47 protein-coding genes, 1 tRNA gene and 2 pseudogenes (1 of these 50 running past the window's edge) are annotated in these 57,671 nt (G+C 28.1%); 39 read left to right on the forward strand and 11 right to left on the reverse strand.

Going from position 1 to position 57,671, the window contains the following annotated elements; translation table 11 throughout:
* Positions 1–132 precede the first annotated feature (132 nt).
* The 11 genes and pseudogenes from BP997_RS00820 to BP997_RS00870 all read left to right on the forward strand — a co-directional run bounded on the left by BP997_RS00820 (position 133) and on the right by BP997_RS00870 (position 16,079).
* A complete protein-coding gene (locus BP997_RS00820) occupies positions 133–2,847 on the forward strand; it encodes a valine--tRNA ligase (protein ID WP_413823969.1) in 2,715 nt (904 codons plus the stop codon).
* A gap of 59 nt (positions 2,848–2,906) precedes the next feature.
* Positions 2,907–4,217: a 3-phosphoshikimate 1-carboxyvinyltransferase gene (gene aroA / locus BP997_RS00825; protein WP_413823966.1), complete on the forward strand. Its 1,311-nt coding sequence runs from the start codon at positions 2,907–2,909 to the stop codon at positions 4,215–4,217.
* Between the two features lie 11 nt (positions 4,218–4,228).
* A complete protein-coding gene (locus tag BP997_RS00830) occupies positions 4,229–4,852 on the forward strand; it encodes an endonuclease III domain-containing protein (RefSeq protein WP_409197802.1) in 624 nt (207 codons plus the stop codon).
* A 285-nt stretch (positions 4,853–5,137) separates the two neighbouring features.
* A complete protein-coding gene (gene cysK / locus BP997_RS00835; RefSeq protein ID WP_413828653.1) occupies positions 5,138–6,130 on the forward strand; it encodes a cysteine synthase A in 993 nt (330 codons plus the stop codon).
* A 169-nt stretch (positions 6,131–6,299) separates the two neighbouring features.
* Positions 6,300–6,989: pseudogene (gene cysE, locus BP997_RS00840) on the forward strand (serine O-acetyltransferase); the annotation flags it as partial.
* 264 nt (positions 6,990–7,253) lie between these two features.
* On the forward strand, positions 7,254–7,631 hold the full coding sequence (locus BP997_RS00845; protein WP_413823961.1) for a transcriptional regulator: 378 nt from the start codon (positions 7,254–7,256) through the stop codon (positions 7,629–7,631).
* A gap of 160 nt (positions 7,632–7,791) precedes the next feature.
* Positions 7,792–7,863 (forward strand) — tRNA-Cys (locus BP997_RS00850).
* A gap of 101 nt (positions 7,864–7,964) precedes the next feature.
* On the forward strand, positions 7,965–9,371 hold the full coding sequence (gene cysS / locus BP997_RS00855) for a cysteine--tRNA ligase (protein WP_413828655.1): 1,407 nt from the start codon (positions 7,965–7,967) through the stop codon (positions 9,369–9,371).
* Positions 9,372–9,628: 257 nt separating this feature from the next.
* Positions 9,629–11,725 (forward strand): acetate--CoA ligase family protein, encoded by a 2,097-nt coding sequence (locus BP997_RS00860; protein WP_413823957.1) that lies wholly within the window; start codon positions 9,629–9,631, stop codon positions 11,723–11,725.
* Between the two features lie 310 nt (positions 11,726–12,035).
* Positions 12,036–14,489, forward strand: coding sequence for a hypothetical protein (locus tag BP997_RS00865; protein WP_413823954.1), 2,454 nt, complete (start codon positions 12,036–12,038; stop codon positions 14,487–14,489).
* 267 nt (positions 14,490–14,756) lie between these two features.
* Positions 14,757–16,079, forward strand: a complete 1,323-nt coding sequence (locus tag BP997_RS00870; RefSeq protein ID WP_413823952.1) for an O-acetylhomoserine aminocarboxypropyltransferase/cysteine synthase family protein — start codon at positions 14,757–14,759, stop codon at positions 16,077–16,079.
* Between the two features lie 133 nt (positions 16,080–16,212).
* Here BP997_RS00870 and BP997_RS00875 read toward each other — a convergent pair whose 3' ends face one another.
* Positions 16,213–17,046 carry a DUF4013 domain-containing protein gene (locus BP997_RS00875; protein WP_413823950.1) on the reverse strand — a complete coding sequence of 278 codons (834 nt, stop codon included), beginning with the start codon at positions 17,044–17,046 and terminating at the stop codon, positions 16,213–16,215.
* A 289-nt stretch (positions 17,047–17,335) separates the two neighbouring features.
* Between BP997_RS00875 and nifS the strand changes: the two genes are divergently transcribed.
* Together nifS and nifU are read left to right on the forward strand one after the other, a co-directional pair.
* Entirely contained in the window at positions 17,336–18,544 is a 1,209-nt protein-coding gene (gene nifS / locus BP997_RS00880; protein ID WP_413823975.1) for a cysteine desulfurase NifS, read from the forward strand.
* A 23-nt stretch (positions 18,545–18,567) separates the two neighbouring features.
* Positions 18,568–18,945, forward strand: a complete 378-nt coding sequence (gene nifU, locus BP997_RS00885; RefSeq protein WP_409197794.1) for a Fe-S cluster assembly scaffold protein NifU — start codon at positions 18,568–18,570, stop codon at positions 18,943–18,945.
* A 204-nt stretch (positions 18,946–19,149) separates the two neighbouring features.
* Here nifU and BP997_RS00890 read toward each other — a convergent pair whose 3' ends face one another.
* From BP997_RS00890 to BP997_RS00905, 4 genes are all read right to left on the reverse strand, one after another.
* The gene (locus BP997_RS00890; protein ID WP_413823947.1) at positions 19,150–19,422 is read right to left on the reverse strand and encodes a hypothetical protein; all 273 of its coding nucleotides are present in this window, start codon (positions 19,420–19,422) and stop codon (positions 19,150–19,152) included.
* A 49-nt stretch (positions 19,423–19,471) separates the two neighbouring features.
* On the reverse strand, positions 19,472–19,747 hold the full coding sequence (locus BP997_RS00895) for a hypothetical protein (protein ID WP_413823972.1): 276 nt from the start codon (positions 19,745–19,747) through the stop codon (positions 19,472–19,474).
* Between the two features lie 530 nt (positions 19,748–20,277).
* Positions 20,278–22,515 carry an OB-fold nucleic acid binding domain-containing protein gene (locus BP997_RS00900; protein WP_413823945.1) on the reverse strand — a complete coding sequence of 746 codons (2,238 nt, stop codon included), beginning with the start codon at positions 22,513–22,515 and terminating at the stop codon, positions 20,278–20,280.
* Between the two features lie 353 nt (positions 22,516–22,868).
* A complete protein-coding gene (locus tag BP997_RS00905) occupies positions 22,869–23,255 on the reverse strand; it encodes a desulfoferrodoxin (protein ID WP_413823943.1) in 387 nt (128 codons plus the stop codon).
* A gap of 252 nt (positions 23,256–23,507) precedes the next feature.
* On the opposite strand from BP997_RS00905, the gene BP997_RS00910 reads away from it, so the two are divergent.
* On the forward strand, positions 23,508–24,431 hold the full coding sequence (locus tag BP997_RS00910; RefSeq protein WP_413823941.1) for a DUF2121 family protein: 924 nt from the start codon (positions 23,508–23,510) through the stop codon (positions 24,429–24,431).
* Positions 24,432–24,458: 27 nt separating this feature from the next.
* A complete protein-coding gene (locus tag BP997_RS00915; protein ID WP_413828657.1) occupies positions 24,459–25,343 on the forward strand; it encodes an MBL fold metallo-hydrolase in 885 nt (294 codons plus the stop codon).
* 13 nt (positions 25,344–25,356) lie between these two features.
* On the opposite strand, the gene aroC is transcribed toward BP997_RS00915, so the two are convergent.
* Entirely contained in the window at positions 25,357–26,490 is a 1,134-nt protein-coding gene (aroC, locus tag BP997_RS00920) for a chorismate synthase (RefSeq protein WP_413823936.1), read from the reverse strand.
* Positions 26,491–26,660: 170 nt separating this feature from the next.
* Here aroC and BP997_RS00925 point away from each other — a divergent pair.
* The 5 genes and pseudogenes from BP997_RS00925 to BP997_RS00945 all read left to right on the forward strand — a co-directional run bounded on the left by BP997_RS00925 (position 26,661) and on the right by BP997_RS00945 (position 31,801).
* A pseudogene (locus BP997_RS00925) lies at positions 26,661–27,378 on the forward strand (endonuclease III domain-containing protein).
* 11 nt (positions 27,379–27,389) lie between these two features.
* Entirely contained in the window at positions 27,390–28,385 is a 996-nt protein-coding gene (gene hemB / locus BP997_RS00930) for a porphobilinogen synthase (protein WP_413823934.1), read from the forward strand.
* A 29-nt stretch (positions 28,386–28,414) separates the two neighbouring features.
* Positions 28,415–29,317, forward strand: coding sequence for a triphosphoribosyl-dephospho-CoA synthase (locus tag BP997_RS00935; RefSeq protein ID WP_413823931.1), 903 nt, complete (start codon positions 28,415–28,417; stop codon positions 29,315–29,317).
* Positions 29,318–29,439: 122 nt separating this feature from the next.
* Positions 29,440–30,990: a phenylalanine--tRNA ligase subunit alpha gene (locus BP997_RS00940; RefSeq protein ID WP_413823928.1), complete on the forward strand. Its 1,551-nt coding sequence runs from the start codon at positions 29,440–29,442 to the stop codon at positions 30,988–30,990.
* A gap of 37 nt (positions 30,991–31,027) precedes the next feature.
* Positions 31,028–31,801, forward strand: coding sequence for an exodeoxyribonuclease III (locus BP997_RS00945; protein ID WP_413823925.1), 774 nt, complete (start codon positions 31,028–31,030; stop codon positions 31,799–31,801).
* A 90-nt stretch (positions 31,802–31,891) separates the two neighbouring features.
* Here the strand turns inward: BP997_RS00945 and BP997_RS00950 are convergent, their stop codons facing one another.
* The gene (locus BP997_RS00950; RefSeq protein WP_413823923.1) at positions 31,892–32,575 is read right to left on the reverse strand and encodes a TIGR02253 family HAD-type hydrolase; all 684 of its coding nucleotides are present in this window, start codon (positions 32,573–32,575) and stop codon (positions 31,892–31,894) included.
* Between the two features lie 105 nt (positions 32,576–32,680).
* On the reverse strand, positions 32,681–33,358 hold the full coding sequence (locus BP997_RS00955; RefSeq protein ID WP_413823920.1) for a DNA polymerase domain-containing protein: 678 nt from the start codon (positions 33,356–33,358) through the stop codon (positions 32,681–32,683).
* Positions 33,359–34,007: 649 nt separating this feature from the next.
* Between BP997_RS00955 and BP997_RS00960 the strand changes: the two genes are divergently transcribed.
* The 8 genes from BP997_RS00960 (at position 34,008) to BP997_RS00995 (ending at position 44,061) form a co-directional block, all read left to right on the forward strand.
* The gene (locus BP997_RS00960) at positions 34,008–34,385 is read left to right on the forward strand and encodes a 30S ribosomal protein S8e (RefSeq protein WP_413823918.1); all 378 of its coding nucleotides are present in this window, start codon (positions 34,008–34,010) and stop codon (positions 34,383–34,385) included.
* Between the two features lie 214 nt (positions 34,386–34,599).
* Positions 34,600–35,610: a hydrogenase expression/formation protein HypE gene (hypE, locus tag BP997_RS00965; RefSeq protein WP_413828289.1), complete on the forward strand. Its 1,011-nt coding sequence runs from the start codon at positions 34,600–34,602 to the stop codon at positions 35,608–35,610.
* 70 nt (positions 35,611–35,680) lie between these two features.
* The gene (locus tag BP997_RS00970) at positions 35,681–36,136 is read left to right on the forward strand and encodes an RDD family protein (protein ID WP_413823912.1); all 456 of its coding nucleotides are present in this window, start codon (positions 35,681–35,683) and stop codon (positions 36,134–36,136) included.
* A gap of 809 nt (positions 36,137–36,945) precedes the next feature.
* Entirely contained in the window at positions 36,946–39,756 is a 2,811-nt protein-coding gene (locus BP997_RS00975) for a transglutaminase domain-containing protein (RefSeq protein ID WP_413828659.1), read from the forward strand.
* 171 nt (positions 39,757–39,927) lie between these two features.
* Positions 39,928–40,386: a phosphopantetheine adenylyltransferase gene (locus BP997_RS00980; protein WP_413823908.1), complete on the forward strand. Its 459-nt coding sequence runs from the start codon at positions 39,928–39,930 to the stop codon at positions 40,384–40,386.
* Between the two features lie 230 nt (positions 40,387–40,616).
* Positions 40,617–41,615 (forward strand): tungsten-dependent formylmethanofuran dehydrogenase subunit FwdF, encoded by a 999-nt coding sequence (fwdF, locus tag BP997_RS00985; RefSeq protein ID WP_413828261.1) that lies wholly within the window; start codon positions 40,617–40,619, stop codon positions 41,613–41,615.
* 399 nt (positions 41,616–42,014) lie between these two features.
* Positions 42,015–43,322 (forward strand): hypothetical protein, encoded by a 1,308-nt coding sequence (locus BP997_RS00990; protein ID WP_413828661.1) that lies wholly within the window; start codon positions 42,015–42,017, stop codon positions 43,320–43,322.
* A 25-nt stretch (positions 43,323–43,347) separates the two neighbouring features.
* On the forward strand, positions 43,348–44,061 hold the full coding sequence (locus BP997_RS00995) for a metal-dependent hydrolase (RefSeq protein WP_413828663.1): 714 nt from the start codon (positions 43,348–43,350) through the stop codon (positions 44,059–44,061).
* A 25-nt stretch (positions 44,062–44,086) separates the two neighbouring features.
* Here BP997_RS00995 and rqcH read toward each other — a convergent pair whose 3' ends face one another.
* Positions 44,087–46,093, reverse strand: a complete 2,007-nt coding sequence (gene rqcH, locus BP997_RS01000; protein WP_409197772.1) for a ribosome rescue protein RqcH — start codon at positions 46,091–46,093, stop codon at positions 44,087–44,089.
* 404 nt (positions 46,094–46,497) lie between these two features.
* Between rqcH and BP997_RS01005 the strand changes: the two genes are divergently transcribed.
* The 9 genes from BP997_RS01005 to BP997_RS01045 all read left to right on the forward strand — a co-directional run bounded on the left by BP997_RS01005 (position 46,498) and on the right by BP997_RS01045 (position 54,906).
* On the forward strand, positions 46,498–46,788 hold the full coding sequence (locus tag BP997_RS01005) for a hypothetical protein (RefSeq protein ID WP_409197771.1): 291 nt from the start codon (positions 46,498–46,500) through the stop codon (positions 46,786–46,788).
* 395 nt (positions 46,789–47,183) lie between these two features.
* A complete protein-coding gene (locus BP997_RS01010) occupies positions 47,184–47,393 on the forward strand; it encodes a KTSC domain-containing protein (RefSeq protein WP_409197770.1) in 210 nt (69 codons plus the stop codon).
* 153 nt (positions 47,394–47,546) lie between these two features.
* Positions 47,547–48,056 carry a hypothetical protein gene (locus BP997_RS01015; RefSeq protein ID WP_409197769.1) on the forward strand — a complete coding sequence of 170 codons (510 nt, stop codon included), beginning with the start codon at positions 47,547–47,549 and terminating at the stop codon, positions 48,054–48,056.
* A 132-nt stretch (positions 48,057–48,188) separates the two neighbouring features.
* Positions 48,189–49,028: an N-acyl homoserine lactonase family protein gene (locus BP997_RS01020; RefSeq protein WP_413828253.1), complete on the forward strand. Its 840-nt coding sequence runs from the start codon at positions 48,189–48,191 to the stop codon at positions 49,026–49,028.
* 138 nt (positions 49,029–49,166) lie between these two features.
* Positions 49,167–51,146, forward strand: coding sequence for a tRNA guanosine(15) transglycosylase TgtA (gene tgtA / locus BP997_RS01025; protein WP_409197767.1), 1,980 nt, complete (start codon positions 49,167–49,169; stop codon positions 51,144–51,146).
* A 50-nt stretch (positions 51,147–51,196) separates the two neighbouring features.
* The gene (locus tag BP997_RS01030) at positions 51,197–51,547 is read left to right on the forward strand and encodes a nascent polypeptide-associated complex protein (protein ID WP_413826100.1); all 351 of its coding nucleotides are present in this window, start codon (positions 51,197–51,199) and stop codon (positions 51,545–51,547) included.
* A 38-nt stretch (positions 51,548–51,585) separates the two neighbouring features.
* A complete protein-coding gene (locus BP997_RS01035) occupies positions 51,586–52,326 on the forward strand; it encodes a metallophosphoesterase family protein (protein ID WP_409197765.1) in 741 nt (246 codons plus the stop codon).
* 344 nt (positions 52,327–52,670) lie between these two features.
* The gene (locus BP997_RS01040; RefSeq protein ID WP_409197764.1) at positions 52,671–53,702 is read left to right on the forward strand and encodes an NYN domain-containing protein; all 1,032 of its coding nucleotides are present in this window, start codon (positions 52,671–52,673) and stop codon (positions 53,700–53,702) included.
* On the forward strand, positions 53,695–54,906 hold the full coding sequence (locus BP997_RS01045) for a hypothetical protein (protein ID WP_409197763.1): 1,212 nt from the start codon (positions 53,695–53,697) through the stop codon (positions 54,904–54,906). The genes BP997_RS01040 and BP997_RS01045 overlap by 8 nt, the downstream gene beginning before the upstream one ends.
* Before the next feature lie 27 nt (positions 54,907–54,933).
* Here BP997_RS01045 and BP997_RS01050 read toward each other — a convergent pair whose 3' ends face one another.
* Positions 54,934–55,131 carry a hypothetical protein gene (locus BP997_RS01050; protein WP_409197762.1) on the reverse strand — a complete coding sequence of 66 codons (198 nt, stop codon included), beginning with the start codon at positions 55,129–55,131 and terminating at the stop codon, positions 54,934–54,936.
* A gap of 553 nt (positions 55,132–55,684) precedes the next feature.
* Between BP997_RS01050 and BP997_RS01055 the strand changes: the two genes are divergently transcribed.
* The gene (locus tag BP997_RS01055) at positions 55,685–55,924 is read left to right on the forward strand and encodes a hypothetical protein (RefSeq protein WP_409197761.1); all 240 of its coding nucleotides are present in this window, start codon (positions 55,685–55,687) and stop codon (positions 55,922–55,924) included.
* A 382-nt stretch (positions 55,925–56,306) separates the two neighbouring features.
* Positions 56,307–57,551 carry a bifunctional ornithine acetyltransferase/N-acetylglutamate synthase gene (gene argJ, locus BP997_RS01060; RefSeq protein WP_409197760.1) on the forward strand — a complete coding sequence of 415 codons (1,245 nt, stop codon included), beginning with the start codon at positions 56,307–56,309 and terminating at the stop codon, positions 57,549–57,551.
* Positions 57,552–57,589: 38 nt separating this feature from the next.
* On the opposite strand, the gene BP997_RS01065 is transcribed toward argJ, so the two are convergent.
* On the reverse strand, positions 57,590–57,671 hold the 3' end of the coding sequence (locus BP997_RS01065) for a hypothetical protein (RefSeq protein WP_409197759.1). The gene runs 572 nt beyond the window's last position; only the last 82 of its 654 coding nucleotides appear in the window; its start codon lies off the right edge, out of view; the stop codon is at positions 57,590–57,592.

Consider the following 57,671-nt stretch of genomic DNA (forward strand, 5'->3'; position numbering starts at 1 on the left):
CAACTAAATTTTTGACAGAGCCTAATATCATAATATTATATTAAATAAGAAATACAAAAAATACATTATAATATTATAATTAATACTAATTAAAAAAAAAAATTTTTATTTTAAAAATATGGGAGAAAATTTATGACAGAAAGGGATATTCCAAAAGATTATAACCATAAAAACGAAGCACAATGGCAAAAAAAATGGGATGATGAAGAAATATATAAATTCATAGGTGACGGTACACGTCCAAGATACATAATAGACACCCCACCACCATATCCAACCGGAAACATACACTTAGGTCACGTATTAAACTGGGCATACATTGACTTCAATGCAAGATATCGAAGAGAAAAAGGAAACGATGTACTATTCCCTCAAGGATGGGATTGTCATGGATTACCAACAGAAGTAAAAGTAGAAGAAACACATCACATTAAAAAGAATGATGTGGCCCTACAAGATTTTCGTCAAATGTGTGTTGATTTAACAACTGAAAACATTGCAAAGATGAAAAAACAAATGAAAAGCTTAGGATTCTCACAAGACTGGAGTAGAGAATTCGTCACCATGACTCCTGAATATAAAAGAAGAACACAATACAGTTTCCTTAAAATGTACAATCAAGGATTAATCTACCGAGGAATACATCCAGTTAACTGGTGTCCTCGATGCGAAACAGCTATAGCATTTGCAGAAGTAGAATATGGGGATAATGTAACTAAATTAAACTATGTAAACTTCCCACCAGCAGAAGTAAAAGATAAACCTGAAGGAAACTCATATGTCCCAGCAAATGGTGAACATGCAAATCCTACAGATGAAGGTATACTCATTGCAACTACACGTCCAGAACTAATGATGGCATGTGTAGCTGTAGTAATACATCCAGATGATGAAAGATACAACCAATTATTAGATAAATATGTTGAAGTACCATTATCTGGTCAAAAAGTGAAAATCATAGCAGATACAGAAGTAGACCCAGAATATGGTACTGGTGCAGTAATGGTATGTACCTTTGGGGATAAAACGGATGTAGCATGGGTAAACAAGTATGATTTAGATATTATAGTAGCAATCTCTGAACAAGGAATCATAACTAGTGCAGGTGGAAAATATGAAGGATTAACACTTCCTGAATGTGCAGAAGCAACCATCCAAGATTTAAAATCAGAAGGATACTTAATAAAACAAGAAGATGTGGAACAAAATGTTGGAAGATGCTGGAGATGTAAAACACCAATAGAAATATTAGTGAAAAAACAATGGTTCATTGCAGTTAGAAAATTAATAGATGAAACCAAAAAAGCATCAAATGAAATTAACTGGGTACCAAAACACATGGAATCACGTCTATTAAATTGGGCGGATAATATGGAATGGGATTGGTGTATATCCCGTCAAAGACTTTTCGCAACACCTATACCAGTATGGTATTGTAAAAAATGTGGAAAAGTCCACCTACCTGACGCGGAAGATTTACCAGTAGACCCAACAGTAGATAAACCAAAACATCCATGTGAATGTGGATCAACAAAATTCATTGGAGAAACAGATGTACTTGATACATGGATGGATAGTTCAATAAGTCCATTATCCATTGCAGGATGGCCAGACCCATCATATAAAGAATGTTTCCCAAGTAATATACGTCCACAAGGACATGATATTATCCGTACATGGGCATTTTACACAATACTTAGAAGTCTTGCACTTACAGGTGAAAAACCATTTTCTGAAATAGTTATAAATGGTATGGTATTTGGTGAAGATGGATTTAAAATGAGTAAATCCCGTGGAAATGTAATAGCACCAGATGAAGTAGTTAGTAAATATGGTGCAGATGCTATACGTACATGGGCAGCAAACAGTATACCAGGTTCAGATGTAGCATTTGATTGGAACGATATTAAATATGGTTATAAATTCATAAGAAAATTCTGGAACGCTTTCAGATTCATAAGCATGCACATATTCGATGAAGAAATAGACTCTGATAGTGTTAATAATTTAAACCCTACAGATAAATGGATACTCTCCAAATTAAACAATGTAAATAAAGTTTGTGATGAAGCATACATTAAGTATGATTATGCAACAGTAATAAACACTATAGAAGACTTCGTATGGCATGATTTCTGTGATGAATACATAGAAGCAGTAAAATACAGATTATACAATGATGAAATCACCGAAGAATCCCGGAAAGCTGCAAAATATACTTTACACAATGTAATTGAAGATACTTTAAAGATTCTTGCACCAATAGCACCATACTTTACAGAAGAAGTATACCAATACTTCAATGAGGATGAAAGTATTCATAATCAACTTTGGCCAAGTTTAGAAGAAGGAACCAGTGAAACTAATCTAACAACTGGTGATACTGCTATTAACTTAATAAGTGAAATTAGAAGATTCAAATCTTCAAACAAAATAGCATTAAACCAACCACTAAACACCCTAAATGTTTACACAGATAACAATGACTTAACTAAGATTTTTAATGAATTCTTTGATGATATTAAAGGAACCTTAAAAATTGGTGAATTAAATATTAAATCTGGAAAACCTGAAGTTCATGAAAAAGTAATTGAAATAGAACCAGATATGAGTAAAATTGGACCTAAATTTAAAGGTGATGCTGGAAAAGTAATTGGATATATTAAATCTAATGATCCTGATAGTATTGCAAGTAAATTAGAAAGTGACGGAGAAATAATTATTGCTGATAAATCAGTAGTAATTGATGATTTACGAATCCTAAAAGAAGTTCAAGGTGAATCTGGTCAAAAGGTAGATGTCTTCCATTCTAAAGATTTAGATGTTATTTTAGAAGTAATAAAATAAAAAAATAATATTTTTTTTATTACCCTTTTTTTTATAAAGTTAAAAGTGTGGTTTTTGCCATGATTCTTAAAGTTAAAAATGTTTCAAAAATCCAAGGGAAAGTTAAAGCTCCATCAAGTAAAAGTTACAGTCATAGAGCTGTAATATTAGCATCACTTGCAAAAGGTGAAAGTAACTTATACAATGTTCTTTTATCTGAAGATGTTAAATCAACATTAAGTGCATGTGAAAGTTTAGGTGCGAAAATCATAAACAAAAAAGACCACCTCCAAGTTATAGGTGTGAATGGTAAATTACATAATACTTCTAAAGATTTTATTGATTTAGGTAATTCTGGAACAAGTCTACGTCTTTTAACCTCAATTGCAGGTTTATCTGATAATACTGTACAGTTTTCTGGTGATGATTCATTACTCACAAGACCTATGAATCCATTATTAAATGCTTTAAAAGATTTAGGTGTAAAAACAGAATCCCTTAATGGTAAGGCACCTATAAAAGTTTATCCCGGTTATGTTGGTGGTAAAACCAGTATTCCGGGAAATATTAGTTCACAATTCATCTCAAGCATACTAATATCTGCACCACTATCTAAAGATGGTGTGTGTTTATCTGTTTTACCAGAATTTGTAAGTAAACCATACGTTAATATGACAATTGATATTATGGAAAAATTCGGTGTTAAAATCGAAGAATTTGAAATAAACAAACATGAAGATTGTAATAAAACCATAAAATCCTGCAGTATAGACCAATTCCAAATACCATCAGCAATTTATCAAGGAATAAATTATCAAGTAGAAGGGGATTATTCTAGTGCTTCTTATTTACTTGCAGCATGTGCTATTTGTGGTGGGGAAATCACTGTAAGTAATCTTTTTAAGGATTCTAAACAGGGAGATAAATATATATTAAATATTTTAGCTAAAATGGGATGTGAAATAGAATCTGGTGAAGATTTTGTTAAAATACAATCTAATGGAAAATTAAAAGGAGTTGAAGTTAATCTTTCTAATGCTCCAGATTTGATTTTAACTGTTGCAGCACTAGGTTGTCTTGCAAGTGGTGATACACTTATTACTGGTGTTAAACATGGTCGTTTAAAAGAAACTGATCGTATTGCAACTAGTTGTATGGAACTTAAAAAATTAGGTGTTGACCTTGTTGAATTTGAAGATGGTATGCTTATTCATGGTGGAGTAAATGATGGTATAGTAAAATCCCATAGGGATCATCGTTTAGCTATGGCTTTTACTTTAATAGGTTTAAAACATAATATCACTATTAAAGATGGTGAAGTTTTCAATGTTTCATATCCTAACTTTTTAACTAGTATGGGTGAAATTGGAGTAGAATTAGAACTAAAATAAGGAGTGTTTTTATGGATAAAACTGAACAAGTTATTGAAATTTTTAAAAGATTAAAAGAGATTTATACTATAAGAATTTTTGAGGGTAAAGATCCTTATAAGGTTTTAATCAGAACTATTCTTTCTCAAAGAACACGTGATGAAAATACAGATCAAGCTACTGCTAATTTATTTAATAAATACCCTGATATTAATAGTGTTGCTAATGCACCAGTTGAAGATATAGAGGAATTAGTTCATCCTGCTGGTTTTTATCATGTTAAAGCAGCTAGAATTCAAGAGGTTTCACAGATTATCATTGATGAGTATGATGGTGTGGTACCGGATAATATGAAGGAATTATTGGATTTACCTGGTGTTGGTCGTAAGACTGCTAATTGTGTTTTAGTTTTTGCTTTTTGTAAACCTGCTATTCCTGTTGATACTCATGTTCATCGTATTAGTAATCGTTGGGGTTTAGTTGATACTAGTAAACCTGAACAGACTGAATTGGAATTGATGAAGATTGTTCCTAAGGATATGTGGATTGAGTTGAATGATATTATGGTTCAGTTTGGTCAAACTATTTGTAAACCTACTTCTCCTCAATGTGGTGATTGTCCTTTAATTGGTTTATGTGCTTTTGATAATGGTTAAAACACTACTCTTTTTTTATTTATTTATTATTTTTTAGGTTTTTTTTAATATTTTTTGTGTGGGGTTAAGTTTATAAGCATAAAAAAATAATATAACAATAGTTATATAACAATAGTTATATTTTTATTATAAAAAGAACTATCAAAATTATATAACACAATAAAATAAAAGATTTTAATTAATAAAAATTCTTTTAATTATAAAAAAACAAAAATACATTTAAATAATTAAAAAAAAATTAATTCACTTTTCAAAAAAAAATTAAACTAATGGAGCATATTAATAATGACAAATGATTTAAACATACCAGAATTAACAAGAGGAATAGCAAACGATATAACAGAAACAATTGGAAACACCCCACTAGTAAGATTAAACAAACTAACAGAAGGATTAGAAGCAGAAGTACTAGTTAAAATAGAATCATTCAACCCAGTAAGCAGTGTGAAAGATCGCGTTGGAGTGGCAATGATAAAATACGGTGAAAAAGAAGGATTAATCAAATCCGATTCAGTAATCATAGAACCAACAAGTGGAAACACAGGAATCGCATTAGGATTTGTATCTGCAGCAAAAAATTACAGATTAATACTCACCATGCCAGAAACAATGTCAATAGAACGTAAAAAACTACTCGCATTATTCGGTGCAGAAATAGTACTAACACCAGGATCTGAAGGAATGGGTGGAGCAGTTGCAAAAGCAGAAGAACTAGCAAAAGAAATCCCAAATGCAGTAATACCACAACAATTCAATAATAAATTCAACCCCAAAGTACACTCAGAAACAACAGCACAAGAACTAATAAGAGACACCAACAATGGAGTGGATATATTAGTATCCGCAGCAGGAACCGGTGGAACATTAATCGGAATATCAGAAGTATTAAAAAAAGAAAAACCAGGATTTAAAGCAGTAGCAGTAGAACCACAAACAAGCCAAACCCTCGGTAAAGGTGAAAAAGGAGCACATAAAATCCAAGGAATCGGACCAGGATTCATACCAGGAATCTTCAAACCAGAATTAGTAGATGAAATTTTCCCAGTAAAAGATGAAGATGCAGGATCCACCCTCCTTAAACTAGCTAAACAAGAAGGAATACTTGCAGGAATATCCTCAGGTGCAGCAACATATGCAGCAATACAATTAGCTAAAAGACCAGAAAACAAAGGAAAAACAATAGTAGCAATCCTACCAGATACAGGTGAAAGATACCTATCCGTAGACTGGTTATTTAAAGACATCTACCAAGAATACCCAGAAATCTTCAAACAATAAAAAAAATACACCCATTTCCACCCCACTATTTTTTCCTCTTTTTTATATTTTATTTTAAAATAATTTATTTTTTTTTAACAATAGTTATTTATATTTAAAAATTTAAAAATTAACTATAAATAAATAAAAATTTAATTAAAATACAAAAATATTGTGGAGAAACTAAATAATGTTTGAAGGGCTAAAAGAAGATATGAGAGCAGTTAAAGAAAGAGACCCTGCTGCAAGAAATAATATAGAAATATTCTTCTCATATCCAGGACTTCACGCATTATGGTGGTATAAACTATCTCACTGGTTATGGAAAAAAAATCACCACCAACTTGGAAGATTCTTCTCCAATATAGGAAGATTCTTTACTGGAATAGAAATACACCCTGGAGCAACAATAGGGAAAAGATTCTTCATAGACCATGGAATGGGAGTCGTAATAGGAGAAACCACAATAATAGGAAATGATGTTCTATTATACCAAGGAGTAGTGCTTGGAGGAACCAGCCTATCTAAAGGAAAAAGACACCCAACAATTGGTGATGAAGTAGTAGTAGGCTCCGGAGCTAAAGTAATGGGTGATATTACAATTGGTAATGGTGCAAAAATAGGTGCAGGTTCAGTAGTTCTAAAAGACGTACCAGCAGGTGCAACTTGTGTCGGAATTCCAGGTAGAATTGTTAAACAAAAAAGAGAACCAGCATTACTATTAGAACATGCAAAACTACCCGATCCAGTAGCAGATATAATAGACTTATTACTTAAAAGACAAAACGAATTAGAAGAACAAATCGCAGAATTAGATCTTAAACAAAACTTACCAGTAAATAAATTAGACACAGAACCAAATCTTGAAGATGTTTTCCAAACTGAATGTGATGAAATAGATGCAGATAAAGTTATATTTAAAGATAAAAAATCAAAACCTAAAAAATCATATAAAGAAATATTCACTAAAAACAATTCTAACATCTCAGATGATTCACAAGATTATGATACTGTTGCAGATTTAATAAATAAGTTATTAGTCCATCAAAATGAATTAGAACAAGAAATAAAAGATTTAGAAGATAAAATTGAATCATTAAGATATAGATTATAAAAAAAATAATATAAAAGGAGAAGAGAGAAAATGAAACCCCCATGTGAAATGGTAGTATGGTATGTAATACCAGCTATAAGATCAGAGCTTGCAAAAGACTTATTAACTTTAGGTATGAAACAAAAAAAGATATCAGAACTTATGGATATAACTCAACCTGCAGTATCACAATACATTACAGATAAAAGAGGTAGTGGGATAGAGTTTAGTGATGAAGTAAATAATTTAATACAAAGTTTTGCTCAAGATTTATATGATGAAAATGCAACTAAATATGATATTATACCTAGAACTTGTAATATTTGTAAAAAAATTAAAGCAGAAGATATTCTCTGTCAAATCCATAAAACTAAAAGTGATGTTAACTGGGAATGTCATGCATGTTTAGGATCTGATTTAGAGGATTAAAAAAAAAGGAGTAAAAATTTTTCCCCCAATTTTACTTTAATTATATAATTTTTTTAAAATAAGGGAGAAATTTTTTTGGACATGTTCCAAAAACTATTTATAAGATGATAATCAGAATATAGATTGTATCTTATTTTATATGATATTTTAATTTTTCAATGGCAAGATGACCGAGCGGCTTAGGTGCGTGGCTGCAGACCATGATACGGGGGTTCGAATCCCTCTCTTGCCTCTCAATAATATAAACAAATTTTATATATATTTACTAATTTTTAAAAAATTTTTATTCCAATATAAATAATCAATTTAATGATAAAAGGAGATTTAGAAAAAGTGAAAGTATACAGTACAATGACAAGAGAAAAACAAGACTTAAAAACAATAAACAACAAAAGAGTCAAACTTTTTGTCTGTGGACCAACAGTATACGATGATGCACACATAGGTCATGGAAGAACCTACATTTCCTTTGACACAATTAAAAGATACTTAGAATATTCAGGCTACAGTGTCTTCTACATTGAAAACATCACTGATATTGATGATAAAATCATTAATCGTTCTAAAGAAATAGGAATTGACTCAAGTACTCTAGCTAAAAAATATGAAAAAAGATTCATTGAAGACATGCATTCACTAAATGTTCATAAAGTCAATTTATTTGCAAGAGCAACAGATCATATGGATGAAATCATAGACCAAATCACTCGTTTAATAAAGAAAGGTTATGCATATGAAACTGAAGACGGAGTATACTATAACATAGATAAATTTGAAGACTTCGGTAAATTATCCAATCGTAAAATTGATGAATTAGAATCCCACAGAGACATAGCAGATACTGAAAAACACAATCCAAACGATTTTGTCTTATGGAAAAAACGAGAAGCACCAGAATTTGAAGGAGAACCTAAATGGGATTCACCATGGGGTAAAGGAAGACCAGGATGGCATATTGAAGACACAGCTATCACAGAACATTACTTCGGACCACAATATGATGTTCACGGTGGAGGCCTAGATTTAATATTCCCACACCACGAAGCAGAAATTGCCCAAATCGAAGCAGTCAGTGAGAAAAAACCATTAGTCCGTTACTGGATGCACACCGGATTCTTAAACGTCTCCGGGGAAAAAATGAGTAAAAGTCTTGGAAACTTCATAACCATCCGAGAATTACTAAAAGACTGGGATGCAAATGTTTTCCGTTTCTTCGTATTATCCACTCATTACAGAAGCCCAATAGATTTCAGTAAAGACTCCCTACATCAAGCAGAAAAAAGTTTAAATAAAATACAAACATTTAATGAATCATTAAACACATTATTAACAAATGAATTCGAAAATCCTGATGAATTAACTGATAAAATTGTTAATGCTAATCAAAAAGAAGAATTACCATCAAAAATTATGGATAATTTCTTTGACGCAATGGATGATGATTTCAACACTCCTAAAGCTATAAGTTCTATTTTTGAATTTATAAAAGAAATAAAAGATTTAAACACATATTCCATGGGTAATCTTTTAACAATTAAGAAATGGTTTAATGATATAAGTTACATTTTTGGTATAGACTTAAATAATACAGATTCAAGTGAAACTGATTCTAGTAGTGATGATTTACTTGAAATTATTTTAAATATTCGTGAGAAATTACGAGAAAATAAACAATATGACTTATCTGATGAAATTCGTGATGAATTAAATAATCATGGTATTGAAGTTAATGATAGTTAAAAATTATTTTTTTATCTCCTTTTTTTAAGGTTTAATTTTAATTTTCTTTTCTTATTCTTCTTTTTTTATTCAAATAAAAATATTTATATATTATAATAAATTAATTTATTAATAGTAATTTATAATTATTTATCATTATAAATATAAAAAAATATACAAAAATGTATTAAAATCGATATTTGACTTCAATTGATTATTTTTGAAGTATTATTCTATAATTATTTTAAACAAAAATATAATAATAAGGAGTTTAACTTATGAGAGATCTTGAAAAGATGTTTAAACCAGATAGTGTAGGTGTCATTGGAGCATCAAATACCCCCGATAAAGTTGGGCACATAGTAGTCAGTAACCTAATCGAAGATGGTTACAAAGGAGAAATTTACCCAATCAATCCTAAAGGTGGAGAAATATTAGGACTAAAAGCATATACTGATGTAACACAATGTCCAACCGTACCAGATCTTGTTGTAGTAGTAGTGCCTTCTAAGGCAGTAAATCCTTCAGTAAAACAATGTGGAGAATTAGGAGTAAAAAACGTAGTAGTTATAACTGCAGGATTTAAAGAAATCGGTGGAGACGGAGTAAAATTAGAAGAAGAACTAGTCCGCCTAGCAAACGAATACGATATAAGTTTAATAGGACCTAATAGTTTAGGAATTACAGATTCCCACACACCACTAAATGGTTCATTCTCACAAATGATGCCACCAAAAGGAAACATAGCATTCATCAGCCAAAGTGGAGCTATGATGGTAGCAATAATAGATTGGAGTATAACTGCAGGAATAGGATTCAGTAAAGTTATAAGTATAGGAAATAAAGCAGGAGTAACAGAAATAGAATGTATCCAATACTTAGCAGATGATCCAGAAACAGCAGTTGTAATATGTTACTTAGAAAGTATTTCACAAGACCCTAACTTCATTGAAACAATGAGAAAAGTTTCCAGTAAAAAACCAGTAATCATCCTAAAATCTGGTAGTTCACAAGCAGGAGCTGCAGCAGCATCCTCACACACAGGAGCATTAGCAGGAAGTGACGTGGCATTTGACACAGCATTTAAACAATCCGGAATATTCCGTGTACAAACCATGGCAGAATTATTTGATATAGGATTAGCATTCAGTAAATGCCCATTACCTACAGGAAGAAACCTAGCTATAATAACAAATGCAGGTGGAGGAGGAGTAGTATCCGTAGATGCTATGGAAAGAAATGGATTAAACCTCGTAAGCTTTGATGAAGAAACCACTGCAAAACTTAAAGCAGCTGTCCCTGAAGAAGGAAGCGTTAAAAACCCAATTGATGTTTTAGGAGACGCACCAGTAAGCAGATACAAAGAAACACTAGAAATAGTTTTAAGCAGTGATGATGTAGATAGTTTAGTTATTATGGTATGTCCAACAGCATCTGCAGACCCAGATGGAATAGCAAAAGCAATCCTTGAAGGTAATGAAGAATTCAATAAACCTATCATCGTAGTTAACATGGGTGGACCAAGTTTCGATAACGCTAATGATTTACTTAGAAAAAACAGCATACCAACATATGTATTCCCAGAAACTGCAGTAAAAGTAGTGGATTTCCTTGAAAGATTCAATGCAGTACAAGAACGTACCTATGATAATCCAATACAAGCAATCACTGATGTTAATAAAGATAAAGTAAATGAAATTTTCACTAAAGTTAAAGCAGATGGAAGAGATACATTACTCGGTAGCGAAGCTTATGCTGTAGCAAAAGAATACGGTATAGAAGCAGCACCAATAATATTATCCAAATCTCCAGAAGAAGCAGCAAACGTTGCAGAAGAAATGGGATTCCCAGTTGTTTTAAAAATAGCATCAGATAAGATTTTACACAAATCTGATATTGGTGGAGTTCAAGTAGGAATATCCACACGAGACGAAGCAGAAAACAGTTTTAATGAAATCATGGCAAATGCTAAAAAAGCACATCCAGACATAACACCTGATGGAATTGAAGTTCAAAAAATGATGGATTCAGGTATAGAAGTATTAGTTGGTATGATACGTGATGAACAATTCGGTCCAATGATTGCATTCGGTATGGGTGGAGTTTATGTTAACCTTATTGAAGATGCATCATTTAAACTAGCTAATGGTTTAACTTCTGATGAAATCGATGAACAAATAAACAATACAAAAGTAGTGGAATTACTTAAAGGTTTCCGTGGAGAAGCTCCTGGAGACATTGAAAGTGTACGTAATGCTATTAAACGTGTAGCACGTTTAACCATAGATTTCCCAGAAATATCAGAATTAGATATTAACCCTATCTTTGTATATGAAAATGGATCTAGTGCTTTAGATATTAAAATTAAATTATAAAATTTTAATATTCTAACTTTTTTTCCTATTTTTTTTAATCTTAACAAATTTTTAAAGTTTACTTTTTTTTAATTTAATTATCATTTAACATTTTCTTAATCATTTTTTTACTAAAATCATATATAAAATCTTATATATAATCAGGTTTCATACTTATTATAGTATTGTAGAAAAAAGATAAAATTAATATTATCAAAATTTTTTTTTTACAGTTTTCTTTTATTTATTAAAGGGTAAATAAAAGTGTTTTATTCTCATATTTAATTAAAAAAAAAGTGGGAATAAAATTTTAGTTAAAGGGGGAAAATTAATGAAAAATAAGACATTAGCAATGTCTTCATTACTAATCTTAATTATAATATTATGTATCTTACCTGTAACATTTGCTACAGATATAAATACTAATTATACAAGTTCAAATTCTACAAATCTCACGGTTTTAGGAAATAACTTCAGTAGTAGTGAAAATCATAGTTTAAACAATGAACAACAAAATATTCTTAATGATTCTAATCTTAATTCTAAGAAAAACAGTAATACTAAAACCATGTTAACAGGAAATAATATTACAGTTAATTATGGTGCAGGTGAAAATTATACAGTAAGATTAACAAATATTAATGGAAATCCTATTGCAGGACAACATTTATCATTAAATCTCACACGTTTAAGTGATGGTGCAAGTAAGGTTTACTGGGGCACAACTGATACAAATGGTATGGCTAGTTTACAGATTAACTTAGCACCTGGAGTTTATACAGTATACTCAAGTTCTAATATAAATAATGGTTTAAATTACACTTCAAGTGAATCTTTTAACACTATAATTGTAGCTATAAATTCAACATCAAGTCAAAAAAGTACAGTGCTGGTTGTTAAACCTTTTACAAAAGTTTATGGTGCTGGTGAAGATTTCAAAACATTACTTATAGATTCTGAAGGTAATTCTGTTATAGGTAAACATTTAGCATTGACTATCACACGTTTAAGTGATGGTGCAAGTAAGGTTTACTGGGGCACAACAGATATTAAAGGTAAGGTGAATTTACAAATAAACCTTTTTCCTGGCCTTTATAGTATTAATGTGAATTTTATTAATGATAATGAGTATATAGGTAGTTCTGCAATAACTACAATTCTTATAAAACCTTATAATTCTAATCCACTTAAAAATAATAATGTTTCTTATAATGTAAGTGAATTAACAAGTAAATTATCATTAAATATGAATAATTGGCATTATGATTCTATAAATAATGTTTATTATCAATTAGGAATTACTTATTGTGCCGATCCAGATACAAAAAATTATGAATCCCTTGCAATTTATGTTCCAGGTCAATACTTTAATGGGGTTAAAAATTCTTATGGAGTTTATACTTGTAAATGGAATACTACAAATAAAATTAATAATTACAATGTTAAAACAGCACCTATAGTTATGCCTATTCGCACTCCTGAATTTATTGCACAGGAAATTGTAACTAATTATAATGTTAATGAAGTAATTGATTATATTAATTCTGGTTTTGTTTATGTTCATGCAGGATGTCGTGGAGGAGATAATACTTGTGATTATGTTGGTGGGGCTCCTTGGGGAGTTACTGATTTAAAAGCTGCTGTATCCTATTTGAAATTTAATAAGGATATCTTACCAGGTAATACTGAATCTATATTCACATTTGGATTTAGTGGTGGTGGAGCTCAAAGTGCATTAATCGGTGTTAGTGGAGATAGTTCACTATACATTCCATATTTAGAATCAATTGGTGCTGCTATGGTTGATAAAAATGGTGATAATATTTCAGATAGTATTTGTGGATCTATGAGTTGGTGTCCAATATCTAGTTGGGATTATTTTGATGAAGCATATGAATGGAATAATGGCCAATACTCTACAACTGGTGTAAGAGCAAATAATGCATGGACTTCAAGTTTATCTAAAGATTTAGCAAAAGAATTTGCATTCTATATAAATAAATTAGGATTAAAAGATCCTCAAGGTAATTTATTAACTCTTAAAGAGTCTAATAATGGAATTTATACTTCTGGTACATATTATGATTATTTATTGTCTGTTATTGAGGATTCATTAAATAATTATTTAAATGATACTCAATTTGAATTTACACCATTTAAAACTTCTCAAAATTATATTAATTCATTAAATCGTAATGAAGAATGGGTTTTTTATGATGAGTTTACTAATACTGTTAAAATTTCAAGCATTAAAGCTTTTGTAACTTATTGTAAATCTGTTCTTAATATGGTTGGAGTATTTGATAATTTTGCATGTATTTCACCAGTAAATACTTTATTTGGATGTTTTGGATTTAATTCATTGCATTTTAATAAGGTAATGTCAGAAGTATTAACTAATAATTCAATTAAATATTCTAATTATCCAGATTATAATGGTCAATATGCAATTGATTATGCGCATGATTTAAAAGTATTGGATCCATTTAATAATACTGTACAGTCTCGTGTGGATATGTATAATCCTTTATATTATTTGTGTGATTTTTATGAGGGTAGTGGAAGTACTAAGGTTGCTAAATATTGGAGGATATCTTCTGGTATTAATCAGTTAATTGCTTCTTTAAGTGATGAAACTAATTTATATTTGGCTTTAAAACAATGTGATAGTGTTAAGAGTGTTGTTTTTCAGGATGTTTGGAATCAAGATCATGTTTGTGCTGAAAGAAATGGGGATTCAGTTTCTAACTTTATAAGTTGGGTTAATAATTGTTTAAATACTTAAAATTTTTCTATTTTTTTCTATTTTTTTAGGTGGGGGAGGGGTTAGTTTTATATATGATTAATAACAATTGTTATATATTGTTTGATTTTTAAATATTTTCATAAAACTTTTAAAATTTTAAAGTTTTTTTTTAAAACAAAATACTTAACAATTGTTATATTTTTTAAAAGTATAAAACATTTAACTCAAAAAATATAATATATAAAATAGTAACTGATTAAAAAAAAATAATCAAACATATTAAACATAATTAAAGAGGTAAAAATAATGACTAATGATAACAAAAATAACAAAAAAGAATTAGGAGTAGCAACATTAAGTGTTCATGCAGGCCAAGAACAACCAGACCCCGCAACAGGAGCACGAGCCACTCCAATCTATCAAACAGCATCCTATGTATTTAAAGATGCAGAAGAAGCAGCAGGAAGATTCGGATTAACAATTCCTGGACAAATATACTCAAGATTAACCAATCCAACAAATGACGCATTCGAAGCAAGAATAGCAGCAGTAGAAGGAGGAAAATCTGGAATATCTGCAGCAAGTGGATTAGCAGCAATATCCTACGCCCTATTAAACATCACACAACCTGGAGATGACATAGTATCTGCAGACAACTTATACGGAGGAACATTCACCTTATTTGAAACAACCTTCAAAGACCTTGCAAGAAATGTAATATTCGTACCTTCACAAGATATTAATGCATTTAAAGATGCAATCACAGATAAAACAAAAGCAATCTATGTAGAATCCATTGGAAATCCTAAACTTGATGTGCCAGACTTTGAAAAATTAGCAGAAATAGCTCACTCCCATAACATTCCACTTATAGTAGATAATACTTCAGCTGTAGGGTTAGTGCAACCATTAAAACATGGAGCCGATGTAATAGCAGCATCAGCAACTAAATTTGTTGGAGGACATGGAATCGCTGTAGGAGGATATGTAGTAGATAGTGGAAAATTCAACTGGGCAAATGGAAACTTCCCAACACTCTCAGAACCTGATCCATCTTACCATGGATTAGTATTTACTGATTCATTTGGAGAAGACTCTCCATCTGGAAATGTTGCATACACTACACGTATAAGAGCAAGATTACTTAGAGATTTAGGAGCAACACTTGCACCAGTACATAGTTTCATATTCCTTCAAGGATTAGAAACATTAACATTACGTGTTAAAAAACATTCAGAAAATGCTTTAGCTGTAGCAAAACATTTAGAAAATCATCCAAAAGTTAGTTGGGTTAACTATCCTGGACTTGAATCTCATTCATCTCATGAAACTGCACATAAATATTTAGGAGATAATTATGGAGGAATCTTAGGTTTTGGAATTAAAGGTGGATTAGAAGCAGGAAAACAATTTATAGGTAATGTAGAGTTATTATCTCATTTAGCAAATATTGGAGATGCTAAAAGTTTAGTTATTCACCCAGCAAGTACTACTCACCAACAATTAAGTGAAGAGGAACAAGCACAAACTGGGGTAACTCCTGATTTCATTCGTGTTTCTGTTGGAATTGAAGATGTAGAAGATATTATAGCTGATATAGATCAAGCTTTAGATAAAGTAAAAGTATAAATTTTATACTTTATCCTTTTTCACTATTTTATAAATTTTATATTTTAAAAAAAGAATGAGGAGGTTAAAAAAAAGTTTTTATTGACTTTTTTTCTCCTTAAAAAAATTTTATATTTTACTAATTTTTTCTGTTTTATCCTTCATTATAAATTAAACCTACTATTTTATAAATAAATATAAACATGAATGAGGTTACGAATAATGCATTTATGTATCTTCCAATAAATGGGATTAAGTGTAAGTAAGAATTAATTATACCTAAAATAAAGATTATTATTAAAAAGATTATAAGAATTGCAATATATTTTCCCCATCCTATGGAACCTATTTTTTTAATTATAGCTTTAAATGCTAGTCCTTCTTTTAAACTTCCAGTTTCAGCCATACGGCCAGTACCAATAAAAATGAATAATGTCATTATGAATAATAAGATTATTGCACATACTGAAGTGATTACTATTCCATTTATAAAACTATTTAATACTGATTGGGAAATGGTACTAGTTAAATTGTTAACCATTATTGTACTAACTCTTAAACCATTAGAAGTAATGGTTTGAGTACTGCCTGGACTATTTATTAAAGTATTTACTATTTGAGGAAGTGTTGTAAATAATCCACTAAGCCATGCTATTATTAATGTGATTATTGTAGGTATGAGATAATAAATAATACCTAATATTACTACTTTTATTCCATCCATAAAATTTTTAGTTAAATTAAATTTAGGATAATCAGTTTTTCCTTTTATAGTATATTCAGTTACACTTAGGTTGAATCCGAAAAGTATAATGATTATTACAGTTATAGCAATTAATCCTATGATAGCTATTAAACCATTTCGATTAAGATTCATAAAAACATTTATTAAATTACAAATTATTAAGAAAACACCAACAATCATCCAATTTTTCTTATCTAAAATTGGATAAGTTACTGCATCTTTTATTACTTTACTAATACTCATAAAAAAATTCACGCTCCATTTCTTTATTATTATGGGACTAAATTAGCTCAATTTATTTAATTTATAACTATTAATTATTATAAATATTTTATTATTTTATTTTTAAATGATTTATGAGAAAATTGGCAGGATTTAATGTTTTTTGTGACTTCATTTTTTTTTAGATTGGGTAATGCTTTTTTTTAACTGTAATCTTTATATATTAAAACAAATAATATTATAACTATAGTTATATAACAATAGTTATAAAAAATTATTCACAAAAAAACTCACGGAGGAAAAAAATATGATATACATGGACAACTCAGCAACAACTCCAGTCAACCCTGAAGTACTAAAAGAAATGGAACCATTCTACAAAGAAGAATTCGGGAACGCATCAACCTTATACACACTTGGAAGAGAATCCAAAAAAGCACTAAACCTAGCAAGAGAAAGAGTAGCAAACTTAATAAATGCAGAACCAGAAGAAATAAAATTTACAAGTGGAGGAACAGAATCAGACAATTGGGCAATAAAAGGAATAGCATTCCAAAAAAGAAACAAAGGAAAACACATAATAACAAGTGTAATAGAACACCCAGCAGTAAAAAATACTTGTAAATGGTTAGAAAAATTAGGATATGAAATAACATATCTTCCAATCCAAGAAAATGGAATAATAAACATAGAAGACCTAAAAAAAGCTATCAGAGATGACACAATACTCATCAGCATAATGCATGCAAATAATGAAATCGGAACAATACAACCAATAACAGAAATCGGAAAAATAGCAAAAGAAAACAATATAACATTCCATGTAGATGCAGTACAAAGTGTAGGGAAAATACCAGTAGATGTGAAAAAATCAAATATAGACCTACTAAGTATCAGTTCACACAAAATCTACGGACCAAAAGGAATAGGAGCATTATACATTAAAAAAGGAGTAAGACCAGAAGTATTAATCCATGGAGGAGGACAAGAAAACAACCAAAGATCAGGAACAGAAAACATTCCAGGAATAGCAGGATTTGGAAAAGCATGCCAAATAGCAAATGATAATATGAAAGAAAACACAAGAAAATTAACTAAAATCCGAGACAAAATCATAAAAGGAGTACTATCTCAAGTAGACGAAGCCTACCTAAACGGAGACCCAGAAAAAAGATTACCAAACAATATAAACTTCAGATTCTCAGCAATAGAAGGAGAATCATTAGTCCTAATGTTAGATGCTAAAGGAATAGAAGCCTCAACAGGTTCAGCATGTTCATCTCAAAGCTTAGAACCATCATATGTATTAACAAGTTTAGGATTAGAACCAGTAAATGTACATGGATCATTAAGATTAAGTCTAGGCGTGGAAAATACATTAGAAGATGCAGATAAAGTCATAAATGATATAATAAATGTAGTAAACACATTAAGAAGTATGTCACCATTATGGAATAGTAAAAACGGAGAAAGTGACCTATCTATTGCTGGTGATGAAGAATACGGATTATCAAAATAAAATTTTATTGGATGTGATTAAAAATGTATAGTGAAAAAGTAATGGATCATTTTGCAAACCCTAGAAATACCGGAGTAATTGAAAACCCAAGTGGGGAAGGAACAGTTGGAAATCCAACATGTGGAGATTTAATGACAATATACATAACTGTAAATGATGAAAATGTAATAACAGATATTAAATTTAAAACATTTGGTTGTGGAGCAGCAATAGCAACAAGTAGTATGATAACAGAAATGGCAATAGGTAAAACAATAGATGAAGCACTAAAAATTAGTCGAAACGATGTAGCAGAAGAACTAGATGGTCTACCTCCTGTTAAAATGCATTGTTCAAACTTAGCTGCTGATGCATTAACAAAGGCTATAGAAAATTATCAAGAAAAACAAGCAAATGCATAAAAAAAAGTTTTTTTCATTTAAAAAAAAGTTAAATTCTTAAGAATAATCATTTAAAAAATCAATAAAAATTATTTTTTTTTCATTGATTCTTTAAATCTTTTTTCATAATTTTATCGCTAAAAGATTATTTATTTTTATTTTTAATTTAATTTAAAAAGGATCGTATTTTTTTAATTTTTAATTTTAGTTTATTATAAATTTTTTTTATATTGGAACTCCAAATGCTTCAAGCATGGATTGTAAACCTAAAAGGAATATTGCAAGCCCACCAATAAATTCAATATGTCTTGCATATTTAATAGCTACAGTAGTTCCTACAGTACCAACAACTAACCATATAATTACAATAAGTAAACTTAATCCTCCTAATATAATAGGATTAACTCCAGCTACTGCTCCTTGTGATGCTAAAACTAAGTTCTCAATGTTACCAAAAATTAATAATCCTAAAAATGGAGTGTATTCTTTTAAAGACATTTTATTATCATCTCTCTTTACTATAAATTCTTATTTTTTTCCAATATTTTTAAGATTTTTCTCTTACAGCTTCAATCATTGATTGTAAACCTAAAAGGAATATTGCAAGTCCACCAATAAATTCAATTACATTTGCGTATTCCATTGCTAATTGTGTTCCTAAAGTTCCTATAAGTAACCATATAATTACACATATTATACTGATTCCACCTAATTTGTATGGATTCATTCCTTTTGTTACACCCTGGGAAGCTAAGATTAAATTTTCTATGTTACCAAAGATTAACAATCCTAAAAAGGGTAAATATTCTTCTAACGTTTTTATCACCTATAAAAATTATTTGTAAATAATTACTATATATTTTATTCATTATAAAGGTATATGTTTAAACTAGATATACTATTAAAATATTTCAAGACTTTATATTAATAAATTCTTATATAAAAGCTTAATAAAAGCTTTAACATGAGTTTAATCTTTCAATTACTCTTAATTACACATAAGATTTATTTGTTAATGATTTTAAAAATCGAATCATGAAATTTTTATTAAAATCTAAAAATAAATAAACACATATATCCACTAATAAAATAAAATATCATACTAATTAACATTAATTAAAATAAACAAACTTATCTTCATTTTAAACAGTTTAAAATTATTAAACCATATAATGCTCTAGACTTGATTTAAAATTTAGACTTAAAAATAATTAAATGAAAATTAGGTTTATTAAAAAACAAATCCTTAGTAAAATTATACAGAATATGATAAAATTTTAGAAAAAACAAAAATTATATGTAAATAAAATATAATCAAAAATAAATAAATATAAAAAAAGGGGGAATTAAAATTTATTCCTTTTTAGTTAAAGCCTTAACTTCATCAGCAAAAGTGCTTAAAACATCTTCACTTAAACCTTCAACAAACTTAAGACTACCAGCACATTCATGACCTCCACCATCAAGACCAGATTGAGGAACCTTAACAGCAATCTTAGGAATAACATCATTTAAATTAAATCCAAACATTTCATTAACAGCATCCGTAGCTCTAATAACACCAAAATCAGGACCATAAGCTAAAGTAACAATAGGTTTATCCTCACCAATACTTTGAACAACACTATCATGAACAAAACCACAAGTCTTACCTGGTGCAGGGAAAGTGAACTTATGAGCATATTTCTCAACATCTAAAACATTAAAGTAAATACCATTATCCAATTTACTTCTCTTAAGATTAGGAATAGCAGCTTTCAATTGATTATCAACCCGTCTACGATATTCTTTATATAATGCATTAATCATCTTATCATGCTTATCAATATTATCCACACCAAGAATAGTGTCCATAATTCCACGGCCATTCATGAAACGTAAGAAGTAAGATTCAAAATCAATACATTCAGCAACTTTATCTAATTGTTCCCTATCATAATCCTTTTCACCAGCAAGTTTAATATAATCTTCAGCTTCTTTAGATTCGGCATGATCTCCAACTGCTGCAATACCTGGTAGGTGACTAATAAGATCTTTACATTCAGGATTAATAATATGTGCTACTTCAGTTGCTAAAGCTCCAGCAGTAATTTGAGAATCTCCACCAACAAGATAAGGGTTTACATGAGTATCAACATACTCATCAACTGCAACTTTACCGTCCACAACTTCTCCAGGGAAGTGATGATCAATTACAACAATTTCTATATCATAAATTTTAGCTTGCATTAATGCTACAATATCCTCTTCTGTAGAACCATTATCTAATAAAACAATTAATGGTAATTTTTGTCCATGTCTATCTAAATCTTCAAGTGCAAAACTTAAATCTTTAACAACATCTTCTAATTCATAAAATGGTGCTTTACTTGGAGATCTTTTAAAATAATGATATTCAGCTTCATTATCAGGGTTAATTTCTTTTAAAATAGGAACTACAGCTTTTTCCATAGCTACACCTGAACATATTCCATCTGCATCATTATGGTGTCTAATAAGAATAGTTCTTCCATCAAGAATTGCACGACGAATAGCTTTTGCAGCTTCATACATTTTAGGTCGTAACTTATCTAAAGTTGGACTTTCTATTAAAAAGTCTACATCATCAGGTTGTGCTCTTTCATCTAATGCTTTATCAATTAATACTTTTAAATTTTCAGCATCAGCAGTATCTAATTTTTCAATAGATTGTGATTCGATTTGTATTTTTCCACTATGAGTATTTACTTCTCCAATGATTTCTACAAGATCTTCAATTTCTATTTCAGGGTATGCTCTTACGCCTGCTTCATCAAATGCTGCAGCCCATGTGATTCCAGTTTCATCAGTAATTGTAAAAATTGTTGGACCACTAGTTTGTTGTATTTGAATTACTTGAGCTTGTAATTTAACTATACTTTTTAAGTTATCTTCAGTTAAACTTCCAATTTGTGTTCGTTTAATATCCTTTTTAAGTGTTTTTAACTCATAATGATCTAATCTTGCAGGTGCCATGTCTACTTCATGTTTACGTTCTTTTATTTGTATAACTCGAACGAAAATACTATCTCCTACTTTTTGTTTAGGATTACCTGTTCTCATTAAACCCCAAACTTGATTATTTAAACTTACAAATACTCCATATTTTTCCACACGTGTTACTTTTCCTTTATACACGTTTTCTAATTCTAAATCACTCATTTCACATAATTGATCTAGTACCCAAACAATCTGTTTGTATTTACCTTTATCTTCCTTTTGATTTTCATTTTTCATTTTATCTTCCTTGTTTTTCATATGGCAGTCCCTACAATACTCGTACTTATCATCGATTTCTTTTCCACAGGTTTTACAAACATTTATTTCTCCAGTTCCATGGCATTTTTCACATTCTTCATAAACGTTTATGATTCCTTTACCATGACATTGTTCACATGGTATTTCTTCGGTGGCTTCTAAATCAAAATGTTTTTTTGCTTTTTCATTTATACCTTTAAAATGGTTTTTCATATTAATTGTATCGGCATATCCTGTTCCATCACAATCAGGACAGGTTTTTGTATCTACTGTTATGTGTCCATTACCTTTACAATTAGGGCATGATTTTTTCATAAATTTTTTCCTCTCATAAATATTAAAAAAAATTCAATGATTATATTTAATAATAATTAGTTTTAGAATAAGTTTTAAAAAATAATTATACTAAAATAATTTTTTCTTTATAAATAAATAATACTTATAATAATTTAAAGTATATTTTTTTAATGATTTATAATTTATGGAAAAATATATCTTTTAAAATTTTAAAAATCTAATTTATAAAAATCTTTTTTTAAAAATAGAATATAAGAATATAATTAAAATAGCTAATTAAAATAAAAGAACAATTTTTTTTTAGTACTATATTTCAATTAGCTAAAAAACTTTTTTTTTTATTAATTTAAAATATTTTATTTAATTTATTTTTATGAATTCCAAAGACCGTGAACTGTACAATATTCAATTGCTTCACAGTCAGCTACATCAGCACATACATCAAATTCTGCTTTAGGTTCGTCACCTGGTTTGAAAGTTGCAAAGTAAGATTTACCATTAACTTTTAATTCAACAAAAGCAATATAATGTTCATCTTCCATTGGATGAGTTACTTCTCCAACTTCTACAACAATTTTATCCCCTTCTTTTTTAATAATAGGGATGTGTTTTACTCCACCTTCTTCTAATTGTCTAGGTTCAAGTAATTCCATTGCTTGGCCACAGCAGGATAATTCTCCGCCACCAACTGCAGTTACAACAACAATGTTTCCACATACATTACATCTATAAATTTGGAATACTTCACTTACTGCCATATTAATTCATCTCCTATTTTTAAAATTATTTTTCAGTCCATTAAAAAAATTATTTTCAATAAACTTTTTTTTTAGACTGTTAAAGTTTAGTTTGTAACTACATAAATAAATAATTATTTATTTTAAAATAAAATTAAGTTATGAACAAATCAATTTTTCAAAACAAATTATATAAGTAATATAATAAACAAAATCTAAAAATAATTATATTCTAAAATAAGTATGAAAAAATAGTTTAGGGATGTTATAAAATTGAGTTTAATAATAGCTTATATAGGTAAAAAAGGATGTGTAATGGCTAGTGATAAAAGAAGAATAGCGTATTTCGGAGATGCATCTGCAAGAGAAAAATTAGAAGAAGAACTATACACTGGAGAATTAACCTCAGATGAAGAATTAAAAAATAGAGCATCACAATTAGGTATTTCCATAAAAATTACAGAAGATGCAGCTAAAATTAAAAGTGTAGAAGGAACCGTAATGGGTGAAGTTATCACAAAAGGAACAAATGAAACCCGAAGAAAAAGAATTTATGGAACAACCAATGGATACCAAATATTAGAACTTTTAGGATCCAAAGTAACATCTAGAGAATCAGGAAACAGTAGTATAATCCTATTTGGTAATAAAATCACAAAAAATTTAGCAAATAATTTGTTAAAAGCCTACTGGAAACCATCCTACAGTTTAAAATATATGGGAGATATATTTAAGAAAATATTAAGAGAAATATCCCAAAAAACACCCTCAGTAAGTCAAGAATCAGATGTAATATTAGTACAAAAGAATTTAAATTCAAAAGATTCACAAACTTATCTAAATGAAGTTATACAAAGAGATTTAAAATTATTAGGTAAATTCAGAAATCAATTAAAAGAAGATTTAATGGAAAAAACACGAACCATAGAATTAGCAAGAACAATTGTGAATGAAGGAGAAATTGGGGATGTTGTGAGTATTGAAGGCAATATGGTTCAAGTTAAACTAAATAAAAATATTCAAGCTTTTGATGGGAATTGGAAACTTTTAGTAGGTCCTGGTGAAAATGTTATAATGTTTTTTGATATTGATAAAGATGTGAAAATAGGGGATAAAGTAGTAATTTCAAATGAAGAATTATGCACACTTCGAAATAAAACAAGTTTAAAATGTGATATAATCTTATGTAATATTTAAAAAAATTATAAATGGGGAATGTATTCGATGAAAATAACATTTTTAGGGTCTGGTGGTGGTAGATTTGCCACTATTAGTCAAAAAAGAATGACTGGAGGGTTTCGGATTGATGATTTTGCAGGGAAAAATTATTATATTGACCCCGGTCCTGGAGCATTAGTTCGCTCATATCAATTCGGTTTAAATCCAACAACAATAGATGGAGTTTTTGTCTCACATACGCATACTGATCATTATAATGATGCTGAAATATTAATCGAGGCAATGACTAGAGGTATGACTAAAAATTATGGAGTGATTATGGGTAGTCAAAGTGTTTGTGAAGGATATAAAAAATGGGGTCCTGCAATCAGTGATTATCATAAAAGTAAATCTTTAAATATAATGTTAAAACCTGGAGAAGTTAAAAGAACTAAAGACTTCACAATTAAAGGAACAAAAACAATTCATGGAGATCCAACAGGTGTAGGATTCCAAATGAAAGCAGGTAATATCACTGTATCTTATACTTCAGATACTAAATATTTCCCTGAATTATATAAATATCATAAAGATGCTGATATACTTATAGCAAGTGTTTTACGTCCTGGAACTAAATCTATTAAGGGGCATATGTGTACAAATAATTTCTCAAACCTTGTAAATGAAGTTAAACCTAAATTAGCTATTATGACACATTTTGGATTTAAAATGTTAAACAGTAATCCAGTAAATGAGGCAAAAAAAGTTATGCGAAAAACTGGTGTGAAAACTATTGCAGCTTTTGATGGGTTAAAAATTGATATTGATGAAAATAATATTGAAAAATCTAAATATAGTGCTTTAAAAAATCATTTAATGAAAAATAGTAATTTTAATGAGGTTTTTCCATCTGATGTTGAGGAGAAAAAACCTAAAAAAATTTTTAAATAAAGAATAATTATTTTTAGAAACTTGTTTTCTTAATATTACATGGATTAATAAATCCACTTCTTATCATATGATCTGCAAGTACAATTGCTGTTGCAGATTCGCTTACAATAGTTACTCTTGGACATATACATGGATCATGGCGTCCTTCAATAAGTACTGGATTGTTCTCTTTTTCTTTAAGATTTACAGTATTTTGTAGTTTACTTATGCTAGGTGTAGGTTTAATAGCAATACGTGAAATTATTGGCATACCATCACTCATACCACCAAGTATTCCTCCACAATTATTAGTAGTTGTGATAACATCTCTTTTTAAGTTGATATCCTTTTTATCAATCATTGGGTTAAGTATGAATTCATCATTATTTTCACTTCCAAAATTACTTGCAACTTCAAAACCAGCACCAATTTCAACACCTTTAACTGCATTAATTTCCATTAAAGCTTTAGCTAAATCTCCATCTAATTTTCCATAGACTGGTTCACCTAATCCAGTTGGAACACCAGTAGCTATAGTTTCAACAATTCCACCTACACTATCACCAGAATCTTTACATTCTAAAATCAATTTTTCCATTCTTTTTGCAGCATTATTATCAGCACAACGAACAGGATTTAATTTAACTTTCTTATGGATTTCATTTAAAGGTATATCTTCAGCTACAACATTCCCAATCTGAGTAACATGTGAAATGATTTCAATCCCATGAGTTTTTAATAATTTCTTAGCTATAGCTCCTCCAATAACCTGTCCAATAGTGGTTCTACCACTACCACGGCCTCCACCATTATAATCATAGTTACCATATTTACTATACCAACAATAATCCCCATGACCGGGACGAGGAACATTTTTAAGATTACTATAATCTTTAGAATGTTGATTACTATTTAAAACAATACATGCAATTGGTGTTCCATCTGTTCGTCCCTCAAATATTCCAGATAAAATTTCAACATGATCTTTCTCATTTCTCTGACTAGTTAATTTGCTAGTTCCAGGTCGTCTTTTATTCAACTCTATCTGAATATCTTTTTCATTTAATTCTAAATTAGCTGGACATCCATCAACTACTGCCCCTAATGCTCGACCATGGGAAGAACCAAAAGTAGTTATTTGAAACATTTTTCCTGTAGTATTCACCATATAAACATCATTTCCATAATTTTTTTTAGTATAAATAAAATAAAATTAATATTATAATATACAAACTAATATAAATTTTATATTAAGTCATATTTAAACAATATTATAATATATAATAATTAATTTTTAAAAAACAATCAAAAAAAATTAAGAATTAGGATTATTTTTATATGAAAACTAATGAAAATATTTTAAATATAATCTATAAAATACTGCTTGAAAAATATGATTATCAAGGATGGTGGCCATTTCTAAATTATGATGGTGTTAATCCAACAAAAACAGGCAGTATATCAGGTTATCATCCCAGGCCTTTATAATTTCCCAAAGACAGAATCACAAAAAGTTGAAATAATTATGGGAAGTGTATTAACCCAAAATACTTCTTGGCCAAGTGTTGTTAAATCATTAAAAAACTTAAATCAAAAAATAGATTTAACAGCACCTGAAATTCTAAATTATGCTTATAATAATGAAGAGAATTTTAAAGAATCTATAAAACCTAGTGGTTACTATAATCAGAAATATAATTATATTATTAATGTTTTAGAGTTTTATCAAGACTTAAACAGTCAAATTCCAACAAGAAAAGAAATATTAAATGTTAAGGGAGTGGGGAATGAAACTGCTGATTCTATTCTTTTATTTGCATATAAGCAGAAAGAATTCATAGTAGATACATATCTTAAAAGAATATTCATTAATTTAGGTTTAATAGGGCCTAAAGATAATTATATGAAAATTAAAAAATTTTTTCAAAATAATTTTAAAGGTTCAGTAAATGATTATCAAGAATATCATTCACTAATTGATGAACATGCTAAAAATTATTATAATAAAAAACCATATGGTTTAAATGACAATTTATTAAAAAAATTTAAAAAATAGGGGAAAAAATTATGGATTTTCCAACAACTAGAATGAGAAGATTACGAAAAAATGAAGCTATACGTGATATGGTTCGCGAAACAAAACTTTTAAAAGAAGATTTAATCTATCCAATCTTTGTTAAAGATGGATTAGAAAATGGTAAAAAAGAACCAATTCCAACAATGCCTGATGAATACCGGTACAGTATAGATGATGCAGTGGAATATGCTAAAACATTAGAAAACAAAGGTTTAAAATCAATAATAGTTTTCGGAGTACCATTAACTGATGAAAAAGATGAAATAGGTACACCAGCATTTAAATCTACAGGAATTGTTCAAAAAACTATTCGTAAATTAAAAGCTGAAACAAATCTCGTAGTAATAGGAGATGTATGTTTATGTCAATACACCTCACATGGTCACTGTGGATTAATAACTGAAGATGAAAACTGTGATAATAATTTAAAAATCTTAAATGATGAATCATTAGAATATTTATGTAAAGTAGCAGTAAGTCAAGCAGAAGCAGGAGCAGATATTGTAGCACCATCAGACATGATGGATGGTAGAGTTAGTGCAATTAGAGAAGCTTTAGATGAAAATGGTTATGATGATGTAATAATTATGGCTTACTCAGCTAAATATGCTTCAACATTTTATGCACCTTTCAGAGACGCAGCTTGCAGTGCTCCAGGTGAAGGAAATCGTAAGAGTTATCAAATGGATCCAGCAAACAGTAATGAAGCTTTACGAGAAGTAGAATTAGATATATTAGAAGGTGCAGATATTGTAATGGTCAAACCTGCAATTCCATGTTTAGATATTATTAACCGTGTAAGTGAAAATTTCAACATGCCAATAGCTACTTATAGTGTGAGTGGAGAATATTCTATGCTTAAAACAGCAATTAAAGCAGGAGTTTTACCTGAAGAATCCATAATGGAAGCTATGATAGCAATAAAAAGAGCAGGGGCAGAATTAATAATAACTAACTTTGCACCTGAATTATTAGACAAATTATAAAAATAAATTAATAAAGGAGTTAAATTTTAATGTTAAAACCAGAACTCATAGGTAAAATATCATCAATATCAAGTGTTTTAGAAGTAAGTGGATATCCAAAACCTGGAAACGTTCACCGTACACGAGACTTTTTTGACATGTCCTTTGAAGATTTCCTTATCAGTGGAGTAGTAACACAAAACATCATTACCTCCTCAGCAACACAAGCAAAAGAAATACTTAAAGATAATGATTATAGTAAAGCACATATAGGTAAATATATTTTAGAAGCAGTTAAAGAAACTGATAATTGGATAAAAAATAATACTAACCTCGGTATCATGATGTTAGAAGTTCCAATAGCTCAAGCTGCAAGTATTAGTAATGATTTTACAGAAATACAAGAAAATATTGGAAAATTATTAGATGCTACAACAGTGGAAGATGCAGTAAACCTTTATGATGCAATAAATCTTGCAAGTGCTGGAGGAATGGGTGAACAAGAAGAGTATGATGTTCAAAGTGACAATGCAAAAGATGAACTTCGCAAAAATAATCAAACCATGTATGATGTACTGGAAATTTCTGCAGGTTGGGATCAATTAGCATTTGAATTAACAAACAAAATGCCAAAAATCTTCGATATAGGATTCAAAACTTTTGATGAATTAAGAAAAGATAAAAGAACCAACACAGCAACAGTTCAAACATTCTTAACATTACTTTCAAAAGTACCAGATACTTTAATTAGCCGTAAATATGGTGAAGAAGAAGCATCAAAAGTTAGTGAAAGTGCTAAAACTTTACTAAACGAATATGGTGAAGAATATTTTGATAAAGATTTAAACTACTTTGATGACTATCTTTATGAAAACAATTACAATCCAGGAACCACAGCAGATTTAACAGCTGCAAGTATAATGTTAAGCTACTTAAAAGATGAAATGGAATAAAAAAATATTTAAAATTATTTTTTTATAACACTTCTATTTTAAAAAAAATATATAAACTTATTAAAACAAAAACATTATTATTCTATTTTATATTAAAAATTTTTTTTACGGTTGAACATAAAATGAGCGACGATATTACAAAAATTATTAATGAATTACATATTTACGAAAAAAAACTCTTAAAAGAGTTAGAAAAAGACGAAAACATAACACCAGATAAAATAGCTGAAAACACAGGTATGGATATTAAATCAGTTATGAGTGCAGCAGGATCTCTTGCATCAAAAAATATAATAATCATGGAAAAAGATGTAGAAGAACATTTCCAACTAACCTCTGATGGCGCACTATTTGCAGATGAAGGTCTACCAGAACGTAGAGTAATTAATGTACTAAAAGAAAAGAAACAAATACCAATGAAAGACCTTATGGGCGAAGCAGGATTGCAAAAATTTGAAGTCAACATTGCAATGGGTTGGTTAGTTCGTAAACACTGGGCTAAAATTGATAAAGGTGTAATAAGTATAACTGAAGAAGGGGAAAATGCATTTAATAATTTAGGATCTGATGAAGAATTACTTAGCCTCTTAAAAATTAAACATATAATAAACCCATTCGAATTACCTAATAATCTACTAAAAGGATTAAATGAATTAAAAAACCGTAAAAATTTATTAAAAGATACTAAAAAAGTAGATCACTCATTCAAATTAACACCATTAGGTTCAAAAATTTTAGAAACAGGAATAACCATAAAAGAACAAGCAACACAATTAACCCATGAACAATTAGAAAGTGGAGAATATGAAAAATTATCATACCGTCCCTATGATATTAATGCAGAATCACCAAACATATTCCCAGGTAAAATGCATCCACTTAGAAAAATCATAGAAGAAATACGTGATATATTCTTAAACATGGGATTTACAGAATCAGATGGAGATATATTAAACAGTGCATTCTGGAATTTCGATTCACTCTTCCAACCACAAGACCATGCAGCACGTGAAATGCAAGATACATTTTATGTTAAAAACCCAGCACGTGTAGATTTACCAGATAAAGAATTAGTTGAACGTGTAGCAAGCACTCACGAAGACGGAGGAGAAACTTCATCTGAAGGTTGGGGTTATAAATGGGATGTAGAAGTTGCAAAACAATCAGTACTAAGAACTCACACAACAGGAATCAGTACAAAATATTTAGAAAGTCATGAACCTCCATTTAAAATGTTCAGTGTAGGTCGAGTATTCCGTAGAGAAACAATTAATTATAAACACTTACCAGAATTCCATCAAGTAGAAGGAGTAGTAGCTGGTGAAAACATTAATTTCCAAAACCTTTTAGGAATCTTAAGAGAATTTTATAAAAAATTAGGATTCACACAAGTACGTTTCAGACCAGCATATTTCCCTTACACTTACCTAAGTATAGAAACTGAAGTATTCTTTGAAGAAAAAGATTCATGGATAGAATTAGGTGGAGCTGGAATGTTCCGTCCTGAAGTATTAAAACCATTAGGAATAGATACTCCTGCATTAGCATTCGGTTTAGGAATTGAAAGATTAGCAATGTTACGTTATGATATAAATGATATAAGAATGCTATATAAAAGTGATATCAAATGGTTAAGAGAACTACCATTAGATAAAGGAATCAAATTAGATTAAAAAAAAAGAATTTAAAAAAAAATAGGTTGGAATAAAAATGTCTGAGTTAGAATTAATATCATGGAATGTAAATGGTATCAGAGCTATACATCGTAAAGGTTTCATAGATTGGTTAAGTGAAAATAAACCAGATATAATTTCAATACAAGAAACCAAAGCTCAAATAGACCAATTACCAAAAAAATTAATAAATATACCAGATTACACTAGCTATTTCAACAGTGCAGAACGTAAAGGATACAGTGGAGTAGCAACCTATTCACAAATTAAACCTAAAAATGTTATAAATGGAATGGGAATAGAAAAATTCGACACTGAAGGCCGCTTACTAAGAATAGATTACGATGAATTCACCCTATTAAATATTTACTACCCAAATGGTGGATCTGGAGAAGAACGTTTACAATATAAATTAGATTTCTATGATGCTTTCCTAGACTATGCAAATAAACTACGGGATGAAGGAACTAATCTTGTAATTTGTGGTGATTTAAACACTGCACATAATCCTATAGATCTTGCAAGACCTAAAGCTAATGAAGAAGTTTCAGGATTTTTACCTATAGAAAGAGAATGGGTTTCTAAATTCTTAAGTAATGGTTATGTTGATACATTTCGTGAATTCAACCAAGAACCTGATCAATATACTTGGTGGAGTTACCGTACTAAAGCACGTGACCGAAATGTAGGTTGGAGATTAGATTACTTCTTTGTAAATGAAGAATTTTTAGATAAAGTAGTTGATTCCTATATTTTATCTGATGTAATGGGATCTGATCATTGCCCAATAGGTTTAAAATTAGATTTATAAAAAAAATAGGGATGAAATTTTTTCAAGAAAGGGAAATTTATATTTTTCCCTTTATATTAATTACTGTTTTTAATTATTTACTATTTTTTTTTATAAGATTGTGTTTAATTCTGAGATATTGTTTAAAACTTTTAATTCAATATTTTCTTCAATTATTCTTTCTTCAGATTCTAAATCAATATTTGAATTTACAAGGACGGTTTTCATTCCAGCATTTGCAGCTCCAATAATATCCACATCTAATTTATTACCAACCATTATACTTTTCTCTGCTTTACAATTCATTTTTGATAGAGCTTCTTCGAATATGTGACGATTTGGTTTTTTAAATCCTACTTCTTCTGAAGTTATTACTTCATCAAAAAATCCATGGATATTTAATCGGATTAATTTTTCCCATTGTTTTATTGTGATTCCGTTACTTATTGCTCCTAATTTATAACCTTTAGTTTTTAAGTATAATAATGTTTGAGTAGTTCTGGGAAATGGTCGGAGTAATGCGAATTTCACATTATGGTAAGTAGTCATTCCTAATGCTATAAGGAATGGATCTTCTTCTCCTAAAACTGTTTTAGTTAATACATTAAAGTGTTTATCATAATTACTTCCTTTTTGTTCAATTATTTCTTTAAGTAAATCATAAGCTTCATCTTTTTCTAATGGTAATCCGTTTTCCACCATCATTTCAATTGCAGCTCTTCGGGCTGTTTCAGCGAAGCTTGAAGTATCTAATAATGTATCATCTATATCAAAAAATACTGCTTTTTCTTCCAATTTATTATCTCCACATTTATTCATTCTTATTCACAAATTATAAATATTAATTTTTATTATATTTTTTTAAGTTTATATAAATTTTTATTAAACATAATTTTAATTTTAAAAGAAGTCATCTAAACTTTGTTGTTTTTCATTAGTTGCTAAATTAGCTAAATCTTCCTTAGTATATCCTAAAGATTCCATTATTCTTGATACTGCAGGTAAAACTTGATTATTAATATAATAATCTGCATCATAAACTACATCTTCACTGAATTCATAAGGGACTGCTCTTTGACTTATAGATCCTTTACCTTTTTTTATTACATAGCGTATAATGGTCCCTTTTCCAATTTCCATACCTTTTTCTTCCATTTTTTTTGCAGCTATTACATGAGGACCTATTTGTTTATATTCTGATAATTTTTTAGTAATTTGGGTATGAATAACTAAATCTTCTAAATTAACATTTCCTGATTTTATTTTTTTTAAATTTTTACCAATTATTTTTACTGCTTTGTTAATGTTACCCTCTTTAAGAATGGCTTCTAATATGTTTTCTTGGGTTTGTTTTGCTATTGGGGCCCAATCTCTTCTAACCAGCTCTAATCCTTTAGCTATTATTTTTCCATTTTCAATTACAGCATATCTTTTTTTGGTTAAAAAGAATCCTCTGCGATAAAATCCTTCATATTCTAATTCCATAGTTGAAGGTAATGTACTATTAAAAGTGCCTAAAAATTCTTTAACTTTTTTTTGAATTTCAATTTCTTTTTTTGTTTGTGTTTTAGATTCCATATTTAAGTGGCACCTGAAAAAATATTTTTTTTTTCAATTTTATTATATTTAATTATGTTTCTTATATTATAATAAATTTTTTAACTATTTTTTTAATTTTATTAAGTTTATTCCTTTTTTCTTTAGTATTTAATGAGTCTTAATAATTAATGCTAATGTTTATATAATATGTAAATACATATACTATATTATAATTCTAATTATCTGTTTTTTTGATTATATTTCTTGCATTTTCAAAAAAATTATTCAATAAATTAGAATAATCAACATTAATTACTTGCTTAATTTTTATTAGTAAAATATTTTTTTTGTCTCGAAAAAATATTTGTTTATACAATAAAATAGAACCTTTAATAAAATTTTTTTGAGAAAAATTTTTGTAAAAATTTTAAAATTTGCATATTTTAACATAATATTTATATATAATATTAAACATAATATTTTGATATTATACTTATAAAGAAGACTCTAATTTTTTTCAATTATATAAAAATATAGAAAAATAATTTTTATTGTTTATTAAACTTATTTAATAGAAAAAACTTTTTAAAGAGTTTTATTTTAATTAACTTTTCCAAAAGAGAATTTTAGGAAAAAACTTTTATTATTAAAAAAATGTATAATTAATTTATAAAATGGTGATTATAAAATGGCAATTAGTCAAGGAAAATCTACCAGAGGACCATCTGGTAAAAGAAACATTTCAATGCGTGGAAAAAGAAAATTCGAATTAGGAAGAGATCCTGCTGAAACCAGACTTGGTGAAAAGAATCTTAGAAAAATAAGAACCCACGGTGGTAATTTTAAAAACCGATTAGCTGAAGGAAACACTATAAACATTATAAATCCAGAAAATAATAATGCTGAAAATGCTGAAATCTATAATGTTATTGAAAATAAAGCTAATCCCAACTATGTTAGACGTAACATCATAACCAAAGGAGCTATTGTTGAAACTAGTGCTGGTAAAGCAAAAGTAACTAGTCGTCCTGGTCAAGATGGTGTTATTAACGGTGTGCTTATTTAAGCATACTAATTAATCTTTTTTTTTATTTAATTCATTATTTTTAATATATTATAAATTAACTATTTTTGTTTACATAAACTATTTTAAATACTTATAATAAATTACATAATGTTATTTTTTAATTCTATAAATCTAATTTTAAAATAAAAAGATAAATAATCGTTTCTTTTTATTTAATTAAAAACAAATTATTAAAAACAATGGAGTATACTTTATGAAAATAGGAATGAACCATGGAGCCGGTGGAGAGGTAATGGAAAACCTTATAAAAGACACTATCCTTGGAAATGTAACTAAAAAAGCGGTTAATGATGGAATTGGATTAGATTCATTAGATGATGGAGCAACTATTCCAATTGGAAATCAACAAATTGTAATAACAACTGATGGACATACTGTAAATCCATTATTCTTCCCTGGAGGGGATATTGGTAGAATCGCAGCTGCGGGAACCATAAATGATGTAAGTATGATGGGGGCAAAACCTTTAGCAATTACAAATTCAATGATAATTCAAGAAGGATTTCCAGAAGAATCATTAGATACAATCATGAAATCTATGGATGCTTGTTGTCAAGAGGTAGATGTTGCAATAGTTGCTGGAGATACTAAAGTAATGGAATCTGATAAATTAGATGGTATTGTTATATCAACTACTGGATTAGGTATAGTTGATAATGATAAAGTTATAAGAGATTCAACTTTAGAAATAGGAGATAAAATCATAATAACTGGAACTGTAGGAGATCATGGTTTAAGTTTAATGAGTTTAAGAGAAGGTATTAACTTCGAATCAACATTACAAAGTGATGTTGCGCCAATGTGGGGAATTGTTGAAAAAGCAACCGCTGCTGGAGAAATTCATGCAATGAAAGACCCTACACGTGGAGGATTTGCTAATGCTATAAATGAAATGGCAGATAAATCCGGAGTAGGAGTACTTCTCCAAGATGATAGTATACCTATCCGTGATGAAGTTCGTGGAGTTAGTGACATGTTAGGTATAGATCCTTATGAAGTTGCTAATGAAGGAAAAGTAGTAATGGGTGTTAAAGCAAGCGATGCCGAAGATATTTTAAAAGCTATTAAAAAAGATAAATATGGTAAAAACGCTGCAATAATAGGTGAAGTCACTGATGACAATCATGTATTAGTTGAAACACCTGTTGGTGGTGTAAGAATCATGGAAACACCAATTGCTGATCCGGTTCCAAGAGTTTGTTAAAAAAATAGTTTTTATATATTATTAATATAATAAATATTAATAGATTATTAATATAGGTGGCAAAAAATTTATGGTTAAAATTGAATACTTTAAACAAAGAGCTGGTGCTTACATAGTAGACTTTTTTGTCGTATCAGCATTCATGTGGATAATATCCTATGTTCTTTTTTTATTCGCAAATCATTATAATGTATTTGCAATATACCATTACTTCATCTTTGTATTACCAATAATTCAAATAATTTATTTCACTGTGCTTGAAAAAGTTAATCACGCAACATTAGGTAAAAGTTTATTTGATATAGAAGTTCAATCTACTAATCAAGACTTATCATATGCCCAAACATTTGTTAGAAGTATTTCTAAAATTTATTGGGTAATTATTATATTAGATATTTTAGTAGGTATCATAGTTAAAAAAGATGATAGATTTCTTGATTATATCTCAAGAACTGTTATTGTAAAAAAAGAATTTGAAGATAATTCTCAAGATGATGTTGAAGATAAAGAAGAATTAATAAACTAAATTTTTGTTAATGAAAAACACATTTTTTTCATTAAATCAACTTTTTTTAAAATAATTTTATTAAACTTATCTAAAACCTTTTTTTATAAAAATATTAATCAAAAATTAATTAACACTATTTTTAAAACAGTTAAATAAAACAAGTTATTAAACATAATTAAATTACAATATTATACTATTTTTAACATTTTATAATCATATTAATACTCATATATAAGTATTAAATATTTATTTTTAATAATGATATAATATTTACTCTTAAATTTAGAAATCTTAATTAATTAATTAATGAAACTTTATTAGTAAGTTAATTTTTTTTTAAATAGATAATTGAATATATATTTATTAATAGTTTCAAATTCACTTAATTTTTCAAAGGTAATTTTAATCTTTATAAACTTTAAACTTACCTATTCAGTTTATAGTTCCAAAAACTATTTTAATTTAAAATTAAATATATTTATACTTTTCTTAAGCTTTTAAAATTAAAAAGCATTGATTTTATTAATTTTTTATCGTAGTTAGTTTTATATATTTTCACTATATAAAAATATGTATAATAATTGTGGAAAAATATTTCACCCAAAAAAATACACCTTTTATTTTTCACATAAAAAAAATTATTATTAATATTAAAAATTAATTATTTTCTTGAATATTTTTTTTAAGAAATAAAAGGATTAAAAAAAAAATTAAATTTTTAGAAATATTTTTAAAAAGCTTATTTTTTTTAGGTGATTAAATATTATAAAATAATTTTTTCATAATTACTAGAAAATTATAATTTAATAAATTGAGGTGGAAAAATTTTGATAAAAAACAAAGCATTTATTCTTGTACTGTCATTAATACTTTTTATTAGTATTAGTGGAGTTTGTGCAAGTAATGCTAGTGATGTATCAAACAATCCAAATTTATGTAGTAATATTAACCAAATCTCAGATTTAACTAATAGTACTTCTCAAGTTTCAAATAATATTGAAACTTCTCAGGATGTTGCTTCCAACTCATCCACTAATGGGAATATTGCAAATAGTGCAAATACTACAACTAGTGATAATAATTTGGATAGTTCTAATAGTAAGGTGGTTTTACAATCTTCACAAAGTATGTTGAGTCAAACAAATAATAATGTCATTCTTGGGGATACTTATCTATCAACTACCACTACAATGAATTGTTCAGGAAATACAGTATATAAAGGAGATAACTTTATAGTATCACTCCTTGATGGAAATAACAATGGAATATCTGGTCAAACAATAGCTTTAGATTTTAAATTTGGTTCTAATAATAAAACCTACTTCCTAACTACAAATAGTAATGGGGAAGTGAGTATACCAATTAACTTAGCACCTAATACTTATACAGTTACTTATTCTTATTCTGGATCAACTAATTATTCTGCAAGCAGTAATTCTGTGGATTTAACTGTTATTAATGGAATTTATACTATTATTAATCTTTTAAATAATACAGTTCCTAAAGGAAACAGTTTAACAGTTTCATTAACTGATATTAATGGAAACCCTTTAAGTAATCGACAAGTTAATGTAATATTTGGAAAAGGAACACAATATACTAATCCTTATACAATAACTACAAATTCAGAAGGTAAAGCAAATATTCAAGTAAATCTTGCACTTGGATCATATGATGTTTATTATACCTATAATGGAGATAATACATATCGTAATGTTTCAGGATCATCTCCTATTTCTGTAGTTACTCCAACAGTTTCTAAAACAAATACTATAATCAATGGTAAAAATTTAACTGTTTACACTAATTATGAAAACATATTATACAATATTACACTTCTAGATGCATCAGGTAATCCTGTAAGTGATAAAAATATTTTTGTCTCTATTAATGGTTTATCTTTTGAAATTGTAACTAATGAAAAAGGTGTTGCAAGTTTATATTTACCTAATGGTTATTCTGCAGGAACATACTCAATAACCTATAATTTTAAAGGAGATTCAACTTACAATTCATGTCAAGGTACTAATTCTTTCATAGTTAACAATTACAATACAAATAAAACCGATACAGTTTTAACTGCGGATAATATAAGTATGATTCAAAATGATGGTACTAATGTAAGTGTTATCTTAACAGATATTAATGGTAAAGTACTTATAGGTCAACATATTTGTATAACATTTTCCGTAGGGACTAATAGTAAAGATTATTATGCAACTACAGATAATGCAGGTAAAGCAACTTTACCAATAGGTTTAACTAAAGGGGAATATACTGTTAAATATTCATTTACAGGTAATAGTAATTATAATCCAAGTAGTGTTGTTATTGATTTAACAATATCTGCTCCTAAAACTCCTACTTTAATCAAATCTTCAAATCTTACTATGTATCAAGGTTCAGGTCAATCTTACACATTAACATTAATTGATATTTATGGAAATACAATAGCAAATAAAGAAATGTTAATAGTATTCACTAAAGCATCTGGACAGAAATTTAACTATACTTATACTACAGATGAAAATGGTATAATAAACATACCTATAGGATTAGCAGTAGGAACTTATACTATTCAAGGATTCTATTCTGGAGATTCAGTTTACAGTGCTTGTAGTGGAGATATTCAAAATATAATTGTTAATCCTCAACCAGTTAGTTCTGATATAAGTATTAATCAAATAATCTCTGGGGCTATTTCTATACGAGATTATGTTTTAGCTAATTCTCTCCTACCTGACAGTATAACTCTTAATGATAAGACATATTCTATAGGGGATTTTGCATATTATGTTGCTCAAGCAATTGTTAATATTAATTCTGGAAATACTAATAGTGTAACTCTTAAAGATGTTACTGCTGCACCTAACCCTAATGGGGATTATATTAATGGTAAGTATGATATGGATAAACTTGTAAATGTGGCTATTAAAGTTGCTACTTTTGTTGATAATCATGGTTATGATCCTAATTATGTAGCTACTTCTTTAGGTCAAATGTCATTTGATGATTATACTTATGCTATGGTGAAAGCTTTAATATTCTATTCAGAGAATGGTCGTTTCCCTAATTTTGTTTCTATTGTTTCTTCTTCAGTAAATGGTGGTACTTCTAGTGATTTACCTACTAATCAGTTTGTATCTGGTTTAAATGAACGGAATAATGGTGCAGATGCAAGTGCATATTATGCTAATAGTACTAGTTGGAAATGTAATTCTCAAAGCAGTGCCATTATATCTTTAGCTAATAGTTTAACTTCAAGTTTAACTACTCAAGCTGATAAAGCTACTGCTATATTTAATTATGTTAGAGATGACATTAGTTATAGTTACTATAGTAATAGTGTTAGAGGTGCTTCTGGTACTTTATCTGCAGGTAAAGGAAACTGTGTAGATCAAGCTAGTCTTGTTATTGCTCTTTGTAGAGCTGCAGGTTTAGCTGCTAGATACTGTCATGGTCAAGGATGTACATTTAGTAGTGGTTTAGTTACTGGACATGTTTGGGCACAAATTCTTATTGGAGACACATGGTATTCAGCTGATGCTACTAGTGTTAGAAATAGTTTAGGTCATGTAGTAAATTGGAATGTGTATTCATTTTCAGATTTACATAAATATGTTGTAGTGCCATTTTAGATTCAATATGTTTTAATTAAAAATTTATTATTAGAGTTTATTTATTTTTTTTTTTTAAACTCATTATCTTATTTTTTATTATTTTTTTCATAAAACTTTAAATAAATTAAAAGTGTATACTTATTTAGGTAATTATAAAATTTGATTTATTTTTTTTAAAGGTTTTTGTTTATGGTTAAAAAGTATAAGAAAGTAGCTGTTGGTGGAACTTTTGATAAGTTTCATTATGGACATAGGGAATTAATTGGAAAAGCTTTTGAGATTGGTGAAGAAGTAGAGATTGGTGTTACTTCAAATGCTTTTGGGGGTTTAAAAGGAGATATAGATTCTTGTGACGTTCGTATGGGTAATTTAAATAATTTTCTTAAGGGATCTCATGCTAATTTCCATATTAGTCGTTTAGATGATCCTTTTGGGCCGTCTATTGATGATCCAGATTATGATGCTATAGTTGTTAGTCTCGAAACAGAACCTAATGCTCATAAAATTAATGAGATTAGAGAAAATAAAGGTATGAAACCTTTAGATATTATTGTTATTAATTTTGTTTTAGCAGTTGATGACGTGCCTATTTCCAGTACCCGGATTCGTGCTGGTGAAATTGATAAAAAGGGACGTCTTTTGAAATAATTATTTGATTATTTCAATTTTTTTTAAAAAAATACGATATGTTTATATATTCATTTCGTTAAATAATTAAATATAAACTCTTATATTATAGAATGTTTATAAATATTCAATAGTTAAAAAAAATATTATTCAAAATATAATACATTAAAAGAGCGAAGAGAATAAAAATGGTTATGGACACATTTTTTAACTATTCCAAAAGATAAAAAATAAATTTTCGGGGTTTTCAAATGGTAGTTATTGAAAGAAATGGTAATGAAAAAAGAAAATTAATGCATAAAAATGATAAATGTGTAGGTTGTGGAATATGTGCACAATTATGCCCAACACAATCATTAGAATTAGGTCCAATAGCAGACATCTCAAGAGGCAAAACCAACCAAGATAAAATAAAAATAGAAAAAGACAGTTGTGTGCTCTGTGGATTATGTGCATCAGTATGTGCATTCGATGCATTAAACTTAGAAATAGACGGAAAAAACATACAAGACTTACCTAATTATCCAAAATGGACACACTTCTCAGAAATTGATGAAGAAAACTGTATCTACTGTGGAAAATGTAGTTATAGTTGCCCACAAGACGCAGTCTTTTTCCAAAGAAACTTACCAAAACCAACAGATTTAATTCATGGAAACATATCAATAAATGAAGATGACTGTTTATACTGTAAAATTTGTGAAGAATTATGTCCTGTAAGTGCAATAACAATAAAAGCAATTCCAGAATCTTCAACTAGAACAGATTTAGCAGTACCAAATAATATAGAAGTGGATTTAGATAAATGTGTACAATGTGGAGTATGTAAACGAGCATGTCCACAAAATGCAATAAAACAAGTCTGTGACACATGTATGTATGCTGATGAATTACCAGAACCAGAAATAACTGGAAAAACATTCATTGATAATAATTGTGTTTACTGTGGATATTGTAAAGAATTATGCCCAGAAGACACAATAAAAGTAGTTAAACCATTCGATGGAGAAATGCTAATTCCAGAAGCAGAAGAATGTAAAGATTGTCAAGATTGTATAGAAGTATGTCCATGTAATGCTTTAGAAATTAAAGATGGATTTTTATCACTTAATGAAGAAAGATGTATTCTCTGTGGCGCATGTGTAAATGCTTGTCCTTTAGATGCCCTACAATTACGTAGATTAAGTATGAAACTTGAAAACATAACAAACGCATCCTGGCAAAAAATCATAGGAAAACTCTTAGAATAAAAATAAATATTAAATAATTTTTTTTTAGAAATATAAAAAAATGAAAAATTAATTTTCATTTTATTCTAAAAAAAATATTATTCTCTCTTTTAATAAAATAAATTGCTTTTTTTAACCATTTTTCACTATTTTCTAATTATAACCTAATATTAAACCTTTATCTGTCCATTATTAAACATTAATTTTATATATTAAAATAATTATATTAATTTATAATCAAAATTATAGGATATTTAATATAATCATTTTATTACAATTATACAAACTAACCCTATTTAGTATAATAAATAAAAACACATACACAAATTTTAAAATAATTAAACTTTTAATTTTATAAAAAAAATTTTAGGGGAAAACTTTAATAAATATTAAATAATATTTTATGGTGGTAAAAGAAGAATGGATGAAATGAATCAAATATTTAAAGGAATTTTACTCGCCGCTATAGGTTTAATTGTTATATATGAATCAGTAATCTACAGTTTATTAGATATTATTCTACTATTAGGATTATTAATGTTATTTATTGGAATAATAATGTTAATATCAATTTTTATACCAAAGGGTTCTAATCAAAATGAATTAATAACAAAAACTAAACACTCTTTAAGTAATAAAAAAAACAATTTAACTTCCGAAACAAGATCTATAGCATCCTTAGATGACTCATATAATAATGAATCAATATTCACAACTATAAACAGACAATTTGCTGAAAGATTCACCAATCCGGAATATAATTCAAAAGCAGTATTACGCTCAAACCCTCAAGTTTGGGACGAACCCTCATATAATTATGAAGAACCCGAAGAAGACTCAAATTCTAGAAATATTTCCCTATCACCATCTAAACAAAATAAATCTAGAAAAAATAATCTTAATAAAATTGGTATGATACCAAAAGGATATAAAAAACATCCACCTGCAAGACAATTTAACTTCACTCCAAATTACGAAAAACCAATGAAAGTCACACGTAAACCCAAAAGAAGAGAAGTCCCATTAAATTATGAAAATGTTGAAACCCCAGTTTATCAAGAACCTATTCCTGAGACAATAACCCCAGTTTACGCAGAAGAATATGAAAACCTTCATGATGAAGAAACAAGTACTCAACCATCAATTGTCTCTAATGTGAATAATCATAAAATAACTGATGATACTTATAATGTTATACCTAAAAATACAAAATCCACAGAACTATCAGATTTCATTACAGAAAAAAATCAAAAAATAGAAAAAACAAAACATTCTAAAGTTAAAAAAGGATCCAGATTACGGAAAAGCTATGTAATATGTAATCAAGGAATAATGACTTCAGAAAATGCTTTCGAATTAATAGGAAAACATGCAAAATCTGAAATATTTTTAGAAGTACCTTCCTTAAAAGAGTTAAATAGTAGTTTTTTAGCTAATATTTGTAAGCTAAATACAAAATTAATTATTCAAGAATTTAATCTTAAAGATACTTCATACATATTATTAATATCAGCATTAATTGAAGATGGTGTGAAAGTAAAACTTTTACCAATAGTAAACACCTTTAACTTAATAAGTGATGACTCTTATGCATTAATAATTTCTAATGGAGAAGATCAAATAGATTTTGATTATGGTGCAGTTTATACTGACATACAATCTATTAATTTAGTTAAAGATAACTTTAATAAATCATGGGAGTTAGCCCATAATTTAGAAAATAAGTAAAAAAAATTTATATTAGGTGATAAAAATGGAAATAACATGGTTAGGTCATTCAACCTTCTTAGTAGAATCTAATGAAGGTGTAAAAATCTTAATAGATCCATTCATAAGTAATAATCCAGCTTGCCCAATTCCAGTTGAAGAAATAGAAGCAGACATTATTTGTGTTACTCATGGACACAGTGATCATTTTGGTGATGCAATGGAATTATCTCATAATTTAAACTGTCCAATAATATGCATACATGAAATTGGATTATTCTTAGCAAAACAAGGAATAAATAAAGTTAGTATGAATAAAGGAGGTTCACTTGTTCTTGAAGGCATAAAATTCACAATGTTAGATGCTAAACATTCAGGAGCATTAGATATTGTAGAAGAACCAGTTGCTGGTGGAGAACCTGCAAGTTTCTTAATAACAATGGAAAATGGTGAAAAATTATTCCATGCTGGAGATACAGCATTATTTGGAGATATGAAAACTATTATAGGCGAAATTTATAAACCTGATGTTGCTATTTTACCTATAGGGGATAAATTCACAATGGGGCCTTTTGAAGCAGCATTAGCTACTATGTGGATTAATCCAAAATATGTTTTACCAATGCATTACAATACTTTCCCTGCTATAGAACAAGATCCTGCAGTGTTTAGTAATTTTGTAACACAATTAAATCCAAAAATAGAAACAATAGTTATTAATCCTTTAGAAACATTTGTCCCGGAATTAAAGGATGAATAATACTATTTTTTTTCAAATCTCTTTTTTATTTTTTCATTAAACGATATTGTATTTCTCTTGGATCAATAATATCACATTTACCACTAGGTAAAACTCTTACAACATCATCTATGCCTAAAATATTTTCTTTATCAATTTTACTTAAGATTTTTTTAGCTATTGCTTCTTTTTTAATGTGTCCGGGTTTTAATGCTACAAAATTATCACAATATTTATTCACAGCTTCAATAGGTCCAGCCATTATACGTTTGCCCTCATAATCCACAATTCCCACTGCTAATTCAAGATTTGCATTTCTAATATAATTTCTATGTCCACGTATTATGAAAGAACCTTTAGGTACATATTCTCCAGATTCTGGTGTTTTACTTACTTGGCTTGGTGATACATAGTATACATCTTGGTTACTATAACCTTCAGACCATGCACTAGAATAAGAAGCTGCAAAAATTCCGGCTTCTTTTATAGCTTGATTTGTTAATTCTTCACCTTTTAAGCGTATACTAATTGAAGGTGCACCATGAATATCACAATGTAGGTAAATATCATTATTATCTAAATATTTTTTAACTACAGTTTCATTAGTATTAGCATCACGACCTCCAACTACAAGGAAACCATCGCTTGATAAGAACCATCTTAACTTTTCAAACCATTTTAATTCTTTTTTAACACGTTTTTGGGTAACATTCACTTTTTCCATAGCAACAGTTTTGCGTTCACGTATATCCTTTAATTGTTTGCGTGTATTTTCTATTGCAATATTTGCCCCATTAATTTTATGTTTTGCTTTTTTACTCTTTTCATAATAAATTTCAGCATTATCATTTAAACTTTTTTTACAATCTATGTTAATATGAGTATCTTCTAAAATTAAGGTCATAGTTCCTAATTTATCCATAGATTCAAAAATGTTTGAATCTTTTAATCCACTTTTTTTAGCTTTTTTTAAAGTATTGTTAATTTGTTTCCAAGAATATTCTTTGTCTCGTGCATTAAGAATTACTTTTTGTAAAGATTCAATTTCAGTATAATGGGAATAAATTAATTCTCCTTTATGTTGGCATGTTTCTATAGTTTCATGGAAACCTTCTAATGTTTCTTCCTGTAATTTTAATCTTTTTTCAAATTTCCCTACTTTTTTATTCCATGCACGTTCTTGAACACTTGTAATCTCTTTATTAACTTTGCTACTGTAAAATTCGTCTGCAGCTTCATTAAAGGTTTTAAATTCAGTTTTTTCCATATTTTGATATTTGCCTAAATTTAATGGTACTAAGTACTCTTTTTTCTTATCTGATTTTTCCTCTTTATCAATTTGAGGCTTAAAAGCGTCTTCTTTTAAAGGTTTAAAAGTATTAGTTAATGCATTATATAATTCTTCAACATCATCATTATTTAAATTAGAACATTCTGTGTTTTTATCAATATTTGTGTGGGATATAATTTCTTCTGCATATAAACTACCTAAACCGTTACGTGCAAGGGTACGGACAATATCACTGTCACTGTATCTTATTAAATCGTTGAATTCTAATAAATTAATTGTTATGGGGTTCATACCATGTTTGGCGGGAAATTCATAATTTTTTTTACTTGAAATATCTCGATTACCTACATGTTTACGTTTTAATGGTAAAATAATATTATTTTCTTCATCTAACAAGATTATATTACCTTTATCAAATAATTCTACGATTAATGTGTAAACTTGTTCTTTTTGCATTTTAATTTCAACAACACGATCAAATTCGTGTTGTTTTATACTAATAACATTTGCACCTTTAACTCGTTTTCTTAGTAACATTGGAAAACTAGGAGGAGTTAATGGGTTTTCTAATGGGTATTGGCTAATATGTAAACGAACTCCGGCTTGCATTACAAGGTCTACACGACCATATCCGGCTTTATGAAACCTCATTACAACAGTATCATCAGTTGGTTGAAAAGATTTATCAACTCTTGCACCTGTTAATAATTTGTTTAATTCATAACTTATTGTATACACATCAACATTTGACATAGTTTTCATATTAAAACATCATTCCTTTAAAATAAATTAACTATTATTATTTATGATTTTTTAAATATTTTAAGATTTACCTTAAACCTATTAATACATATTTTAAAAAAATTTATCTATACTAAAAATCAAAATACCTTTTAATTATTCTTATACTTATCATGTAATATTTATTAATTATAATATGTAAAATTAACAAGTAATGTTTTACACTGAATTTAAGTAATTTAAAATAAACCCATATACATCATTATATTAAAAAAACTTATTAAGTAAAAATTTTTTTAAATTCTTTATAAACTTAAATACTAGGTAAAAGTAAATATAATAATAATAAAAAATTATAGATTATATATAATTTCTAATTCTTAAAAAAATTTATATTAAATATTTACAATAATCGGAATGATAAAATGGATAACACAGTTAAAGTAACATCAATACATCTCATATTTGCAATAGTGGCAGCATTATTATCCTCTGCACTTACAATAGGATGGTTTGGATTCACAAATCCAGTCATAGCAGCTTTAGTAGGAATAGTTCTACTATATATTACAGGACAATTATGTAATAAAATTTTTGCTGATGATGAAGAATTAAAAGGTTTCACTAAATGGTTATGGGATGGTATAGTACCATTCATTTTCTGTTGGTTCCTTGTATGGACTTTATTATTTAATTATTTAGGTTTACCACATTAAATTAATTATTTAAAATTTTAAACCCTATAAATTTCATCATTTACTCTTTTTTTCACTTTATTTTTAAAATATTCTAATTTTTATATAATACCTTTTTTTATACTATTTCCCCTATTTTTTGGGAGAATTATATATACTGTAGATAACATATATAATAAATAGAAGATTAAAAGAAAAAGATTATTAAAATTTCAAGTTTTGATTATTTTATTGTTTTTTTAGCTGAAAATTTTGATTATTATTTTATCTATAAAAATTTTTTTTAGATTTTTTCTTTTTTTAGCTTAGGCTTTAAAATGATTAGTTTGTTGGTTTTTTAACTAACAAATTATATTTGGATAATCTTTTCTTTTTAAGTATTTAATTAAAAATTTATAATATGAGGTGTTTTTAATATGGAACGTTGTCCTATTGAATCTAAAGATTTATGTGCTGTTGGTTATGATGAAAACAGTAAGGTTCTTGAAGTAGAATTAAAGGATGGGGATGTTTATCACTTTGCTCGTGTTCCGGTTAAGGTTCATACTAAATTGATGAATGTTGATGATAAAGAAACATATTTTGATCGTTATGTTAAGAATAATTATCCTCACCGGAAAATTTAATTTTTAATTTATAAACTTTTTTTCCTAATTTTTTTAAGATTTTTTTTACTTTAATTTTTAATACAAAAGATTTATATGTATGTAAGTACTTACTTACATTATAGTTATTTTTTAAAAATTATGAAAAAATTTAATAAGTGGTGAAATAACAAAATGAAAAAATGGCTAAAAATTATAATCATAATACTCGTAATACTACTATGTGTAGGCGTAATTTATGGAGCAATATCTGTTAATAACAAAGATGCCGAATGTGACTCATTTTCAATACAAATGCCTCATGACTATAGTGTAATATCAACATCAGATAGGGCAATTTCTATAGAAAATAACCAATTCACAAGCAGTATATTCAAAATTAATAAATTAAATGATAATAATACAACATATATTAAAACAGCATCTAATGGTGAATTTGTTAACGGTTCCAAAGTTCTAAGTACAAATACTCTTGACATGGCAAGTGATAACTTTACCAATTTCACAATACAAAGAACAGAAATTACAAATAAAGACGAATACCAATTATATGCAGAATTTGTAAAAGATGATGTAAAGTATAGTATTACAAGAACATATACAAATGAAAACTCATTTAATCAAAGTGCAGATAGTGATCTTGGGACAATATTAAACCTTGCAGTATCAATAGATAAAAAATAAACCAAATTATATATTTTTTTTATTCTTTTTTTTAAAACCTTCAAAAACATTAAACTATTTTTAAAAAATATTTTAAATCTAAAAACAAAACATATAAATAATTAAATTATTAAAATCAGGATTTAAAAATTTATGTCAAACATAAAAATACATGTATTTCACTGTGGAAAAGTATGTGTAGCACCAGATATACCATTCGGTGGAGAAAAAACTAACATCATAAAAGCTTCAGGATTATTAACACCTAAAAGTAAACGATTATGGCTACCAGTATCAGCATATCTCATAGAATACGAAAACTATAAAATACTTGTTGACACTGGATGGAGTCGTGAAGTAAGCCCCCAAGGTCTTTATGATAAAAAAGCTCAAATAAATCACATGTCCAGAATATTATACAAAATAAACCAAGCAATAATACCTAAAGGACAAACAATTGACGAACAATTAAAAAATATAGGAATAAAAGCACAAGACATTGATTATGTATTATTAACACACCTTGGCTGTGATCATGTAAGTGGTATTAAAACCCTTAAAAATGCAAAACACATATTAGTATCAAAAGATGAACTTAAATTCGCTCAAAAAAATAGATTAAGATATACAAAAACTATGTGGGAAGGAATCAATTTAGAACAATTCAATTTTAAAGATACAAATGATGGACCATTCCATAAATCTTACGACCTATTAGGAAATGAGGTTATAAAACTCATAAAAATACCAGGTCACTCAGATGGACTATTTGCCGTAAAAATTACATATAACAATAAGTTTGTATTATTATATTTAGACGGTGGATATGCGAGTAAATCATGGAAAGAAATGATATTGCCTGGAATATCTAGTGATAAAGAAAAACAATATAAATCACTCCAATGGATAAGAGATATGAGTTTAAATGAAAATTGCATAGAATCTTTAGCAAATCATGACTCTGATATAAAACCTCATATAATAACATTTTAATAAAAAAAAATTTTATTTAACAATTTTTTTAAATAAGCTATTTAAACCAGAAAAAATATAATTATTATAATAATAATACTAATTTTTTTATAAAAATCTTTTTTTTACAATTTAATAAAAAGGGGAATTTTAATATTTATGTTTGAGATTAAAGCTAAAGATAATAGAGGACGTGTTGGAGTATTAAAAACTCAACATGGAAAAGTCATGACACCAGCATTAATGCCTGTGATTCATCCAAGAAAACAAACCATTGATGTAAAGAAATATGGTGCAGATATAGTAATTACAAATGCTTATTTAATCTATAAAGATCCTAAACTTAAACAAAAAGCATTAGATGAAGGATTACATAAGTTAATTGACTTCCAAGGACCTGTAATGACAGATTCAGGTAGTTTCCAATTAAGTGTTTATGGTGATGTTGATATTGGTAATACTGAAGTAATAGACTTCCAAGAACAAATAGGTTCAGATATAGGTACAAGCTTAGATATACCTACAGCACCATATGTAGATAAAGAAGAAGCACGAAAAGATATGGAAATAACAATAAAACGTGCTCAAGAAGCTATAGAATATAGAAATAATAAAAACTATAATCTAAAATTAAATAGTGTAGTTCAAGGATCAACATTTCCAGATTTACGTAGTGAATGTGCAGATAGACTAACAAGTTTAAATGCAGATTTATATCCAATAGGAGCAGTAGTACCATTAATGGAAGGTTATGATTATAAAAACCTTGTAGATGTAGTAATGGCAAGTGTAAAAAACCTACCTGATAACAAACCTAGACATTTAATGGGTGCAGGTCATCCAATGGTATTTGCATTATGTGTAGCAATGGGTTGTGACCTATTCGATTCAGCAGCTTACATATTATATGCTGAAGATGATAGATTACTAACCACTACAGGTACAATAAAATTAGAAAACTTACATGAAATGCCATGCAGCTGTGAAGTATGTAGTAAATACACACCAGATGAATTAAGAAAATTACCTAAAAAAGAAAGAGTAGAATTAATCGCAGCACATAATTTACATGTTAGTTTTGCTGAGTTAAGACGTATACGTCAAGCAATCTATGAAGGTACATTAATGGAACTTGTTGAACTACGTTGCAGAGCACATCCTGCACTACTTGATGCCGTACGAGAACTTGGAAATTATAGTGAAGATTTAGAAAAATATGATCCAAGTGTTAAAAAATCAGCATTCTTCTATACTGGGCCAGAATCACTAAAACGTGCAACTGTAACTAGACACTTAGAAAAATTACGAAATCAACCTAAAAAGAAAGATTTAATAATTTTAGGTGGAGGGCGAAAACCATACAGTAAATATTATCAAGGAAGACTTGGAAGATTCCACACATTAACTGGAAGCCAAGAACAAGTAAATCCAGAAGAAGCAGATTTCATGGTACTAGATATTCCATTTGGTTTAACTCCACTTGATTTAGATGAAACATATCCATTAGCTCAAAATGTTGCACCTAAAATTTTAGATGATGATAGTATTGAATTCTTAATAAACACATTAGCAGAGTTTAGTGAATATTACAATCAAGTATTAATTCATGCAAGACCCGTAAGAGAATATGGTTTGGACCTACCAGAATATGAACACTCTCATGATATCAGATTTAAAAAAGATGATACAAGAAAAATTAAAGCAATAGCAAATTACCAATTCCAATCAGACATAGGGGAACAATTGTTTGATGGTGATTTAAACATTGAAAAAAGTAAAAAAACTGGTAAAATTAGACACATTTATGATGGTGAAGAATTAATTGCTAATATGAGAGCATCTGATGCTAATTTTGTCTTATCTGATGAAGGAGCAAAAAGATTACATAAAAATATAAACTACCCAAATAATAGAGTAGTTGTAGATTCAAGTGTTGAAGAATTCGCACGTGATGGGAAAAGTGTTTTCTCTAAATTTGTAGTAGATATAGATTCTAATATACGTGCGCAAGATGAAGTTTTAATCACCAACTCAAATGATGATTTACTAGCTTATGGTAAAGTATTATTAAACCCTAAAGAAATAAATGATTTTAATACAGGTCAAGCAGTAAAAGTACGTAAAGGATTTAAATTATAAATAGTAAAAAACAATATTATATAATATAATAATTAATTGGATGATAATATATGATGCCTGGAATGAACCCAAAACAAATGAAGAAAATGGAAAGACAAATGAAGAAAATGGGAATGAAAATGGATACTCTTGAAGGAGCAAGAGAAGTAATTATACGATTTGATGAAAAAGAATTAATAATTACTGATCCGGATATAACTTTAATGAATGCTATGGGACAAGAAACCTATCAAATTATAGGGGAAGCAAAAGAAGTACCAATTGATGTTCAATTAGAAATCCCAGATGAAGATATAGAAATGGTTGCAAATACTGCAGGGGTAACTGAATCAGATGCAAAACAAGCATTAGAAGATGCAAATGGTGATATAGCAGATGCAATCCTTAAATTACAAGGATAAATAAAATTTAATTATAAAAAAATTTAGAGGGGATAAAGGTGACATTAATAGCACACATATCAGATTTACATGTAAGTAAAGCAAATTTCAATGAAAAATCTTTCTTACAAATCATGGAAGAAATTAACAATTTAAATCCTGATATGATTATATTAACTGGAGATTTAACTGATGAAGGATACTATCAAGATTTTAAACAAGTATCCAAATATTTAGACATGTTTAATGCACCTTTATTTGCCGTACCGGGAAATCATGATTCACGAAACATTGGATATGAAACATTTGAAGAATTAATTGGTGAACGAAGTTGGAAACTTACCAAAGAAGATGAAATGGTAATAATTGGTTTAGACAGCAGTGCACCAGATGTGAATTATGGGCATATAGGACGAGAACAACAATTTTGGTTAGAAGCACAATTGGAACAAGCTAAAGAAGAAGGATTATTAACTATTGTAGCCCTACACCACCATGTAATACCAATACCACAAACAGGTAGAGAAAGAAATGTTTTAACTGACGCAGGAGACATACTTAAAACATTAATAGACCATGATGTAGATATTGTAATGTGTGGACATAAGCATGTACCTAACCTTTGGAAAATGCATGACACATTATTTGTAAATGCAGGATCTGTGTCAAGTGTTAAATTACGTGGAAAAGATGTGAATAGTTATAATACTTATAATATAACTGATGATTATATTGAAATATTCTTAAATCGTATAGATGGTACTAAAATACCATTTGGCAAATTTAATAGAAAATTGTGAATAATTTATACTTTTTAATATTTTTAAATTTACTCTTTATTTTAATAAAAAACTTCAATAATCTATTTTTCCATTTTTAAATTTTTAAACTAGTTTTCGCCATGAACAAAATATAAATACATGTTAAAGTAATATATTAAAATAATAGTTTAATTTAAAGAATTAAATTTTTATTTTAATTAATCAATATTTTTTTCACAAAAAAAATCAAATATTTAAAAAATTATTTTCTTAAAGAAAATATTTTATAACTAATTAATGAATACTTAAAGATTTTAAAATTTATTAATAATAAATTTTACACTATAAAAAATACAATATAAATTTACAATACGGTGGTCATTTTGAAAATTATTATAGATGCAGCTAATGTGGCTCATTACAAAAAAGGAAATAATGGTAAAGCTAAATTTAAAAATATAATAGCAGCTATCAAAGCATTAGAAAAAGGAAATCATGAATTCCTTATCATAGCGGATGCATCACTCCGTCATAGTATTGATAAAAAAGAAGAATATGAAAAACTTGTCGATGATGGAATTATTGATGAAGTACCAGTAGGAAACATAGCAGACCACTTTATACTTGAAACCGCTGAACAAGAACATGCAAAAGTTTTATCCAATGATAAATACCGAGATTTTGCAGATGAATTTCATGATATTAAAAACATGAGAATACCATTTACAATCAAAGGAGATAAATTAGTACTTGGAAAATCCAAAAAACCTAAAAAAGTTAAAAATCTCCTCCAAAACATTGCAGATGAAATATTAAATGAAATTGAAAGAAAAAGATGGGAAGTTTTCACAGATAAAACAACACAACCATTCAGTCCTTTAAATGTTGCAAAAGCCGCAATACTCCGTTTAGATACCTCTAATGAGAAAACAGTAGGAACACGTATAGAAAATGCATTCCATAGAATGCCAATGTTTAAAAACATAATGGAAATGGTGGATGATGTTGAAACCTCTGCACCATATGTAATCTTTGTATTAGTACATCCTAAAGATTATAAATCAGCAGTACACGACGCAGGAAATATTAGTGTAACAGTGGCTGATCGTTTACACTTAGTTAATAGACCATTAATAGCAGTTCGTAATGATTTATTCGTAAAACCCGGTGAATTTGCATTAAACATAATAGTATCTGATGAAGTAGAAGATATATGTCCATTTAATGTAGAAGTAAGAATTAATTCATATGATGAAATGTTTGTTAAAAACAATTCAAGAAACATTGCAAGTACTATAGCTGCAAGACTCGGATCATGGAAATTTCCATATGTAAGTGTTAAATCAGACATGTTAATGGAAAAACCCGGAGAATTTGACATATATTTAGAAAAAGGAGGAAAACCTGATGGCTGAACACAGCTTAACTAGGTTTTTTTTCAAGTTAATTACAGGTTATGAAGCAATAAGTATAGGAACAAAATACTTTCCAACCACACCATTAGAAACAGAATATGTTGACATGCTCAACTACACTCAAACAGTTTTAATGGAACTTGAAAAAGCAAACATTACAACAGAAAGCATTTTTACTAATCTTGTAAGAGATGTTGGTAAAGAAAATATCCCTGAGATTCATAGTTTCTATGAATTAACTCCTGCAGAAAATGCTGTAGAAGAATATGCATTAGTAAGTAATATTATCATGGGTAGTGATCGTTATCTTTATATTGAATTAAGTAAACCTTCCTATATTATTAAAGAATTTACTGATATTATTCTTAAAGAAAAAGGGGAAATTGTTGAAGAATCTGCTAATGAAATAGTTAGTAAATTACCTAGTAAAAATGATGCTATACGTGTTGCTATTAAATTAATTGGCATAGGTTTAGATAATAAAATAGGGGTACGATCAGCAGTAGGTATGACTGGTGCAGCTGCTATTGAACGTAGTATTAAATTTAATCAAGAAGTGGGAGATGTTTCAGGTATAGCTTTCACTAAACTTGGTGGAGAATATGCTTTAGTTATTGATACTCCATTTAAGTTAGGTCATTCTAAAAGTGTAGATTATAGTTATTATTTATTCATTGATATAATTAATTCTACTAAATTTATTAGTGAAAATGGTCGTAGTAAATTAGTTGAATTGATGACAGGTATTAAAGCTTTTATGGAAGAAGAATGTGAAGGTACTATTGAAGGTTACCGTAAAGGTGGAGATGATTTAATTGCCCAATTTCCAAGTAAAGATTTAGCTATCCGTGCGGGTTTAGATTCAGCATGGTATATTCTTAGTAATGGTGCTAAAGTTAAGATTGGTATTGGTAAAACTAGACGTGAAGCTGGTGAACGTGCTAATATTGCAGAGCAAATTAAGGTTCAAGGTGTTGAACCATTATCTTTAGTAGTATTTGATTTGGCAAATGGTTTATATGCTTATAATATTCCTTCAGATTTTGTTAGAACTATTATAAATTTATTTTTTAACCATAAATCTAAATTGATAAGTTTATTTGTTGTTGTATTCATATTATGTTATTTCTTGTTCCTTTTCAATTTAGGATTTTTAGGATTTTTTGTTGTTTTAATTGCAATGATTTATGCAGTAGCTACTTAAATTAAATCCTTTTTATATTTTTTAAAATTAGTATTCTTTTTCGCTTTTTTCTTTAGCTTCCATAAGTATTTTTGTTACTTGTTTGGAACGTGCTGCTTTATCTAGTTTCCAAGTTAATGATGCATTGTCATCTAGCCAATTGGCTATATCTGATGGTAATGATATGTTCATTCTTGTTTTTTCAGATAATTTCCATTTTCGATCTACATCGTCTTTTTCTATCATATACCTTTAGGTTAGTTTATAATGTATATAATCTTTACGATTTATTTTAATATTTACTTTTGTTTATGTTTACTTTTGTTTATTATTTATACTTTATATATGAATATATATGTTTATGTGTAATTGTTTACACACTCTTTATTTTTATTTTTTAACTAAAAATAAGACATAAACCTATCAGTTTATTTGCAAAAAACCCATTGTTATACCATAAGAAATTTTATAATAAAAAATAATAATTCAATATCTTATTTAGATTAAATTTTCTATTAAAAATATTTTTAAATTAATTAACTGCATTGAAATTTATTTTCCTTATTATTTTTTAATTGTTTGATGTTTTTAGAATAGTTATACTATTTTTTAAATTTTTTTAAAAAATTTTAATACACATATAATTACACACTTACTCACTTAATAAAGTATATATAAGACTATCCATAAAATTTATTAATAGCATTATAACATAAACCAGTTTTAAACATACAAAACATTAAATTATAAAAATGTTACTAATGAAAAGAAAAAATTTACAAATTTATTTGGAGGAATAATGAGATCTAGAAATGAAGCAATAATCGTAATATTATTAGTTTGTTCACTTATTGCATTCGGATTAGGTACAGGTATAGGTATTACAACTGGAATGAACGGCCATAGTCAAGCAGTCCAAGATCAAAACCAACAATTATCAGTAAATGGATCTAATGTTACAAGTGTAAGTAATACAAACTCCTCAGATGAAGTAAACAGTCAAAATGTTCAATCAAATTTACTGTTTATCCTTAAATAAAATATTTTCACATAATAAAAATATAATTATTGGGTAAACTAATTTTATTAAATTTGATTTACCATCAAAAAATTTTTCATATACTATTTTTAATAAAAAAATTACACACCATTTCTTAAAATAAAATATCTAATTTTACAAAATTTCTTATAAAAATTAAAAAAATTATAATCTTAAAATTTATCCTAAATAAATGCTAAAGATAAATTAAAAATTAAGAACCCATAAAAAGAAATAATTTAATGTAATTATAAAAGTTCCAAAAAAAAGTAATTAAAGAACTTACACTTACATTAAAATCATTAAAAAAATAAATTTAATAATAATTAACATTAAATAAAATATTAAATTAAAATTTGTTCATAGGAGAATCTAATTAAAAATGACAATAAATCAATTTAACAAAAATATCACAAAAATCAATGGAGGAATCTGTCAAATAGATGGAGTTAAAGCAAATGGATTCAAAAAAGATAAATACGGTTTAAGTATTATCTATGCTCCAAATAGTACAGCAACGGCAGTATATACTTCTAATAAAATAGTTGCAGCTCCATTAAATTATACTAGAGAAATCATTAAAGATGGAAAAATATCTTTAATCATAGCAAACAGTGGAAACGCTAATTGTTTTACAGGGGAACAAGGAATAATAGATTGTGAAAAAACAGTAAAAATAGCATCTGAAATTTTAAATATTCCTGAAAATGAAATCGCAACAGCATCAACAGGTGTTATTGGAAGAAAAATGCCAATGGATATTTTCACACCAATGATAAAAAAAGTTAGTGCTGAATTAGAACATAGTAATGAAGCTTCTAATAATGCAGCTAAAGCAATAATGACAACAGACACATTTCCTAAAGAATTTGCAGTGGAAGTCACATTAGAAAATGGTAACAAAGTACATATAGGTGGAATGTGTAAAGGAAGTGGAATGATAGCTCCCAATATGGCAACAATGTTATGTTTTTTAGTAACAGATGCGATAATTGACAAACAACATTCTCAAAAAGTTTTAAATGAAGCTATTAAAAAAAGTTTTAATATGGTAATTGTTGATGGAGACGAATCTACTAATGATACTGCAATATTACTTGCAAATGGAAAATCAAAATCAAGTATTATAAAATATGATGGAACCATAGATAAAAATTTCCAAGAAGCATTCAATACAGTATGTATAGAACTAGCTAAAATGATGGCTCGTGATGGTGAAGGAGCAACTAAATTCTTACAAGTAAATGTTGACAGTGCAAAAAATGAAGAAGAAGCTATCAAAGTAGCTAAAACTGTAGTTTCCTCATCTTTAGTTAAATCTGCAATGTTTGGTGGGGATCCAAATTGGGGAAGAATAATTGCTGCAGTGGGATATTCAAACACAACTATGGATCCAGATAAAATCACAATAAGTATTGCATCTGATAAAGATAAAGTTGATCTTGTACGTAATGGTGAAATATTAGCATTTGAGGGAACCTCCTATTTAGATGATGCTGAAAAAATTGTTCAAGCTGAAAATATTTATATTTTCATTGAATTATATCAAGGTCAAGGTTCAGCTACAAGTTATGGTTGTGATTTAACATATGATTATGTTAAAATCAATGCTGAATACACAACATAAAACAAATTTTTTCAATTCATTTTTTTAACTTTCTTTTTTTAAATAATAAATTGTCCTATTACTGGAATATTTTGATACCATTTATCACTACTAGTATCGTATCCTTCACCGTATCCTTCA

It is taken from the genome of Methanobrevibacter sp. UBA412 (assembly GCA_002495685.1).
GTDB classification, from domain to species: domain Archaea; phylum Methanobacteriota; class Methanobacteria; order Methanobacteriales; family Methanobacteriaceae; genus Methanobrevibacter_A; species Methanobrevibacter_A acididurans.

Bases quoted from the DNA above. Each gene is read 5' to 3' on its own strand.
- BP997_RS00820 (WP_413823969.1), top strand. From the start codon at position 133: ATGACAGAAAGGGATATTCCAAAAGATTATAACCATAAAAACGAAGCA.
- aroA (WP_413823966.1), top strand. From the start codon at position 2,907: ATGATTCTTAAAGTTAAAAATGTTTCAAAAATCCAAGGGAAAGTTAAA.
- BP997_RS00830 (WP_409197802.1), top strand. From the start codon at position 4,229: ATGGATAAAACTGAACAAGTTATTGAAATTTTTAAAAGATTAAAAGAG.
- cysK (WP_413828653.1), top strand. From the start codon at position 5,138: ATGACAAATGATTTAAACATACCAGAATTAACAAGAGGAATAGCAAAC.
- BP997_RS00845 (WP_413823961.1), top strand. From the start codon at position 7,254: ATGAAACCCCCATGTGAAATGGTAGTATGGTATGTAATACCAGCTATA.
- BP997_RS00860 (WP_413823957.1), top strand. From the start codon at position 9,629: ATGAGAGATCTTGAAAAGATGTTTAAACCAGATAGTGTAGGTGTCATT.
- BP997_RS00865 (WP_413823954.1), top strand. From the start codon at position 12,036: ATGAAAAATAAGACATTAGCAATGTCTTCATTACTAATCTTAATTATA.
- BP997_RS00870 (WP_413823952.1), top strand. From the start codon at position 14,757: ATGACTAATGATAACAAAAATAACAAAAAAGAATTAGGAGTAGCAACA.
- BP997_RS00875 (WP_413823950.1), bottom strand. From the start codon at position 17,046: ATGAGTATTAGTAAAGTAATAAAAGATGCAGTAACTTATCCAATTTTA.
- nifU (WP_409197794.1), top strand. From the start codon at position 18,568: ATGTATAGTGAAAAAGTAATGGATCATTTTGCAAACCCTAGAAATACC.
- BP997_RS00890 (WP_413823947.1), bottom strand. From the start codon at position 19,422: ATGTCTTTAAAAGAATACACTCCATTTTTAGGATTATTAATTTTTGGT.
- BP997_RS00900 (WP_413823945.1), bottom strand. From the start codon at position 22,515: ATGAAAAAATCATGCCCTAATTGTAAAGGTAATGGACACATAACAGTA.
- BP997_RS00905 (WP_413823943.1), bottom strand. From the start codon at position 23,255: ATGGCAGTAAGTGAAGTATTCCAAATTTATAGATGTAATGTATGTGGA.
- BP997_RS00915 (WP_413828657.1), top strand. From the start codon at position 24,459: ATGAAAATAACATTTTTAGGGTCTGGTGGTGGTAGATTTGCCACTATT.
- aroC (WP_413823936.1), bottom strand. From the start codon at position 26,490: ATGGTGAATACTACAGGAAAAATGTTTCAAATAACTACTTTTGGTTCT.
- hemB (WP_413823934.1), top strand. From the start codon at position 27,390: ATGGATTTTCCAACAACTAGAATGAGAAGATTACGAAAAAATGAAGCT.
- BP997_RS00935 (WP_413823931.1), top strand. From the start codon at position 28,415: ATGTTAAAACCAGAACTCATAGGTAAAATATCATCAATATCAAGTGTT.
- BP997_RS00940 (WP_413823928.1), top strand. From the start codon at position 29,440: ATGAGCGACGATATTACAAAAATTATTAATGAATTACATATTTACGAA.
- BP997_RS00945 (WP_413823925.1), top strand. From the start codon at position 31,028: ATGTCTGAGTTAGAATTAATATCATGGAATGTAAATGGTATCAGAGCT.
- BP997_RS00955 (WP_413823920.1), bottom strand. From the start codon at position 33,358: ATGGAATCTAAAACACAAACAAAAAAAGAAATTGAAATTCAAAAAAAA.
- BP997_RS00960 (WP_413823918.1), top strand. From the start codon at position 34,008: ATGGCAATTAGTCAAGGAAAATCTACCAGAGGACCATCTGGTAAAAGA.
- hypE (WP_413828289.1), top strand. From the start codon at position 34,600: ATGAAAATAGGAATGAACCATGGAGCCGGTGGAGAGGTAATGGAAAAC.
- BP997_RS00970 (WP_413823912.1), top strand. From the start codon at position 35,681: ATGGTTAAAATTGAATACTTTAAACAAAGAGCTGGTGCTTACATAGTA.
- BP997_RS00980 (WP_413823908.1), top strand. From the start codon at position 39,928: ATGGTTAAAAAGTATAAGAAAGTAGCTGTTGGTGGAACTTTTGATAAG.
- fwdF (WP_413828261.1), top strand. From the start codon at position 40,617: ATGGTAGTTATTGAAAGAAATGGTAATGAAAAAAGAAAATTAATGCAT.
- BP997_RS00990 (WP_413828661.1), top strand. From the start codon at position 42,015: ATGGATGAAATGAATCAAATATTTAAAGGAATTTTACTCGCCGCTATA.
- BP997_RS00995 (WP_413828663.1), top strand. From the start codon at position 43,348: ATGGAAATAACATGGTTAGGTCATTCAACCTTCTTAGTAGAATCTAAT.
- rqcH (WP_409197772.1), bottom strand. From the start codon at position 46,093: ATGAAAACTATGTCAAATGTTGATGTGTATACAATAAGTTATGAATTA.
- BP997_RS01005 (WP_409197771.1), top strand. From the start codon at position 46,498: ATGGATAACACAGTTAAAGTAACATCAATACATCTCATATTTGCAATA.
- BP997_RS01010 (WP_409197770.1), top strand. From the start codon at position 47,184: ATGGAACGTTGTCCTATTGAATCTAAAGATTTATGTGCTGTTGGTTAT.
- BP997_RS01015 (WP_409197769.1), top strand. From the start codon at position 47,547: ATGAAAAAATGGCTAAAAATTATAATCATAATACTCGTAATACTACTA.
- BP997_RS01020 (WP_413828253.1), top strand. From the start codon at position 48,189: ATGTCAAACATAAAAATACATGTATTTCACTGTGGAAAAGTATGTGTA.
- tgtA (WP_409197767.1), top strand. From the start codon at position 49,167: ATGTTTGAGATTAAAGCTAAAGATAATAGAGGACGTGTTGGAGTATTA.
- BP997_RS01030 (WP_413826100.1), top strand. From the start codon at position 51,197: ATGATGCCTGGAATGAACCCAAAACAAATGAAGAAAATGGAAAGACAA.
- BP997_RS01045 (WP_409197763.1), top strand. From the start codon at position 53,695: ATGGCTGAACACAGCTTAACTAGGTTTTTTTTCAAGTTAATTACAGGT.
- BP997_RS01050 (WP_409197762.1), bottom strand. From the start codon at position 55,131: ATGATAGAAAAAGACGATGTAGATCGAAAATGGAAATTATCTGAAAAA.
- BP997_RS01055 (WP_409197761.1), top strand. From the start codon at position 55,685: ATGAGATCTAGAAATGAAGCAATAATCGTAATATTATTAGTTTGTTCA.
- argJ (WP_409197760.1), top strand. From the start codon at position 56,307: ATGACAATAAATCAATTTAACAAAAATATCACAAAAATCAATGGAGGA.